The sequence below is a fragment of the Gemmatimonadaceae bacterium genome, from assembly GCA_020852815.1.
In the GTDB taxonomy this organism is placed as follows: Bacteria; Gemmatimonadota; Gemmatimonadetes; order Gemmatimonadales; family Gemmatimonadaceae; genus SCN-70-22.
On record JADZAN010000030.1, the window covers coordinates 1 to 57,671 of the forward strand.

Annotated in this window: 49 protein-coding genes (1 of these 49 running past the window's edge); 12 read left to right on the plus strand and 37 right to left on the minus strand. The window is 67.7% G+C overall.

Features of this window, described 5'->3' with window-relative positions; translation table 11 throughout:
• Positions 1-283: 283 nt before the first annotated feature.
• The 3 genes from IT359_16190 to IT359_16200 all read left to right on the plus strand — a co-directional run bounded on the left by IT359_16190 (position 284) and on the right by IT359_16200 (position 4,083).
• Entirely contained in the window at positions 284-1,198 is a 915-nt protein-coding gene (locus IT359_16190) for an FkbM family methyltransferase (GenBank protein MCC6930528.1), read from the plus strand.
• Positions 1,199-1,354: 156 nt separating this feature from the next.
• Entirely contained in the window at positions 1,355-3,142 is a 1,788-nt protein-coding gene (locus tag IT359_16195) for a hypothetical protein (protein MCC6930529.1), read from the plus strand.
• The gene (locus IT359_16200; GenBank protein MCC6930530.1) at positions 3,139-4,083 is read left to right on the plus strand and encodes a hypothetical protein; all 945 of its coding nucleotides are present in this window, start codon (positions 3,139-3,141) and stop codon (positions 4,081-4,083) included. Before IT359_16195 ends, IT359_16200 begins: the two co-directional genes overlap by 4 nt.
• A gap of 20 nt (positions 4,084-4,103) precedes the next feature.
• Here the strand turns inward: IT359_16200 and IT359_16205 are convergent, their stop codons facing one another.
• Both IT359_16205 and IT359_16210 read right to left on the minus strand, forming a co-directional pair.
• Positions 4,104-6,167 carry a hypothetical protein gene (locus tag IT359_16205; GenBank protein ID MCC6930531.1) on the minus strand — a complete coding sequence of 688 codons (2,064 nt, stop codon included), beginning with the start codon at positions 6,165-6,167 and terminating at the stop codon, positions 4,104-4,106.
• Positions 6,168-6,309: 142 nt separating this feature from the next.
• Positions 6,310-6,603, minus strand: coding sequence for a hypothetical protein (locus IT359_16210; protein ID MCC6930532.1), 294 nt, complete (start codon positions 6,601-6,603; stop codon positions 6,310-6,312).
• A gap of 518 nt (positions 6,604-7,121) precedes the next feature.
• Between IT359_16210 and IT359_16215 the strand changes: the two genes are divergently transcribed.
• From IT359_16215 to IT359_16230, 4 genes are all read left to right on the plus strand, one after another.
• Positions 7,122-8,282 carry an alpha/beta hydrolase gene (locus tag IT359_16215; protein MCC6930533.1) on the plus strand — a complete coding sequence of 387 codons (1,161 nt, stop codon included), beginning with the start codon at positions 7,122-7,124 and terminating at the stop codon, positions 8,280-8,282.
• Between the two features lie 41 nt (positions 8,283-8,323).
• Entirely contained in the window at positions 8,324-9,313 is a 990-nt protein-coding gene (locus tag IT359_16220) for a glycosyltransferase family 1 protein (GenBank protein ID MCC6930534.1), read from the plus strand.
• Between the two features lie 20 nt (positions 9,314-9,333).
• Entirely contained in the window at positions 9,334-11,115 is a 1,782-nt protein-coding gene (locus IT359_16225) for an ABC transporter ATP-binding protein (protein ID MCC6930535.1), read from the plus strand.
• 64 nt (positions 11,116-11,179) lie between these two features.
• Positions 11,180-11,878, plus strand: a complete 699-nt coding sequence (locus IT359_16230) for a glycosyltransferase family 2 protein (GenBank protein ID MCC6930536.1) — start codon at positions 11,180-11,182, stop codon at positions 11,876-11,878.
• 62 nt (positions 11,879-11,940) lie between these two features.
• Here IT359_16230 and IT359_16235 read toward each other — a convergent pair whose 3' ends face one another.
• The 10 genes from IT359_16235 to IT359_16280 form a co-directional block, all read right to left on the minus strand.
• Positions 11,941-13,032, minus strand: coding sequence for a hypothetical protein (locus tag IT359_16235; GenBank protein MCC6930537.1), 1,092 nt, complete (start codon positions 13,030-13,032; stop codon positions 11,941-11,943).
• 2 nt (positions 13,033-13,034) lie between these two features.
• Positions 13,035-13,892 carry a glycosyltransferase family 2 protein gene (locus tag IT359_16240; protein MCC6930538.1) on the minus strand — a complete coding sequence of 286 codons (858 nt, stop codon included), beginning with the start codon at positions 13,890-13,892 and terminating at the stop codon, positions 13,035-13,037.
• Positions 13,889-15,073, minus strand: coding sequence for a glycosyltransferase family 2 protein (locus tag IT359_16245; protein ID MCC6930539.1), 1,185 nt, complete (start codon positions 15,071-15,073; stop codon positions 13,889-13,891). Before IT359_16245 ends, IT359_16240 begins: the two co-directional genes overlap by 4 nt.
• Before the next feature lie 253 nt (positions 15,074-15,326).
• Positions 15,327-16,154 carry a formate dehydrogenase accessory sulfurtransferase FdhD gene (gene fdhD / locus IT359_16250; GenBank protein ID MCC6930540.1) on the minus strand — a complete coding sequence of 276 codons (828 nt, stop codon included), beginning with the start codon at positions 16,152-16,154 and terminating at the stop codon, positions 15,327-15,329.
• The gene (locus IT359_16255; protein ID MCC6930541.1) at positions 16,147-17,124 is read right to left on the minus strand and encodes a (2Fe-2S)-binding protein; all 978 of its coding nucleotides are present in this window, start codon (positions 17,122-17,124) and stop codon (positions 16,147-16,149) included. The genes fdhD and IT359_16255 overlap by 8 nt, the downstream gene beginning before the upstream one ends.
• The gene (locus tag IT359_16260; GenBank protein MCC6930542.1) at positions 17,121-18,974 is read right to left on the minus strand and encodes an NAD(P)H-dependent oxidoreductase subunit E; all 1,854 of its coding nucleotides are present in this window, start codon (positions 18,972-18,974) and stop codon (positions 17,121-17,123) included. The genes IT359_16255 and IT359_16260 overlap by 4 nt, the downstream gene beginning before the upstream one ends.
• Positions 18,975-18,995: 21 nt before the next feature.
• The gene (locus IT359_16265; protein MCC6930543.1) at positions 18,996-20,621 is read right to left on the minus strand and encodes a molybdopterin-dependent oxidoreductase; all 1,626 of its coding nucleotides are present in this window, start codon (positions 20,619-20,621) and stop codon (positions 18,996-18,998) included.
• Positions 20,622-20,690: 69 nt separating this feature from the next.
• Positions 20,691-20,957 (minus strand): molybdopterin-dependent oxidoreductase, encoded by a 267-nt coding sequence (locus IT359_16270; protein ID MCC6930544.1) that lies wholly within the window; start codon positions 20,955-20,957, stop codon positions 20,691-20,693.
• Between the two features lie 155 nt (positions 20,958-21,112).
• On the minus strand, positions 21,113-21,769 hold the full coding sequence (locus tag IT359_16275) for a hypothetical protein (protein ID MCC6930545.1): 657 nt from the start codon (positions 21,767-21,769) through the stop codon (positions 21,113-21,115).
• 74 nt (positions 21,770-21,843) lie between these two features.
• Positions 21,844-22,461: a hypothetical protein gene (locus tag IT359_16280; protein MCC6930546.1), complete on the minus strand. Its 618-nt coding sequence runs from the start codon at positions 22,459-22,461 to the stop codon at positions 21,844-21,846.
• A gap of 167 nt (positions 22,462-22,628) precedes the next feature.
• Here IT359_16280 and IT359_16285 point away from each other — a divergent pair, with 167 nt between their 5' ends.
• Complete coding sequence (locus IT359_16285; protein ID MCC6930547.1) at positions 22,629-24,116, plus strand: hypothetical protein; 1,488 nt, start codon at positions 22,629-22,631, stop codon at positions 24,114-24,116.
• Between the two features lie 440 nt (positions 24,117-24,556).
• On the opposite strand, the gene IT359_16290 is transcribed toward IT359_16285, so the two are convergent.
• From IT359_16290 to IT359_16310, 5 genes are all read right to left on the minus strand, one after another.
• Positions 24,557-26,035 carry a hypothetical protein gene (locus IT359_16290; GenBank protein MCC6930548.1) on the minus strand — a complete coding sequence of 493 codons (1,479 nt, stop codon included), beginning with the start codon at positions 26,033-26,035 and terminating at the stop codon, positions 24,557-24,559.
• Between the two features lie 110 nt (positions 26,036-26,145).
• Positions 26,146-27,228 carry a hypothetical protein gene (locus IT359_16295; GenBank protein MCC6930549.1) on the minus strand — a complete coding sequence of 361 codons (1,083 nt, stop codon included), beginning with the start codon at positions 27,226-27,228 and terminating at the stop codon, positions 26,146-26,148.
• A 60-nt stretch (positions 27,229-27,288) separates the two neighbouring features.
• Positions 27,289-27,804: a hypothetical protein gene (locus tag IT359_16300; protein ID MCC6930550.1), complete on the minus strand. Its 516-nt coding sequence runs from the start codon at positions 27,802-27,804 to the stop codon at positions 27,289-27,291.
• The gene (locus IT359_16305; protein MCC6930551.1) at positions 27,801-28,712 is read right to left on the minus strand and encodes a hypothetical protein; all 912 of its coding nucleotides are present in this window, start codon (positions 28,710-28,712) and stop codon (positions 27,801-27,803) included. Before IT359_16305 ends, IT359_16300 begins: the two co-directional genes overlap by 4 nt.
• Entirely contained in the window at positions 28,709-29,335 is a 627-nt protein-coding gene (locus IT359_16310; GenBank protein ID MCC6930552.1) for a hypothetical protein, read from the minus strand. Before IT359_16310 ends, IT359_16305 begins: the two co-directional genes overlap by 4 nt.
• Positions 29,336-30,615: 1,280 nt before the next feature.
• Between IT359_16310 and IT359_16315 the strand changes: the two genes are divergently transcribed.
• Positions 30,616-31,434, plus strand: a complete 819-nt coding sequence (locus IT359_16315; protein MCC6930553.1) for a hypothetical protein — start codon at positions 30,616-30,618, stop codon at positions 31,432-31,434.
• Between the two features lie 110 nt (positions 31,435-31,544).
• Here IT359_16315 and IT359_16320 read toward each other — a convergent pair whose 3' ends face one another.
• From IT359_16320 to IT359_16365, 10 genes are all read right to left on the minus strand, one after another.
• Positions 31,545-32,093 carry a Uma2 family endonuclease gene (locus IT359_16320; protein MCC6930554.1) on the minus strand — a complete coding sequence of 183 codons (549 nt, stop codon included), beginning with the start codon at positions 32,091-32,093 and terminating at the stop codon, positions 31,545-31,547.
• Between the two features lie 334 nt (positions 32,094-32,427).
• Positions 32,428-33,963 carry an SAM-dependent DNA methyltransferase gene (locus IT359_16325; GenBank protein ID MCC6930555.1) on the minus strand — a complete coding sequence of 512 codons (1,536 nt, stop codon included), beginning with the start codon at positions 33,961-33,963 and terminating at the stop codon, positions 32,428-32,430.
• 136 nt (positions 33,964-34,099) lie between these two features.
• The gene (locus IT359_16330; protein ID MCC6930556.1) at positions 34,100-34,843 is read right to left on the minus strand and encodes a DUF3800 domain-containing protein; all 744 of its coding nucleotides are present in this window, start codon (positions 34,841-34,843) and stop codon (positions 34,100-34,102) included.
• Between the two features lie 5 nt (positions 34,844-34,848).
• Positions 34,849-35,070: a restriction endonuclease gene (locus IT359_16335; protein MCC6930557.1), complete on the minus strand. Its 222-nt coding sequence runs from the start codon at positions 35,068-35,070 to the stop codon at positions 34,849-34,851.
• Between the two features lie 279 nt (positions 35,071-35,349).
• Entirely contained in the window at positions 35,350-35,799 is a 450-nt protein-coding gene (locus IT359_16340) for a helix-turn-helix domain-containing protein (protein MCC6930558.1), read from the minus strand.
• A 115-nt stretch (positions 35,800-35,914) separates the two neighbouring features.
• Positions 35,915-36,328 (minus strand): restriction endonuclease, encoded by a 414-nt coding sequence (locus tag IT359_16345; GenBank protein ID MCC6930559.1) that lies wholly within the window; start codon positions 36,326-36,328, stop codon positions 35,915-35,917.
• 250 nt (positions 36,329-36,578) lie between these two features.
• On the minus strand, positions 36,579-37,874 hold the full coding sequence (locus IT359_16350) for a restriction endonuclease subunit S (GenBank protein MCC6930560.1): 1,296 nt from the start codon (positions 37,872-37,874) through the stop codon (positions 36,579-36,581).
• 59 nt (positions 37,875-37,933) lie between these two features.
• Complete coding sequence (locus IT359_16355; protein ID MCC6930561.1) at positions 37,934-40,849, minus strand: DEAD/DEAH box helicase family protein; 2,916 nt, start codon at positions 40,847-40,849, stop codon at positions 37,934-37,936.
• A gap of 268 nt (positions 40,850-41,117) precedes the next feature.
• The gene (locus IT359_16360) at positions 41,118-41,516 is read right to left on the minus strand and encodes a hypothetical protein (GenBank protein ID MCC6930562.1); all 399 of its coding nucleotides are present in this window, start codon (positions 41,514-41,516) and stop codon (positions 41,118-41,120) included.
• Positions 41,517-41,635: 119 nt separating this feature from the next.
• Positions 41,636-41,983, minus strand: coding sequence for a hypothetical protein (locus tag IT359_16365; protein ID MCC6930563.1), 348 nt, complete (start codon positions 41,981-41,983; stop codon positions 41,636-41,638).
• 498 nt (positions 41,984-42,481) lie between these two features.
• Here IT359_16365 and IT359_16370 point away from each other — a divergent pair, with 498 nt between their 5' ends.
• Positions 42,482-43,030 (plus strand): hypothetical protein, encoded by a 549-nt coding sequence (locus IT359_16370; protein ID MCC6930564.1) that lies wholly within the window; start codon positions 42,482-42,484, stop codon positions 43,028-43,030.
• A gap of 678 nt (positions 43,031-43,708) precedes the next feature.
• Here the strand turns inward: IT359_16370 and IT359_16375 are convergent.
• The 7 genes from IT359_16375 to IT359_16405 all read right to left on the minus strand — a co-directional run bounded on the left by IT359_16375 (position 43,709) and on the right by IT359_16405 (position 50,751).
• Positions 43,709-44,170, minus strand: coding sequence for a hypothetical protein (locus IT359_16375; GenBank protein ID MCC6930565.1), 462 nt, complete (start codon positions 44,168-44,170; stop codon positions 43,709-43,711).
• An 8-nt stretch (positions 44,171-44,178) separates the two neighbouring features.
• Positions 44,179-44,430: a LysM peptidoglycan-binding domain-containing protein gene (locus IT359_16380; GenBank protein ID MCC6930566.1), complete on the minus strand. Its 252-nt coding sequence runs from the start codon at positions 44,428-44,430 to the stop codon at positions 44,179-44,181.
• A 9-nt stretch (positions 44,431-44,439) separates the two neighbouring features.
• Positions 44,440-44,643, minus strand: coding sequence for a dodecin domain-containing protein (locus IT359_16385; protein MCC6930567.1), 204 nt, complete (start codon positions 44,641-44,643; stop codon positions 44,440-44,442).
• A 312-nt stretch (positions 44,644-44,955) separates the two neighbouring features.
• Positions 44,956-45,225 (minus strand): type II toxin-antitoxin system YafQ family toxin, encoded by a 270-nt coding sequence (locus IT359_16390; protein ID MCC6930568.1) that lies wholly within the window; start codon positions 45,223-45,225, stop codon positions 44,956-44,958.
• 3 nt (positions 45,226-45,228) lie between these two features.
• Positions 45,229-45,492 (minus strand): type II toxin-antitoxin system RelB/DinJ family antitoxin, encoded by a 264-nt coding sequence (locus IT359_16395; GenBank protein ID MCC6930569.1) that lies wholly within the window; start codon positions 45,490-45,492, stop codon positions 45,229-45,231.
• Positions 45,493-45,773: 281 nt separating this feature from the next.
• Positions 45,774-48,281: a vitamin B12-dependent ribonucleotide reductase gene (locus IT359_16400; GenBank protein MCC6930570.1), complete on the minus strand. Its 2,508-nt coding sequence runs from the start codon at positions 48,279-48,281 to the stop codon at positions 45,774-45,776.
• Between the two features lie 580 nt (positions 48,282-48,861).
• Entirely contained in the window at positions 48,862-50,751 is a 1,890-nt protein-coding gene (locus IT359_16405) for an N-acetylmuramoyl-L-alanine amidase (GenBank protein MCC6930571.1), read from the minus strand.
• A gap of 254 nt (positions 50,752-51,005) precedes the next feature.
• Here IT359_16405 and IT359_16410 point away from each other — a divergent pair, with 254 nt between their 5' ends.
• Complete coding sequence (locus IT359_16410; GenBank protein MCC6930572.1) at positions 51,006-52,148, plus strand: serine/threonine-protein phosphatase; 1,143 nt, start codon at positions 51,006-51,008, stop codon at positions 52,146-52,148.
• A gap of 428 nt (positions 52,149-52,576) precedes the next feature.
• On the opposite strand, the gene IT359_16415 is transcribed toward IT359_16410, so the two are convergent.
• Positions 52,577-54,028 (minus strand): hypothetical protein, encoded by a 1,452-nt coding sequence (locus IT359_16415; GenBank protein ID MCC6930573.1) that lies wholly within the window; start codon positions 54,026-54,028, stop codon positions 52,577-52,579.
• 488 nt (positions 54,029-54,516) lie between these two features.
• On the opposite strand from IT359_16415, the gene IT359_16420 reads away from it, so the two are divergent.
• On the plus strand, positions 54,517-55,389 hold the full coding sequence (locus tag IT359_16420) for a hypothetical protein (GenBank protein MCC6930574.1): 873 nt from the start codon (positions 54,517-54,519) through the stop codon (positions 55,387-55,389).
• A 153-nt stretch (positions 55,390-55,542) separates the two neighbouring features.
• Here IT359_16420 and IT359_16425 read toward each other — a convergent pair whose 3' ends face one another.
• Positions 55,543-56,664, minus strand: a complete 1,122-nt coding sequence (locus IT359_16425) for an anhydro-N-acetylmuramic acid kinase (protein MCC6930575.1) — start codon at positions 56,662-56,664, stop codon at positions 55,543-55,545.
• A gap of 94 nt (positions 56,665-56,758) precedes the next feature.
• Positions 56,759-57,671, minus strand: the 3' portion of a protein-coding gene (murQ, locus tag IT359_16430; GenBank protein ID MCC6930576.1) for an N-acetylmuramic acid 6-phosphate etherase. Its footprint extends 158 nt past the window's final position; only the last 913 of its 1,071 coding nucleotides appear in the window; its start codon lies off the right edge, out of view; the stop codon is at positions 56,759-56,761.

Consider the following 57,671-nt stretch of genomic DNA (forward strand, 5'->3'; position numbering starts at 1 on the left):
AGAGTGATCAGCCGTCGCGCGCCGCGTCCCGCCGTCCACTCGCCCCGCCCCTCGCCCGTGTACGCCCCACTCCCACCCCCCGGACCACGTCGCCACTTGACAGGTCGCTTCATATCAGAGTCACCGAACCAGATTCTCGATGACTCTGACCCCGATTGGCCCGGCCCCCTAGGCCGACACTTGGGGTCAGAGTCACCGAACCAATTTCTCGGTGACTCTGACCCCGATTCTCCCGCTGACCCCGATTCTCCGCGAGTTTCCCCGAGTCTCTGATCTCCCCCACATGGATCTCGACCTCCTCGTACAGCAGGCCGCGCAGGCAATCGACGCCGGCGATGACGCCGCCGCCATCCGGGCGGTGGAGGCGCTTGGCGCGAATGCCCGGGACTACGCCCCCGCGGTGTGGCAGGTCGCGCGGTTCTACGCGTACAAGGAGGCCTATGGCGAAGCCGCCGAACTCTTCCGGCGCGCGGTGACGCTCGATCCGCGCCTCTCGTCGGTGGCCTTTCGCCTGGGACCGCATACGATCACGCTGCGCGACGTGGAGGGCTCCACGATGCCGGCGCTGGTGCTCGACGAACTCGGCGCCGGCATGTACGGGCTGCGCGAGCGCACGTTTGCACCTGGCGACGTCATCATCGACGTAGGGGCGCACATCGGCGTGGTCTCGATCCTCGTCGCCAAGCGCTTTCCCGACGCACGCATCTACGCGTACGAACCGGCCTCGAGCAACTTCGCGATGCTTCAGGCAAACCTCGAGGCCAATGGCGTGCGCAACGTAGTGGCGGTGCAGGCGGCGGTGGCGGGAGCGCCGGGAACGCTGGAGCTGGCATGGTCACCGTCGCAAACAGCCGGCGCCACGGCCGCGCAGTCGGCGGAGAAGCGCGACGCGCTGATCCGTGAAGGGTGGCGCACCGAGACCGTCCCCTGCGTGACGCTGGACGACGTGTTCGTCGCGCACGGCATCGAGCGCTGCGCCTTCCTCAAGCTCGACTGCGAAGGCGCCGAGTGGGAGATCGTGCGCCGCGCAGCCGCGATCGAACGCGTCACGGCAATGGCGATGGAGTTGCACATCCCGTTCTCTCGTCAGGCAGAGGGTGTGCCCGCGCTGCAGCAGGCGTTCATCGACATCCTCATGGGGCGCTCTCCACGCCCCGACACGGTGGTGTCATCCACGGTGTGGTCGCGCTTCGACTAGAGACGGGTTCACAACTGGTTGTCGCAGTCCCTCCACACAGTCACCTCCCGCCGAGCCCGTCATCCGCGTCGTGTGACCGGATTTTGCATGAGAGCGCGTCATCAGCTGGACTTCTGTCCACCACCGCACATCTCATGCACTCCGGGGGAGGGGATCATGGCACGCGCACGCACCGTGGATTTCGAGGGAGAGGTCGGGACTGGCGGCGTCATCAACCAGGACTTGCCGCAGCCTGGGCAGTACGTTGGGCGACGCATCATCCAGATCGCCGATCTCTCGACCAAGTACTGGCTCGACACCGCCTCGACGCTCGGCACGCCGTGGAGCGAGGCCCTGGGACTCGTGCGCGCCGAGTCGGGGCTGTGGGAGATCGCCAAGCCGGAGAAGCTCACCGCAACATGGTTCGCCAGGCGTCGCAAGATCCCGCGCCGCAGCTCCTCGCGAACCATGCAGCTGGCGGAGATGCGGATCAACCAGAGCGCGCGTGACGCACTGCTGCAACAGGGTTCGCTGGCCTCGTGGGTTCGCTCTCGCGGGCGCGGTACCACCGCCGCCAAGATGTACGACTACGATTCGTCCACGGGGAACACCACGCCTGACACGTCATCGGGAACACCCGAGAAGCCTGACGAGCCAAAAGGCGGCAACGGCGGGACGGTCGACGACGAGACCAACGACTTCCACGACAGCATCGGCGAGTTGCTCGACGGCATCGTCCAGGTCCCCGCTCCCACCTGGGGAGGCGCCGGCAGCACGGCGCCGATCGACGTCGACGAGGCGCCCGTCCCTGCCCTCTTCATCGTGCAGGTCATCGGTATCACCGCCTTCCTGGGAGAGTACGGGCTGGGCAAGACGGTGAAGACGTTCACGCTCCTCCCCGGCGAGACGACGACGATCAGCACGCGCACCTGGCGCGCGACCGAGGAGTCGGTCGCGCTCGCATCGTCGATCATCGATTCGTACACCGAGAGCGCCGCCGATCGCTTCGCCGAAACAGTGATGACGGAGACAACCGACACCGCCACGCAGGAGCAGACGGAGAACTGGCACGCCGAAGCCGAGGTGAAAGGCTCGTTCGGCTTTGGCTCCGCGTCGGTGTCGGGCGGCGGCGGTGGTGAGTACTCGTCGTCGACAGAGGAGTTCGCCAAGTCGGTGGATGAAGCGGTCGCCGAGCACTCGGCCGAGTCGTCGGCACAGCGCGAGAACACGGTCACCTCCAACTCCGAAAGGTCGGAGTCGACGGAAGACGAGGAGGTCATCGAACGCACCATCACCAACATCAACGTGGGGCGCGTCCTCAACTTCACCTTCCGCGAACTCAACCAGGTGTACCTCACGCGGACACACCTGAAAGAAGTGCGCATTGCCTTCTCCAACGGCAACTCCGGAAGCTGGCGCGAGGAGCCGGTGTCCAACATGCGCAAGCTGGTGGCCGAGGTGATCGCCCCGCAGTACGTGGACAGCGTCTGTCAGGACTTGCTCCGTACCATCGCTGTTGCGTTCGACAAGGACGGACTCCCGGTCCCCGTACTCGATCAGGTCGTGCTCACCAACTGCGGCCGGACAGCCACCGTGACCGATGCCACGCCCGACTCCAAGTGCCAGTACCGTGCGCCAACGGAGGATGGAACGCTCTACTATCGCTTCAAGCGCGGGCCGCTCGGGCAACAGGCGAGCGATCCCAACCTCGTCGACGGCGTCCTGCTCAAGGAGCGATCGGTGATCATGTCCACCGACAGCGTGGTGGTGGAGTCGCTGCTGGGCGTGAACTCGTCGCTCGATGCCTACTCCACCGCGCTGCAGAACGAGGCGATCCGTGAGAAGAAGCTGGCCAACGATCGGCAGCAGCTTGCGCACGCCATCGTGTCGGCAAAGGACGCGGAGGCGGCGGCGGTGTACGCGCAGGTGTACGCCCCCGGCGCCGATGACGCGGTGACTCCATGACTCCCCAACCGGCCACGCCGGACACCGCGCTCCAGGTCCCGGCCACGCCTGTCACCCCGTTGTCCAACGCAGCCACGGGGACAAACAACCAGGTGCTGGCCACCGGGGCCACGTCGCCAAAGAAGCGGAAGGGCGGTCGGGTCCTGGTCACCCAGCCATCGCTCTCGTCGGTCGCGGAGGTGCTGTTCGAGCAGACGCAGGGAGTCCCGCCTGACGAGGTGGTCTACGTCGAGTCGGCCGAGCAGTTCCGCGATCGGCTCGCTGAGTACTCCTCGATCGACCACCTGGCCATCCTGCTGCACATGATCGAGGATGAATTGCTCTTCGCGCAGAAGCAGCGCACGCTGGCGGAAACGCAGGTGGTCATCGAGGGGAGCGTCCCACCCATCGCGCGTTGGACGTTCGACGGGTGCGGGATCGGCCGCGGGACCTCGGCGCTGTATGCGTTCGCCGAGCACTTCGGGGTGGCGCGCATGGAAGGGTGGACGCACTACCACCATCTCGAGTCGTGGGGGAAGGTCGTCAGCGGGGTCCCGTCAGCTGCCACGATCGCCGCGCAGCACACGGAACTCGAGCGCGCGGCGAACTTCCTCCCCAAGGGAGACGCTGGCGCCACGTACTCGGCCAGCGAGATGGAGTCGTTGATGCAGCAGGGGACCTCGTTCACGTACCTCAGCGAGTTCTTCACCTACTACGGTGAAGACTCACTCGTATTCGCCAACGTACTGACCGATCCCCGATGGACCGACAGCATCACCGGGCAGCCCGTGCTGCAGCCGTGGGCGGCGGTGCGACATCCCACGGAGGCGTGGTATCCGCGCACGGCGGCGGTCACGCGTGTGGTGTCGTCGCCGCAGGAGGCGAGTGCCTTCGAGCTGTACTTCGACAGCAACCCGCAACTCTATCGGGTGGTGATCATGCCGCCCGCGAAGGTGCCGTGAGGTGAAACGAAGGGCTCCCACTACTTGCGGCACGCATTGGCCGGCTCGTATCGCGCCCACACGGGCTTTCCGTCGGCGGCGGTACGGAAGCCGGCGACCTCGTCGAAGAAGCGGTTGTAGTCCTCGAGCGCCTGCCAGCGTTCGCCTAACGTCCAGCGCGTGGTGAACTGCTGGTCGAGGCAGGTGCACCACGCGCGCATCGGCCGCGTGGCGCCGCGTTCCTGCTCGTGCTGCTCGCACTTGCCGGCGAGCGACGGGGGCCACTCGCCGAGGGCGGGGAGTGCGACGCGGGCACGCTCCGCCTGCAGAGTCGGCAGGCGCAATGCCATGCGACGCATGTTTTCCATGTGTTGCATCACCTGCGGCGACTCGCACCCGCCCTCGAACAGGAGCGCCATGTCCTCGCGCATGGCCACGGCAAAGCGGGGGAGGATGGCCATCTGGCCCATCGCCGCCCCCGGATTGGTGAGCAGGCGCCCCAGCATGTCGAGCAAGCCATCGACGGAGTTGGCCTCGAGCCCCCCGGGCGCCATCGGCAGCGCTTGCGGCGTGTTCTTCTCCCACCAGATGTAGGGATCCACGAAGGCGCGCGGGATCCACGTCGTGTCGCCTCCTGCCGGTTCCCACTCGTTCCCCAGATCGTCGCGCCGGATCGTTTTCGTCACGCGGTACGGGGAGCCAAGGGGGATGAGCCGGCGACAGCGATTGGAGTAGGCGCGGATGGTGCGCGCATACAGGTTGCCGAATTCCCAGTGTGTCGCCGCGTTAGGCCAGTCGCCATCGAAGATGGCGCGGAACTCCGGCCCGAGTGCATAGCGGTCCCACGTGGCCGGAGGGAGATAGTGCAGCCCGGCGGCGGCGAGCAGCCGGCGGCGTTCCGCGTCCCGCGTGCGCGCGCGGGCGCGTCGCCCTTCCAGCTCGGCGGACTCGCGCGCATACATCGCCGCCCGGTACGCGGCGTAGCCCTTCTGCTGGTCGGCAATTCCCTGTTGGACCTTCTGGATGGAAGCGAGCGTGTTGAGGTCGGTCGCGCTCGTGCCGCGCTCCGTCCCGGCGTTCCACTGGAACGGACCGCCCGCCGCGTTGCGCCGGCCGTCCCAGATCTCCTCGGCGGCCGGAACCTCGACCTCCTGCCCGGTGAGGAAGTGGCGCTCGTTGTTCCAGGGGAAACGCGAGTCGGGCTGGCGATCCAGCGTCACCCCCTTGGCGTAGTGATAGATCGTGACGTGCCGATAGCGCTCGCCGCGGTCGCGCAGGAGGGGAACGATGTGCGTGCGGAAGCGTTCCTGCTCGCGGGGCCCATAGCGGGCGACATCGAAGCCCATCGTCCCCTTCTCGCGCGTGTAGTCGAGCACCGGTTCGTCAGGCGCAATGGGGCGGACGATGGCGAAGTACTGATTGGAGCCGCGCTCCCCGAGCCGGTAGATGGCGAGGTCGCCAGCCACCTTCTCCAGCGTTGACCCGGGCCAGCCGCGCTCCTGCAGCGTGGCCGCGCCGCCTAACGGCGCCGCCGCCACCGCAGATGGAGCTGTACTCCTGACGTAGAGCGGGTGCTGCGAGATGATCGGCACCGCGACCAGGTAGCGCGTCCCCGCCTGGGCCCGCACCGGAAAGACGCCCTGCGTGAGCGCCTCACGCACCACCTGCGTGGCCGAGCCCACCACTTGGTTTCCGTAGTTAGCTCGGCGCATCTGCAGGGCAACCGCCTGGGAGGAGATCGCCGCGAAGCCCGCATCCTCGACGAACAACTCGCCCCCCTGCGTGCCGATGCGGACACTGAGCAGGATGCAGCTGTTGCCAGGGATGTCGACCGGGAGCTGGATCGGGGTGGCTGGCGATCGGGCCAGCGGCGCCATGCCGTTGTAGAGCATCGGCGTGCGCAGCGGTGCTTCGCGCTCCAGCGCCTGCTGGATGGTGGGGGCGTTGCAGGGGTGGTCGGGCGACGGCTGCGCGATGGCGGGGAGTGGGAGGAGAGCAGTGGTCGCGCCCAGGGCGATGGCGGCCGACGCGAGGGGGCGGTGCAGGGAGAGGCGGGGCGTGCGGGAGTGCTTTCGTGCGCGAGAGGGGACGCTGGGTGTCAGCACGGTCGCCGCTCCGAGGAGGGTTCCAGAATTGGCGTCAGTAAGATCGGGGTCAAATCGGGGTCAGAGTCAGCGAACCAATTTCTCGCTGACTCTGACCCCAATTTTGCTGACCCCAATTCTGGAGACGCTGGGGCGGGTCTGGCTAGGGATCCCCCCCCATCCACCCCCCCATCCCGCGTGCCGCCAGCCCCAGCAGCGCCACCACGGCACCAACCACGAAGGCGTAGGCGATGATCCAATAGCCTTCACTCGCCAGGATCGCCCCGCCCAACTCGGCGCCCACACTCCCCGCGGAGAAGATGACGGCCACCGTCGCGACTGCTGCGCTGGCGATGGCGGCGAGCAGGACGACGCGCCCCCGCGTCGCTCCATTCATGCGCACGCCACGGTGGTACCCCCACATAGCAGCTGCCACGATCAACACATAGGTCACCATGGTTCGCTCCGTTCGACTGTGGCGTGAATATGGGGCAACCTCTCCATGTCACACCATCTGGCACCGCCTCGGCCGGTGCGCTCATCTCGTGCGCCGAGAGTGCTGCGAGTGGAGGAGGTGGCGCGCGGAGGGGGGCGGATAAGCTTGTGGTTCAGCCCCGAGATCCAATTGGGGTCAGAGTCAGCGAACCAGATTCTCGGTGACTCTGACCCCAGTTCCGCGGACCACGATTCTGCTCCGCAGGAACGGGGGGAAACTGGTGCCTGGAGAATCGGGCTGATGAACTGAAGTGATTGTGGTTCAAGCCGTTACCTCTACCGCGCAATTGGGGTCAGAGTCACCGAACCAGATTCTCGCTGACTCTGACCCCGATTCTGCTCGCTGACTCTGACCCCGATTCTGACCCGCTGACTCTGACCCCGATTCCGACCCCGATTCCGCACCGCCCTCCCCCACCCCGCCACCATCGCGGCGTCGACCCGGCCACGCTACCTTCGCGGCTTCCCTCCCCCCCGCCCATGCGCACCCGCTGCCTCGTCCGCTCCACCCTCCTCCCGCTCGCCCTCGCGCTCGGCGCTGCCCTCAGCGCCGCACTCGGCACTCCCCTCCCCGCCCAAACCCCGGCCACCGTCTCCGGCACCGACCGCTTCCACCTCACGGCAAAGAGCACCGGGGTCACCTATCGCATCGATGTCTCGCTCCCTCCGGGACTCGACGATATGAAGATCCGCCCGCCGCTCTTCGTCATCACCGATGCGAACCTGGCGTTCAATACGGTGCACGAGGCGGTGACGATGCTCGGCATCAGCGGGGAGATCGCGCCGGTGATCGTCGTGGGGGTGGGATACCCGGAGACGGATGGACGCGGCTACACGCCGGCCTACGCCGCCAGCCGCACGCGTGACTACACGCCGAGTGACGTGAAGGCGATGCCGGGGGGCGGTGGGAGCGCGGCCTTCTTCTCATTCCTCGAGCATGAGCTGGTGCCGATGCTGGAATCGAAGTATCGCGCCGACACCACGCGGCGCGGGCTGGGGGGGCATTCGTTAGGCGGGCTGTTCGCCACCTATGCGCTGCTGCAGCATCCGGGATTCTTCACGCGCTACTGGATCGGTTCGCCCTCGCTCTGGTGGGACAACCTGCTCCCGTTCACCTGGCTCCCCACCACGAAGCAGGGGGCGACGCAGCCGAACGGGCGCGCCTATGTCACCGTGGGCGCGAAGGAAAGCGCGGTGATGGTCCCACCCGCGCGGCGGCTGGCGGCGGAGCTCAAGCGTAGCTTCCCGGCGCTCCGCGTGGGGTCGCAGGTGTACCCCGACGAGAGTCACGGCTCGGTGGTGGGCGGGGCGATCAGCCGGGCGCTCCGCTTCCTCTATGGCGACTTCGGACGCCCCACGGTGCTACTTTCGCCAGCTGCAAGAGCGGAGTATACGGGGGATTGGTCGTCGCCAAACGTCACGATCCGCCTCCGCCCCGCGGCGACAGGGGTGCAGATGTCGCTGACCTACACGGGTCAAACGATCACCGACACGCTCTACGCCGCATCGCGCGACACGCTCTTCTCCGCCGGTGGTACCGCGTCGCAGTTTGTCGCCCTGCGCGGCGCGAAGGGACGGATCACCGCACTCAAGGGAACATTGCTCGGCGCAACGATGGAGTACGTGCGGGGGAAGAAGTGAGGCGTGCCGCCATCCAGGGTTGGCGCGACTGAGGCCGCTGCATGCGAGCACTGCTCCTTCATCATCCCTACACATACCCCCGCTTCGAACAGGACTTCGTCGATCGCGTCGCCGAGCTGGACGAGTTCGATGTCGTTGCGGCTGACGTGCAGGCGCTGGAGGCGGGGACCCTGGCGGGGGGCGATCGGTCGATCGCACTCTCACACTACGACGCGGTCATCGTCTTCGTCGCCTTCCGGCGGCTGCGCACCGCGCCCACGCTGGACTGGGGGGACTTCCTCGGGCTCCGCGTGCTCATGGATCACGACATCATCCAGAACTACAGCGACATCTTCGACGCGACGCTGGGCGGAGCATGGCCACCTGTCTTTCATCGGCACCGCTTCGACACCATGGTGACCTCCGGGCTCACGATCCGCTCGCGCCTTGCAGGTGACGGCATTGCCGCCGACTGGGTGCCCAAGGGGTTCGAGCCGGCGCGCTTTCCCTTGCACACGGGACGGCGTTCCGGCATCGCGACATATGGCAGCGCCTACGCCTGCCGACAGGTGGCGGAACGCGCGCTGCGCGACGCGCGCATCCCGCTCAAGCGCCTCGATACCACGCCGTACTTGCAGCTGGGAGCGAAGCTGAACCGCTTCCTGGGATGCCTGGCGATCTCCTCGGACCTCGAGGTGCCGCCGGAGCAGCGCGCGACGCTGGCGCGCGCCGTGGCGCGCGACGTCCCAATGCGCCCGGGACTGGAACCGATGGCCAAGCTCTTCGAAGCCGCCGGCGCCGGCTGCTGCCCCATCGCCGATGCGATGGACGACCTGGAGGCGCTCGGCTTTCGCGACGGCGAGACGTGCCTCACGTTTCGTTCGCACGCCGAACTCGTCGAGAAGGTGCGGGGCGCGGTTGCTGACCCGCGCTCGCTGGCGGCGATGGGAGCGGCGGCGGCAGCGCTCGCGCGCGCCGAGCACACGTGGTCGCACCGCGCCCGCACGTTGCGCGACGTGATCGCTCGCCGACTGCAACACTCCTCGCTGTAGACTGACCGTCGTCCTGATAGATGTTCGACTTCGTTCGACACCGGCTCCTCCCCATCTGGCGACTCTCCGAGCGCCAGCTTGCGCTCGTCCCCGTGGTCGTGGTCCTCGGCCTCACCGCCGCGGCCCTCGAGGGATTGGGCATCGGGCTCGTGATTCCGTTGCTCGCAGTCGTGACGGGGACGCAGACCATCGGCGGGTCGGGAGTGGCCACGTGGCTCCGCAACTTCGCGGGGACGATGGAACCGTCGGCGCGCATCGCGATCATCGCGCTGGTGATGTTCGCGCTCATCCTCCTCAAGAACCTTCTCGCCGCGCTCAACGCCGCACTCACAGCCCACATCTGCGGACAAGCTGGGCATCGCATCCGCACCGCCCTCGCGCAACGCCTGCTCACCGCCGACTACCCGTTCATCCGCGACCAGGAGCCGGGGGCGCTGATGAACGTCTTCTCGAACGAGTCGTGGCGCGCCGCCGACGCCGTGAACGCGACGCTCACCGTCCTCGTGAACGCCTGCGCGGCCGTGATCCTCTACGGCTTCCTGCTGGCGCTGTCGTGGAGGCTGGCGCTGATCATCACGGTGGCGCTGGCCTTCATGCTCCTGGTACACGGCGCACTGGCCAAACGACTGCGTGCGCCCAGCCGGCGGGTGAGCGCCGAGAGCGGAAAGCTCACGGCCCGCATGCTCGACATCATTCATGCCGCGCAGCTCATTCGCCTGTTCCATTCGGAGTCGCGCGAGCAGTCACGTTTCACTGCGGCGTCGGACACGTTGCGCGCCGGCGTGCTGCGCCTGCAGGTGCGCTCCGCCATGCTGGTGCCGCTGAGCGAGATCCTCTTTGCGGGGGTCTTCCTCGTCATCGTCGTGTTGGCGTGGCGCTGGGGGTTCAGCTTTCCCCTTGTAGCCACCTTCATGGTGCTGCTGCATCGCCTGCAACCCTACGTGCGGAACCTCCAGGCAAGCTGGGGGCAACTGTGGGGGTGGAGCGGCGCGCTGGAGTCGGTAGCGCGCCTGCTCGACGTCACGGGGAAGCCGTCGGCGCCGACAGGGAGCGTGACGCAGGCGCCGCTCACGCGGGCAATCGCCTTCGATCGGGTGACCTTCTCCTATGACAGCATGGCGCGTACCGCCGAGGTGCTGCGCGAGGCGAGCTTCGAGATTCCCGCGCGCCAAGCCACCGGCTTCATCGGGCGCTCGGGCGCGGGAAAGACAACCATCGTGCAGCTGCTGACCCGCCTCGTGGAGCCGGGCGACGGGAAGATCCTCGTCGACGACATTCCGCTGAGCGACATCGATCCGGCGAGCTGGCGCGCGCGCATCGCCGTGGCAAGTCAGGACCTGGAGCTGGTGAGTGCGACCGTGTTCGAGAATATCAGTTACGGAATGCCGGACGCGTCGCCATCGGCGGTCGAGCGCGCGGCGCGGCTGGCGGAGGCGCATGACTTCATCGCCGCACTCCCGCAGGGTTACGATACGGTGATTGGTGCTGGCGGGACGCGCCTCTCGGCCGGGCAGCGACAACGCATTGCGCTGGCGCGGGCGATTCTCTGCGAGCCGGAGGTCCTGGTGCTCGACGAGGCGACGAACGCGGTGGATGGTGTTTCGGAGACGGCGATCCTGGAGACGATCAAGGCGCGCTCGGGGCGCTCGACGACGCTCCTCATCAGCCATCATCATCGTACCATCTCCGTCTGCGACCGCGTAGTGGTGCTCACCGACGGGCGCGTGGCGGCGCAGGCGTCCTGGGCGTCGGTGCAGCACCTCCCCATGGAGGAGTTGTACGAGATGGGTTCGGGCGCGTGAGGGAGCGGCTCGGGTGCTAGTCCCGTCGTGGGGTCTGGGCCGACCGGCACGACGCCATCGCATCGTGGCCCTGATCGCCGTACGCAACGGGATGCGCTACCTCCCCGGCTTCCTGCGCAACGTGTCGTCGCAGGTAGACGGGATCGTCGCGCTGGACGATGGCTCCACCGATGGATCTGCCGAGCTTTTGTCCGGCCACGAGAGCGTTCTCGAGCTTCTGCGCAACCCGACCGATCGCCCGGCGTGGGATGAAGTTGGCAACCACCGGGCGCTCATTGCAGCTGCGCTGCGCCATGGCGCCGACTGGGTCATCTGCGTAGATGCCGACGAACGCCTCGAGGAGGACTTTCGCGCGCGCGCGGAGCGTGTGATCGTGCGCGGGAGGCTCCTCGGGTACTCGGCGTATGCGGTACGACTGCGCGAGCTGTGGGATGATCGCGGGCAGTACCGTGCGGATGGGATCTGGGGTCGCAAGATGGTGGCGCGCTTCTTTCGCCTGCGCCCCGATCACGAGTTCGACCCCCGCGAGCTGCACGCACACAAGGCACCCATGCAGGGGCTGCGCAACGGGCGCTTTCCCAAAGCCGACCTCACGATCTATCACCTGGCAATGCTGGACGCCGACGATCGCGCGGCGCGCCGTGCGCGATATGAAGAGGCCGATCCCGACAACCGGTGGCAGCGCATCGGCTACTCCTATCTCACCGACCCGACCGGGCTGACGCTACGCGCCCTCCCGCGCTGGCGCGGCTTCGTCGACTGAGAGCGGCGTCGAGGCCACGATCGTTCGCGGCGCTCTCACCTGCGCCGCTCTCACCTGCGCCGCTATCGCTTGCGGCGCAGCCAGCTCCAGCGCGCGCGTGCTGGTGCACCCGTTGTGGGTGACGGTGGCGCCGCGTCGGACGCGTTGTCAACGACCGGGGGAAGTTCGCCGAACAGCGGCTGTTCCCCGCTCTCCGCCAGAAAGGTCTCAAGCAGCGTGCGCCCCACGGGGTCGGCGGCGAGCCGGTGGATGCGCTGCTCCATCCGCCAATCGGCGTACTTCAGTTCGACCAGTAGCGACTTGAAGCGATCGATGCTTGCCGACGTGTGGTCCCGTCCGGTCAACGCTCGGATGTAGACAGTCTTGGCGAGTATCCGGTGGTCGGCGATGTCGGGCATGGGCCGGTCGATGACAAACTGCGCGAGGATGAAGTTGGTATCGAACAGGAAGTAGGCGAGGCGCGTGAGGAAGGAGTCGTTAGGCCCCGCGATGTGCGCCGTGTGGAAGTCCTTGCGCACGAAGTCGTCGCCCAGTCGCACCATTCCGCTCAGGAGCATGAAGACCTCGTGCCGCGCGAGCCAGCGCTGCGTGTCGCCGAACGCCTGGGCGATCCGCTCGACCGAATCGCGCTCCCGCGTGTTCCTCCACCAGTCGCTCGTACCGCCGAACGGCCAGTCGAGCAGGGTGAACCAGCTGGTGAAGCCGTCGCGCGACAGCGATCCATAGGCGATGCCCGGGAAGGTGCGCATCCCCTGCTGGAGCACGTGGCGGGAAACGATGAACTCGTGCCGCGCCTGCTGGTACGACATCGCGCCGACGTACGCACGCGCATGATCCTTGGCGGCGTCCAGCGTTGCGGCTCCCTCTGCGTCGTAGCGCGGCAGGGGATACGGCTTGGCGTGGTGCTGCCCCAGGCGGACGCTGCTCCCCTGCAGCCCCGCCCCCTTGATCTTGATCCCGCCATGGACAGACGAGCCCGATGCGGGAATCACGAGCGAACGGTCGCCATCTCGAAGATGCCGCCGCGGCTTGCGACCGAGCAGGCACTCGAACACCTGCTCGGCGTCGGTCTCGCCGAGCGCGGGATCGGCAAGCAGGTTGATTCGCGTTCCGCGATCGTGCCGCGAGAAGGTAAGCAGGTTGCGTTCGGGCACGTTCACTCTCGCACCTCCGTTCCCTTTGTCGTTAGGGCGCCCGCCGCGTAGACCACGCTCCCCGCGACCACGTACGGGAGCGCGCGGACCAGGTGACCGCGCTGCGGCGGCGTGCTGCGCGCCGCAAGAACGACCGAACGCCCCACGTTCCACGGGGCGCGCAGCATGACGCGCAGCCGTTGCGGCCCACGGTTCTCGAGGGATCCCTGCGTGGCCGCGTGCAGCTGCCCGCGCCTGAAGGCATCGCGCAGCATCGCGCCGGCGGTGACCGGATAGCGGTGCGCGGTGAGGGCATCGACGGCGAAGACCACACGCTCGGTAGCCGGGATGCGCGCGTTGAACTCGGTGTCCTCACCGGCGCGCAGGTCCTCGCGGAACACGCCCAGCGCATCGAAGAGCCGCCGGTCGTAGGAGAGTGAGTAGAAGAGGCGCTGGCTCGGGCGCGTAACGCCGAGCCGCCGATTGTGCAGGAGGAGGAGCGCCGCCCACGCAGCGGCAGACTCCGTGTAGGCGTTGGTCATCGCGCTGGCCACGGCGGCGGCCCCCGCGCGATGCTCGCGAAGGCGGGCCGCCGCCCATCCGGGAGCGGCCATGCAATCGGCGGCGAGAAAGGCCACATACGGCGCGCGCGTCAGGGCGATGCCGACGTTGCGCGCCGCCCCCGGATACAGTCGCTCGCTCACGCTGTGCACCGGGACGTCGATCTCCTCGGCGCGCAGGCGCGCAGCCGGGTCACCCCCGCCGGAGTTGACCACGACGACCTCCACCGGCAGCTCCTGCTGCAGCACCGACCGCACCGCGTCGGCAATGAAGGGCTCGTCGCGATACGACATCACCACACAGGCGAGCTGCGCGGTCACGGCGACCCTGCCTGACGAGGGTGATGCCAGCGCGCCGGCTGCCGCGTCCACTGCGACGCGATCCCCACCACCGATGCCCCCAGATCGACCACGAAGAAGGCGAACGTGGCGGGGAGGTAGTGGTGCGCGCGCTGCAGCACGCCCGCCTTGTACAGCGCCGCCACGATCCCGAGCCCGGGGATCGCGAGATAGAGAAGCGGCGCCCACAACGGAATGAAGCCGAGCGCCGCCCCGACAGCCGCAACGGCGAAAACGAGGCGGTCGGCGTAGCCCAGCGAGGCGAACGCCGCCTCGAGACGCTGCGACAACGGCAGCGGAGTCGCCGCGCTCATCGCTGACGTCACGGGCGTCGGGGCTTGCTCCTGCAGGCGAATCTGGAAGGCGCCGCGCGACCAGCGCACGTGCTGCCGCCAGTACTGGCGCAGGTTGGCTACAAGCGTGTTGCCGGCAACCGCCGAGCGCACGAAGCGCGTGCGCCACGCCCGCTGCGTGATCCGCGCACTCGTCGCCACGTCGACACCGACCGGGACCTTGGGGAAACCGCCGATCGAGTCGAGCGCGATACGGCGGTACGCCGAGGCGCCGAGCGTGGGCGGGTTGAGCCCCAGGCGATCGGTCCCCGCAGAGGTGACCAACTGGTGGACCCAGGTGGTGACGGCGGCGTAGCGGGTCACGACGTTCTCGTCGTGATTGAGCGGTAGCAGATAGGCGGCAGCGCCGCCCACGGTGGCGTCGGCGAAGGGGCGCACCAATTCGCGCAGGAAGTCGTCCGCCGGCTGCAGATCGGCATCGACGACGGCAATGACCTCGCCAGTCGCCACGTGCAATCCCGCGTTCAGTGCCGCCGCCTTCCCTTGCGCGATGGCGAGGACGACGACCCTGGCGTCGTTGCGCCTGGCCGCCCACCCCTCGAAGAGCGCGGCGGTGTTGTCGGTGCAGCCGTCGGCGATGAGCACGATCGACAGGCGCTCGGCGGGATAGTCGAGGCGCGCCAGGGCCTCGAGGACGCGGTGCGCGACCGGCGACTCGTTGCGCGCCGGGACGAGGACGGTGACCGTGGGATACTCGGCCAGCACGGGTTGCGGACGCGGCGAGCGCAGCGCTGCGATGAGGTAGGCGCCCCGGCGAACGGTGAGCGCCAGGATGGCCACGATGACCAGCGTCTGCAGGACGGCGATCATGGCTTCGGGGCGGGATTGCACGCTCCGCGCACGCCGCGCGCTCCGTTCACCGGCAGAAACCGGTAAACAAGCACGGGGTTTCCTTCAAGCGAGAGCGGTGCGGGCGCGGGGCGTGTGCCAAGGTGCAGGTAGAATATCCGGGGCCGGGCGAGTTGGGGACTCCCACAAGAGGATTGTCGGAGTGGCCGCGGCGTCACGAGGTCGATGCGACGCCTCACACGAGTGACGCCGGCCCTCCCCCGGTCGCGCGCGCCTAACGCACGATGCGGTGCCCCCCCGCATACACGGTTGCGCTGGTATCGCGCACGAGCGCCACCAGCGTCAACCCCGAAGCCTCCGCCATGCGGATGGCAAGCCCGGTGGGGCGCGAGACGGCTGCCAGGAGCGGCACGCCGCAGGCCGCCGCCTTCTGCACCAGCTCGAAGCTCGCTCGGCTGGTGACGATAGCGAAGCCGGTGGTCGCGTCGATGGCGCCGCGCGCCAGCGCGCCGAGCACCTTGTCGAGGGCGTTGTGCCGCCCCACGTCCTCGCGCACCAGCTGCAACGTCCCGTCGGCTTGCGCCCAGGCGGCGCCGTGCACGGTGCGCGTGGCCTGGTTCAGGAGCTGCGCCTCCTGTAGCGCCGCCGCCGCACGCCAGAGCGCGTCGGGGGCAATGCTGAGCGAGGCGGTCACGGCGACCGCCGGGCGCACCGCGTCGTCGATCGCCTCCACGCCGCACAGCCCGCACCCGGTGCGCCCGCTGATGGCGCGCGCGCGGCCCGCCAGCCGCTCCGAGACCGCCACGGGGACGTCGAGCAGAACCTCGACGCCGCGCCGGTGTCGCACCACCTCGAGGTGGGAGATCTCCTCGGCGCGGGCAATCCCTTCGCTCACGGTGAAGCCGACGGCGAAGTCCTCCAGGTCGGAGGGAGTGCACATCATCACGACGTGCGCTCTCCTGTTGTAGGCCAGGGCGACCGGGACCTCCTCGGCGACCACGGCCTCGCCCGCGGTGGCCCGATCGCCGTCGAGAAAGGTGACCGGAAAGCGCGTCTGCGGCGCGAGGAAGCCCGAGGCTCGCACCTCCCCCGGATCAGTCACGCCCCTCACCTGCGGCGGCATCCTTCGGTTGAACGAACTGCCACCCGAAGCGCCCCTTCACGCAGAGGTTGCCCAGGGTGATGTCGTTCTCCAGCGGCGAGGTGGCCTTCACGATGACGTTGTCCTGCACGTGCAACGAGAGCGTACAGCCCACGCCGCAGTACGGGCAGATGGTATCGGTCGTTTGCTGCACCTCGGGCTTCCACGCGCCGGCGGCGCGCAGCTCGTGCTCCGACGTGGCCATCAACGCACCAGTGGGGCAGACGGCGATGCAGTTGCCGCAGTACACGCACGCCGAGCCGGGGAGCGGGACGGCAAACTCGGTGGATATGCGCGCGTCGAAGCCGCGGCCAGCGACGGCGATGGCGAAGGTGTTCTGGTGATCGGGACCGCACGCCTCCACGCACTTGTAGCAGAGGATGCACTTGGCGTAGTCGCGTACGTACAGCTCGTTGTCGACCTTGACCGGTTGCGCGACGGTGGCCGCCGTGCCTGGCGCGGCGACCACATGGTGTCCTGGGATGCTGGCGTCCCGCACACCATCGTTTGACGGCGGGGCGCTCTCTCCAAAACGCGCGGGCTGTGCGCCGTACTCGTCGATGAGTTCCGCGAGCCCCGGCGCCGTCGACAGGTCGACCGACGAGGCGAGGAGTTCGAGCACCAGGCGACGTGAATGCCTCACCCGCGCGCTGGCGGTGAGGACCTTCATCCCCCCCTCCACCGCGCGGGAACAGGCGGGAGCGAGGACGCGCGCCCCCTCGATCTCCACCACGCAGAGACGGCAGGCGTTGACCGGCTCCAGCGTCTCGAGGTAGCAGAGCGTGGGGATCTCCTTCCCTAACGAGCGCGCCGCCTGCAGGATCGTCGTCCCCTCCTCCACCGTGCACGACTGTCCGTCGATGGTGAGCGCAACGGGGGGGCGCGCAGGGCGCGACGGGCGCGCGAGTTGGACCAGCGGGGTAGCAGTCATCGTCCGACCTCCTCGTACAGCCGCAAGCGCTTGATGGCCGACTCCACGGCGGAGTATGCCGTCTGCCCCAGCCCGCAGATGGAGGCGTCGCGCATGGCGACGCCGACGTCGTCCAGCAATGCCAGCTCGGCGGCCACGCCGCCTAACGTCTTGCCGGCGGCAATGCGGTGCAGCGCCTCTTCCTGCCGCACCGTCCCCACGCGGCAGGGGACGCACTGCCCGCACGACTCGTCGCGGAAGAAGCCGGCAATGCGGCGCACCATGTCGTGCAGGTCGTCGCCCGGGCCACAGACCATGACGACGCCGGAGCCTAACGTGGTGCCGGCAGCGCGCGCGTCCTCGAGCGTGAGCGGGAGGTCGATCTCGTCGCCGCGCACGAAGGTCCCGGCGGCGCCGCCCAGCAGGATGGCCGTCGGCTCGGTGGCCCCGGCCATCGCCAGGAGGTCGCGCAGCATCGTCCCGAAGGGGACTTCATAGACGCCGGGGCGCGACACTGCCCCGCTGAGGCAGAAGAGGCGCGTCCCCGTGGAGCCCTGCGACCCGGTGGCCGCGTACGCCGCGCCACCGAGCCGCACGATGGGGAGAACGTTGGCGAGCGTCTCCACATTGTTCACGACCGTTGGCTTGCCAAAGAGCCCCACGTGCACGGGGAACGGCGGCTTGCTGCGCGGCTCGCCGCGCTTACCCTCGATCGACTCGAAGAGGGCGGTCTCCTCGCCGCAGATGTAGGCGCCGGCGCCGCGGCGAATCTCGATGCGGAAGTCGCCTAACAACTGCGCCGCCGTGCACGCGTCGATGGCGTTCTGCACGCGCACGGCGGCAAGCGGATACTCGGCGCGCACGTACAGGAAGCCCACGTTGCACCCGGTGGCGAAGCCGGCAATCGTCATCGCCTCCACAATCGCGAACGGATCCTGCGTGAGGAGCACACGATCCTTGAACGTGCCAGGCTCCGACTCGTCGGCGTTGCAGACCAGGTAGTGCGGCGTCTCCGGGCGGGCGCGCACGGCCTCCCACTTGCGTCCGGTGGGAAAGGCGGCGCCGCCGCGCCCCACCAGACGGGCGTCGTTGAGCTGGGCAATCACCCACTCCGCCCCCTTCGCGCGCGCCCTGGCCAACGCCTCGAAGCCACCGGCGGTGCGATACGCATCGAGTGACGTCGGGTCCACCGTTCCGCAGCGCGCGAGCAGGACGAGCGCGGGATCGCCACGCTGCGGGAGCACCGCGGTGCCTGACGAGTCGAGCCCCGGATCGTGCCGCGTGAGGGCGTGTACCGCCGACGACGGCGTGACGTTGCCCAGGAGGACTTCGCGCGGCGACTCCCCCGCCTCGGTGTAGAGCGCGGCCGGGGCGTGGTCACACATCCCGAGGCAGGGGGAGTGCATCCACGCCACGTCGCCCTCGCCTAACGCCACACGCTCGCCGCGCGGCTCGGCGGCAATCGCGGCGCCACAGGTACGCTCGAGCTCGTGTTCGATGGCGTGCGCGCCGCGGTTGCGGCAGGCGATGTCGTCGCACACGTGGAGGACGCGCTTCGCTCGCGGCGCGGTAGCCAGCAGCGCATAGAACGTTGCCACCCCCCAGGCTTCGGCTGGCGGGACGGAGAGGCGGCGACAGACGTAGCCCATCCCTCCTTCGCTGATCCAACCGATGCGTTGCTGCAGCGCCTGCAGCGCGGGGACGAGGAGGTGGCGCTGCTCGCGCGCGGCGGCGCCACCAACGGCGGTGTGCGCATCGCGCTCCGAGCCGCGTTCTCCTCCATCCCACGACGACGCGGGGGGGCCGAGGAGCGCGTCGATCGCGTCTCGTTCGGCGGCCGTCGGTTCCGCGTCGATATGGCGAATGTCCATTACTTGGTCGGTCTCGTCAGGTCAGGTCGTGGAGGTCGCGAGCGGCGCGTCGTGCAACGCCGCGGCAGCGACCTTCTCGACGCGTACGGCGCACGCCTTGAACTCCGCCGTCCCCGACCGCGGGTCGGAGGCGTCGATAGTGAGGGCGTTGGTGAGCACGTCGTCGGGAAAGTGGAACGTCATGAAGACCAGGTGTTCGCGCAGCCCTTCATCGATACGCGCCGGCGCCACCACGCTCCCGCGCCGCGACGTCACGCGCACCATGTCGCCGGTGGCGATCCCGAGGAGAGCGGCATCTTCCGGGGAGAGGTCGAGCGTCTCGCCGGTGTGCAGCGGCGAGTCGTAGGCCGTGGTCTGCACGCCGGTGTTGTACGATTCCAGACGCCGCCCAGTCGTCAGGAGCAACGGATAGTCGGCGTCGCGCTCTTCGAACGGCGGGGAGTGGTGCACCACGCTGAACGGGGCCGCGCGCCCCACGCGCGGGACCTGCCACAGGCGCCCATGCAGGAAGGTCGCTCCCGGATCCGATTCGTCCACGCACGGCCAGCGGATCCCACCTAACGACTCGAGGCGCTCGTACGTCATCCCGCCCACGAAGGCCGGGGCGAGCCGCCGGACCTCGTCCCACACTTCATTCGCCGTCGGCGTCGCCCAGTCGTGCCCCATGCGGCGCGCCAGCTCGGAGAGGATCCACAGCTCGTCGCGCGCCCCCTCGGGCGCCTGAGCCGCCTTGCGCACGCGTTGCACCCGGCGCTCGGAGTTGGTCACCGTCCCCTCTCCCTCGCACCAGGTGGCGGCCGCCGGGAGGACCACGTCGGCCAACTGCGCCGTGCGGGTGAGGACAATCTCCTGCACCACGAGGTGATCGAGCGAGCGCAGTGCCTGCTCCACGTGATTGGCGTCGGCGTCGGACTGCATCGGGTTCTCCCCAATGCAGAGCAGCGCCTTCATTTCACCCGCGGCCATCGCGTGCAGCATCTGCGTGAGGTTCTTCCCGTAGCGCGGGGTGATCTTCGTCCCCCACGCCGCCTCGAAGCGCGCGCGCGCCTCGTGGTCCTGCTCGATGTCCTGGAAGCCGGCGAGCTTGTTGGGAATCGCCCCCATGTCGCCCCCGCCCTGCACGTTGTTCTGTCCGCGCAGCGGGTTGCAGCCGGAGCCCCACCGCCCCATGTGCCCCGTGAGGAGGGCGAGGTTGATGAGGGCAAGGACGTTGTCGACCGCGTTGTGGTGCTCCGTGATGCCAAGCGTCCAGCAGATCATCGCGCGTTCCGCCCTGGCAAAGGCGTGCGCCGCCTCGCGAATCACGTCGCCGGGGATGCCGGTGATGGGCTCCGCGTATTCCAGCGTGTACTGCTCCACTGCCGCCTTGTAGGCCTCGAAGCCTTCCGTGGCGTTGGCAATGAAGGCTTCATGGTGCAGCCCCGCATGGATGATTTCGCGCGCCATCGCATTGGCGAGCGCGATATCGCTCCCCACGCGCAGCCCGCACCAGACGTCGGCCCACTGTGCGCTGGCCGTACGCCGAGGATCCATGACATAGAGGCGCGTGCCGTGATGGCGAATGCCCTTGAGGAGATGATGGAACCAGATCGGGTGCGCCGCACGGGCGTTCGATCCCCAGAGGAGCACCACATCGGCGTCCTCCACCTCACGGTAGGAATTCGTCCCCCCACCCGCCCCGAACACCGTCGCCAGACCGACGACGCTGGGGGCGTGTCAAGTCCGATTGCAGCTGTCGACGTTGTTGGTGCCGAAGACGGCGCGCGTGAGCTTGGCGGCGAGGAAGTTCACCTCGTTCGTGCTCTTGGAGCAGGAAAAGGTCCCGATCGCGTCGGGGCCGCGCGTGTCACGAACGCGAAGGAAGCCGGCGGCGGCTCGGTCCAGCGCCTCGTCCCACGAGGCGGGGCGCAACTCGCCCTGGTCGCGGACGAGCGGTTCCGTGAGCCGTGCATAGGGGCGCGGGGCGTAGCGACGACGGGTCATGCGGGGTCTCCGGTGTGCGTGCGAAGCGGATGTGAGGATGTTGGAAGGAGGGCGGTGGGGATGCAAGGCTTGACGCGCACGGGAGGGGCGACGCTGGGCGCGCCGGGGGTGTTCACGCCCCCGGAAAGGGTGAGGCGCTGGGCGCCGAATGCTCGTTAGGGCCAGCGCCGCGTCAGGCGCTGCTCGTCGGAGCGCGTGAGGGGGAAGAAGCGCGCGCTGTCCGAGGCAAAGTCCGCCGGGCGGCACGAGGCGGGGCGGCCGCACATCAGTTTCGTGACATCACCGTTGTGGGCAAGGCCGAACACGTGCCCCAGTTCGTGCGCCACCACGTTGCGTACCGTGTTGGGGAGCGACAGCGGGAGGATGTCGGCGCGACGCAGCCCGACCATCCCGCGACCGCCCTCGCGCCAGGGGACGCTGAACGAGATCAGGTCGGTGCGCGAGAACGCGATGACGATATCGGTGGGTCGCTCGGCCAGGCGGGCACGAAGGCGGAAGGTGGCGGGGCCGATGCCGATGGGGGCCTCGCGACTGGCCGCGCGAAGGAGGTCATCCGAGAGCGAGTCGTCGATGATGACAAGTCCGGTGAGACGCGTTCGCCGCTGGAGGCGCCCGAACTCGGAGTTCCAGTGGTTGAGGGCCTCGAGGGTGGGGCGAAGGCGCGGATCGGTCGGGGAAGAGAGGATGGTGACACGGAGCAACGGGCCGCCGACATCGTGTACGAGCGCCGTCTCGCGCACGGGACCGTGTGCGCGGAACCAGATCCAGGTTGCAGCTGCGAGCGCGACGCCGACGCCGGCGATGCCGGCCACTCGGCGGCGCGCTCGGGACTGTTGTTTCGCGGGCATATGTGGCGTGTGGTTGGACGAGATTTCCTCTCGGCCGCTCACCTCGCAACCCGCCTCGCCTCCATCGTCCAGAAGTCGCGCATCCAGGTCTTGCCGCGATCGAACGTCGCGTCGGCACGCCAGAGGAAGCTGTCGGGGCGGATGGCAAAGTATCGAAAGCGCACGAGCATGTCGCCGTACCACTCCGTGAGCACGCGCGAGTCGCCGTCGCTCCACATCAGGCCGGGCTGCCACGCGCCGCGCCGAGTGTCGATGCCTTGCATCTCCCAGATTCTCCGCGCCGGGTTGAACGCCCGGTACGTCCAGGTCCCCGCGTCCCACGTCAGGGTTGGGTCATCCGGGCGCCAGTGATCCTCGAGGAGGACACCCTTGCCGTCGGTGGCCTTCTTCGAGAAGACCCAGTGCCCCTTGAACGGGGGCGCGAAGCTCCCGTCGTCGTTCCGGTTCTGGAAGGTGAACTCCCACGTCCCGATGAGGAAGTCGAAGTCGGTCGCGGCGCTCTGACCCGTTAGGGTGTCGCCGACCGCGACGTTGGCGCCTAACGTGTCCGGCAGTGCAATGGCCCGCGGTGCTCGGCGCGCGTCCTGGGCCTGGAGCGTCGTGCTGAGGGCGATGACTGCGCAGGCGAGGGTAAGGGCGTGAATGGCGTGGCGCATGGCGAGGACGGTGAAAGAAGCACGTGGGCGACGAGCAGAGCATGCGCTGCGGATGTCGTCACCGTTCACGGTGTGTGGCTGTGACGAACCGCAACGAGCTCGAACAGAACAAGCTTGCGTGCGCGCGCTCGCGCACGCTATGGTTAGCCCCCGTTTTGACGCGACCCATGCTCCTCGCGCTCCAACTCCCATTTGCCGACCTGCGCCCGTTCTCTCCCGACGAGACGGGGCGACTCACGGTGCCCGCCTGGCCACTCGCCGAGCCTGACAAGGAGTTCGTGCGCGGCTTCGGCGTGGTCACCGAGCGCGCGCGCGGCGGGGTGGATAGCTGGGCCGGCGAGGAAGTCTATTGCCGCGCCTCACGCGCCGTGAAGTTCGCCCCCCGCGATGCCGCGCACGCGTCCCAGGAGAACGGGTCGTCGCGCATCTCGGCCAAGTGCGCCTTTCGTCGCCTTCTCTACGATGGCTCGGCGGTGGGGCGACTCGAGGTGGGGCTCGCGTTCGGTGCGTCAGGATCGCCGAGCAACACACAGGGGCGCGCGATTGGCGTCGTCGAGATGGTCGAGCAGCTGGCGACAGCGCCGGTGCGCATCAAGAGCGTGCACGGCCACGAGGTGCAACTCCCCCTCGTCGATGTCGGCGCGACATTCATCGAGCGTTATGCGCGTGCGACCACGCGCGCCGACTGGGTGCCGCGCGCTCGCCATGGCCCGTCGCTCGTTCGCGCCGGCGCGCCGCTCGCCATCCTCGAGTATCGTGCAAAGCAGCTGCGCCAACTCCCGACCAACCGTCGTGTGCTGGCCACGGGCGACGCCAGCATCGCGCTCAGCTTCTGTCGCGTGGTGCGCGGCAAGGGGCGCGACGGCTTCGGGGTGTGGCTCATCGGGCACGGCGACGGCGTCGATCGGGATCGGCTGCGGCAGCTCCGCATTCACCTGTTGCGGCTGCACGCCGAGAAGGAGGCGTTGCGCTTGACGTTGCGGGCGATGATTGATCGCAGCATTGCCATCACCCCGGGCTCCAGCGCCACCGACGACCTGGCCGATTACCTCGAGGAGCTGTTCAAGCTGCTCACCAAGCACACGCGCTTCGGCCTCGCGCAGTCGCCGCTCCTTGGCGTGGCGCAGCAGTTCGACGATCAGATCTCCATGGGCGAGCGCGACACGCTCCTCTCACAGCTCTCCAGGCTCAAGGGGCGGCTCGACCGCACCATGCAACGATTCTCCGATGCCAGCGGTCGCATCGTGATTTCACAGGGAGCCAACGCCACCGCGTACGTCTTTCCAGGAGGGAGCATGAGCGGCAACACATACAATGTATCGGGCGGCCAGGTCGGCGCCGTCGGCGACAACGCCACGGCCAGCAACAACACGTTCGTACAGAACAACGCGCTCGCGCCGGGCGTGGATCTCGCGGTGCTGGCCACGGAACTGGAGCAGCTGCGGACCCGTATGCGTGAGGAGGCCAGGACGCCGGCCGAAGACCGCGCCCTGGCCGCCGTGGGGGAGGCACAGGAGGCGGCGAAGAAGAACGATCGTGCCGGGGTCGTGAAGCATCTCAAGGCCGCCGGCGCGTGGGCGCTCGACGCGGCCACCAAGATTGGCGTCGCCCTGGCGACGGCGGTGCTGAAGGAGACGCTGACCGGGCGTCCGTAGATGGCGTCGCGCGGGGCGCTCCGCCGGTCAGCGCCCTTCCCTGTGCGACGCGGTGGTTGACGCGACACGATGCATTTCGTATTGGTAGTGACGCATGGGCGAGGCGCGACAGTTGTTCGTGGCCTGGTCCATCACCCACAGCAATGTGGGCAGGCGCTCGTTGCCAGCACCATCGACGGTGACTTGCACGAGAGAGCAGATGTGGGTTCGATTCCCACCGGGGCCATCGTTAGGTAGCAGCGGTTCCCATGCCCCGTAGCTCAACGGTAGAGCGACTTGATCGAGCGCAAGCTGGGTAGCCCCCAGTGGCTCGGGACGAAGATGTGGCCGCAAGGCCGAGCATAGAGACTTCGTTCAGAAAAGGACAAGCGCAGCCCCTCCAACGCTCGACGGCGGAGGGGCTTGTCCTTTAGGTATGGGCGCACCGCACGATCACGCGCCTAACGCCAGCTCGGCTCATCGAGACCGCGGAGCGCGGCGATTGGTATCGCGGTCCCCGTCTGCGCGTCCACCAGCGTCAATCTTTCTCCCCGCTTGTAGAGGATCCATGCGCCATCGGGCGACCAGGTGAACGAGCGCCCGTAGATTGCGCCCGCACCCTCGACGAGTCGTCGATAGCCCGAGCCGTCCAGGTTCACCAGCGCCAACGATCCGTCGCCCTCGATGTAGGCGATCGTGTTTCCCTTCGGGGACCATTGCGGATAGGCGCCGGGAACATCGATGGGGAGAAAGGCGTCGGTCGCGAGATCGATCACCCGAAGCCGCTCGTAGCCAGAACTCACCGTGTTCAGCGCGACGCGCCTCCCATCGGGCGAGAGCGAAGGGAACATCGTCTGGTCTCCGCGCAACGCCGCGGCGCCGATGACCATGACGCCCGTGCCGTCCGGATGCACGCGATGCAGGCAGTACTCGTCTGTCGCGCACTTCGCGTCGTAGCCAGCGAAGTAGACCCACTGCCCATCCGGGCTCGGCGCGACGCCAACCATGTGCGAGAGCGACGGCGGGAGCGTCGCGAAGAGATGCCGCGGGGCGCTCAACGAATCGACGAGAAGTATCGTGTAGAAGGGATTCACGTACCCGCTGTAGATGACCGTGGAGCTGCCGGGGAGCCAGCGCGGCCGCAAGCCGAGTCCACCATCGCTTGCAATCGCCAGCACACGCCGGTTGGAGCCGTCGAGCGAGATAGTGATGATCTCCCCACGACTCGTGTTGTGCGCGACGATGGTCGCTTCGGGGATGGTCGCGAACTGCAGCGTATCGTTTACGCCCCCGACGCTCGCCACCACGCGATAGAGCCCCACCGTCGAGGAGGCGACGACCCCCGCGGCCGACACGCTCGCACCGGCCGGCGCCCCGACGAGCGCGAAGGCCGGGGGATTGGTCAGGACATTCGAATGACGGTCGCGAATCGTCGCACGGATCGTGAAGCTTTTCGTGGGGAGGATGGCCGTGTCGCGAGGCGCCAGCTCGATCGATGCGACGCCACCGGGGACGGCGGTGAAACGGGCCGTGTCGACGAGGCCAATCGTCGGGACGCGCACCACCAGCCGCAACTGGCCAGGGATCGTCGGCAGCATGACGAAGGCGCCCTTGCGCCCCGACGCATCGGTGAGTCCGCTCGCGAAGTTCGCGTAGATCGTCGAGGTAAGCGGCGCCACCCAAGCGGCGAGCTGCGTGCCGGGAAGAGTGATCGACTCGAATCGCACGACGGTCCCTGACGGTGCGACGTTCCCGGACGAGTCGCGCACTTCGACGATCGACGGCGCGGAGAGTTGCGTGCCGACGGAGTCGGTCACCTGGTTGCCCGACACGAATTGAATTCCGCGGCGTATCGTCGGCGTCGGGCCTGCGCCATCGTCGGAGCTGCAAGCGGCCGTGAGCAGCAACGTGACGACGAGCACGTACGGTGTGGAGCGCATCATCCCCTCCCCCTGGTTGCGCCGTGCGAGTGGTCACGGCAATGGAAGAGTAGGGGGAGGGGGAGGCGGGGGCAATCGTGTGCGGCTGTCGGGGGCTCCCTTACGCCCTCTTACCGCGTCACCTTCACCACAAACGACGCAGAGAGCCCCTCGCCGCTCCCGTCCACTACGCCAGAGCCCACGAACGAGCGCTGAAGCGGCCGCACCCTCGCCCGCGTGACGCCCACCGCGACGCCACGCAGTCCGCTGCTCCCCATCGCGGCAATCGACATGTCGTCGACGCTGTAGAGCGGGACGAATCCGAGCACGATCTCCCCATCCGCGTCGAGCGCGGTGAGGCGCAGCACCTGCTCGGGGTTCACCGCTTCGCCCACGCGCAGGTGCACGGTGTCAACGGCCACGACGAGCCTGGCGACGCGTTGGTTGCGCTCGCTCGCGCGGTCGAGGGCGCTCGAGGCGCCGCGCGCGTAGTCGAACGCCGGCGCACGCTTCTGGACCACATCGCCATTGGACGGCATCGCTCGCGCGAGTGGCGCAGGAGACGCCTGTGTCCGCCCGCCCGGGCATCGTGCACGCGTCGCGTTGCTGAGGGCGTGGCGCAGCGTCCAGCCGACGCGCGTCGCGTCGGCAACGCCGCCACCGCGCGACGACGAGAAGGTCTTCTGCGTGATGAATTGCCTCCCATCCTCCATGGTCGCGCGGCAGTTCAGTTTGGCGTCGAGCCTGAAGCCGCCGTACGGCCAGACATCCATCTCGATGGAGATCCAGGGGATCTTGTCCCCAGGGGCAATCAGGGTGTTCAGGGCATTTCCGGACATGCGCGAGAGCTGCGCCCCATTGCGGCTGGCGGCCCAGCTCTCGATGGCCCGCATGATGGCCCGCTCGCTCACGGCCGGCGCCTCGCCGTCGTACCAGACCGACACGCGGATGGGATACAGGATCGAATCACCCTCCGCCGGCTGCACGACGAGCGAGCTGTCCCTGAAGAAGTCGGTGCGCGGGTCTGTCGCCTGGAGCATGACGCCCTTGGGGAGCAAGACAAGCTTGCGCGGATCGCGCCGGAACCAGAGCACGCCCATCACCACAGCAGCGGCAACCACGAGCAGGGCAACGATCGCTCGGCGCCACTCGCGCCACACGGAGGGTCCATCACCGGTCCAACGCGATGACGACGAAGATGAAGTCGCGGGCATGATGTCAACCTCGGAGGTGTGACCGCAGAAGTGCCGTTCTCGTTTGTCGCGCGCGCGCGCTCACGCCGCGCACTCGATGTCGTCCGTGGTGGCGTACCAGCGAATGGCCACGTCGCGCTCGCGGGTGTCGCACCACCGCAGGCAGGTCTCGACCTGCATCCCGCCGTCCTCGTGCTCGCGGGCGATGGCAATCAGGCACTCGCTCACCCCTTCGGTGGTCTCGTGCATGCGATCGTAGACCTCGAGGACGACGCCAACCTCCTCACGCGGGCAGGCCGCGGCCGACGACAGCTCCGCCACGGGGGCGTTGCGCATCAGCATGATGTCGCCTGCCCTCACCTGCAGCCGGTTCCAAAGCCGCCGCGCGCTCATGCTGCGCAGGTCGTCGAAGGTGGCAAGGGGGAGGATGGGCCAGGTGGAGATGCCGATCTCGAGATCGAGGTGTGAGGTGCTCCCGACCGACCAGACAAACTCCAGCGAGCAAGGGAGCTCCGGGTATTCGCGGTGCAGGCGCACGGCGTGACGCGCCAGCGTATACGCGGCGCCGACCAGCAGGAGCGGAGTGTGCGGTATCATCGGATGGTCCTCGGTTCCTGGTTGTAGATCGCCATTCCCTGTTCGCCCGCGCCGAGCGACAGGAGCGGGAAGTTGTTACGACCGCGGCTCGCCACGACGACCGATCCCTCGACGACCTCGATGCGCGTCATGGCGGGATCGGTCGCGTCGACATGCATCAGGGCGCGATCGAGAATGAGACGCGCCGACGGCGTGACGACGACGAACCGCCCGACCGGCGCCGATTGGGCGTAGACGCTGGCGGCGCCGTCGATGAAGAGCTCCTGCGCATTGTTGGGACCGGGCGCCTCGCTCCACGTAAGGCGCGTACCCGCCTCGAGCGAGACGCTCACGCCGGACGCGACCTGCACGACCTTCGACTCGCGCGCCGGCGCTTCGACGCTGTAGGTCCTGGGAGCTTGCAGGCGCTGCGACGCGGTATAGCCCATCCAGGCGCCGCCGGTCACTCCCCCCATGCTGAGCACGGCGAGGATTCCGGCCGCCAGCTGCCAGCGCCGGAGTTGGCGCATGTAGGCGTGCGCAGGGTCTGCCGCGCTCGCACCGCTGTCGTCGCGCGTCCCTTCCTCTCCCTCACCCACACTCGGCGACTCGCCACTCCCGCGCGCGTCCCACTTCTCGAGGAAGCGCTGATACGACGCCTCGCGCTCGGCGTCGGAGATCTGGAAGTCGCGAGCGCGCGGCCAGGCGTTCCACGCCGTGCGGATCGTCTCCACGCGGGCCAGAAAGTCCTCATCGTTGCCCAGGCGTCGCTCGACGTTGGCGAGATCACCCGCCGTGAGCGATTGCGTGAGGTAGTCGGCAATGAGGACGCCATCGGCGTCGGCGGCAATCGCCTGTTGGACCTCGGCGGCGCCGGGTTCGCGCTCGTCGGCGCCCTCGCCGCGCACGAGCCATTCCTTGATGTTCATTCGACCTCCCGTCCACGCAACGACTTCGGGGTGAGTTCGATCTCGGTGAGTCGGCGCTCCAGCCGCTGGTTGGCGCGCGACAGGTACACGCGACAGGACGCCACGGGAGCGCCGAGGTGCTCGGCGAGTTCGTCGATGTCGAGGTCGTGCTCGCGCGCCAGGAGCCACGCTTCGCGCAGGTAGGGCGGGAGAGTGGCGAGCACGTTCATGATCGTCTGGCGGATATCGCCGTCATTCGTGCGGAGCGACGTCTTGGTCCACTGCCGCTGGGCGAGCCGGGAGTCGGAGACCAGTTGCAACATCCGCTCGTGCCGCTCCATGTCGCGCCGGCGATCGATGGCCTCGTCGTGCACCATCTTGAGCAGCCGAAGACGCGCGTCGCGCCCCAGCGGGCCCTCGTGCGCGTCGTCGCTCCTGCGGGCGCGGTCGGCACCGGTCGTACGAGGCAACCGGGCGAGATGGCGTTCGCGCTGCGCAAAGAACTTGACGAAGGCGTCGCCCACGACGTCGGACGCCTCATCGCTGCCAACGATGTGCGCGGCGTAGCGCAGCATCTCGACCTGCACTTCGTGATAGAAGCGCGTCTCGTCGTCGCGAGGGGTGCTCCCTTCTGCGCGACGCACCAGCGGCCCTCGCTGCTCTCCTCGTGACACGTTCGTCTTCCTCCTCGCGACCAGCAGCGGCGACCCAATCATGTGGACGTCGCCCTGCCTGGCGAGCGCTGACGGTTAGCCAGATACCTCCGGACCGTTTGGGGAGCACGCGAATCGCGAGTGCCGAGCGCCCGGTCGAGCGCGTGCGGACGTCGAGACGCGTCCTCCTACCATACACACCGAACGAGAGGGGCGATTTATAACGTCGATCTTGAAGAACTCTTCGATCTGCGGTCAAGAGGGACGGCAGAGGGGGTGTTGTGCGCCTGGCGGCGCGGGGGGGGTTGACAAAAGGGAGGGGGTCGGGGGTTTGGGTGAGGGGGTTGGTGAACTCAGTCCGGTTTGGCGGGGGTGAAGGAGGGATGGTTGGGCTGTCTTGCGGATCGGGGGGGCAAGAAAGGGGCTGTGTGGAGTGGCGAGGGGACTGTGCGGGATGGCGAGGGGGCTGTGTGGGATGGCGAGGGGGCTGTGTGCGGTGGTGAGGGAGGTGTGCGGGCTGGTGAGACCACCGCGGGCTCACGCGAAGGCGCGAAGGGGGATGGTGAGGGGGCTGTGCGGCGGGGTGAGGGGGCGGCGCTGAGGGGCGAGGGTGCAAAGTGGCGCGGTGAGGAGGCGATGCGGAGTGGTAAGGAGGCGTTGTTCGCTTGTTAGGCGACTGGGGGGCGTGGTGAGGGAGCTGTGCGGAGTTGCGAGGTGATGATGCGGAGCGGTTAGGCGGCTCTGCGGGATGGTGAGGGGGCTGAGTGGGGTTGCGAGGGAGCTGCGAGGCGTGGTGAGGAGGCTGTGCGGCGCGGTGAGGGGGCTGTGCGGCGCGGTGAGGGGACTGCGTGGCGTGGTTCGGGAGCTGCGGGCTTTCGCGAAGGAGCACAGTGAGTTGGCGAGGAGACGATGTGGGTTGGCGAGGGGGCAATGCGGGGTGGTGAGGGGGCGGTGTTGAATGGTTAGGCGGCAGAGGGGAGTGGCAAGGAAGCGTTGTGGGACTGCGAGGTGATGATGCGGCGTGGTGAGGAGGTGATGCCGACCGGCGAGGGGGGACGGTGGTGTGGTGAAGGGGGAGAGTCGGTTTGTCAGTGCGCAGTGCGCGGTTGCAAGGCGGCGATGTGCGGCGGCATGGGAGCGTTGCGCGCTGGCAAGGCGACGATGCGGAGCGGCGAAGGGTGGTAATGGTGGAGTGCGGGGGCACGTGGGGGCGCACGCGTGCTCGTCGGGAGGGATGGCGCCCGCAACCATAGAGAGAGGAGACACGGCGTATGCAGGCACGGACCAAGCACGGATTGCAGACGATGCGCGCGGCGCACGCGTTCCTGTCGGCGCGCACCTTCACGGCGGCGATGGGCGACCTCAAGCCGCAGGTGGAGGTGCTGGCGGCGATCGTGGCGCGCATCGGCGATCAGGCGACCACGCAGGACGCGAGTGCGAGTGCGGCGCAGGCGGCGACGGCGCTCAAGCGGTCGCTCGCATCCACGTTGCGGCTGGAGTACGTGCGCCCCATCGCACGAATCGCCGGCAAGCTGTTCCCGGAGGACGTCGAGCTGCGGCGGTCGTTCGTGAAGGAGCCGCCGCGCGACGACGAAGGGCTCATCCAGCTCGCGAGCGCGTTCGCCGAGCGTGCCGAGCAGTACAAGGAGCTGTTTGTGGCGCGCGGGCTGGCGCCCGACTTCGTGGAGCGACTCGAGAAGGCCATCGACGACTTCCGGGACGTCCTCGTGGTGCGTGCGCTGGAGCAGGCGCGCCGGGCATCGGCCAGCGTCGCCCTGCTGGAGGAGCTGTCGCGGGGGCGGGACCAGGTGCGGCTGGTGGACGCCATGCTCGCCCCCCGGCTGGCGAGTCGCCCCGAGCAGCTGGCGGAGTGGCGCCGGATCACGCGCTTCGCGCGAGCGCGCGCCGCGGATGAGGGATCGCCCGCGCCGGGTGCGTCAGCGGGAGCGGGGGCGGCGCCGGTGTCCCCTTCTCTCCCCTCGCAGCCGGTCGCATCAGGAGCGGGAACGGCGGCCGTTTCGGGTGTGCAGCCGGCGGGTGAGACGTCGAGCACGACGCCGAACGTGACGCCCGAGGCGAAGGCGGCCTAAGGGGCGGGAGCTGTCGGCAGGTGCAAGCAGGACGGCCGGGGTTCCCTGGGTGGGGGGCCCGGCCGTTCTTCTTTGGGCTTTCGGGCCGCGCGTTCGGCGCCGCCGGGCGGCTATGCCAGCGCCTCTCCAAAGAGGAGAGGCAGCTCGATGATCAGGGCCTCCTCAGCTCCGTCAGGCCGCCAAGTGAGCCGCTCCAGCACGATCTCCGGGCGATCGTCACCGCGCCGCCACCGCTCGATGCACCAGGCGTCGGCGTCGACGATCCAGTACTCGTCGACCTGCTCCTCCAGATAGATGCGGCGCTTGATGCCCCGGTCGCGTCGGGCGGTCGAGGGCGAGAGGATCTCGATGGCCAGGAGGAGTCGCTCCGCTTCGGCGAAGGAGCGCGGTCGGCGACCGTCGGCGGCGCGGGGGACGACGAAGACGTCGGGCGCGAGGAGCCGGCGGTGCGAGAACTCGACGTCGGCAGGGGCGACGATCGCTTCGCCGAGTTCGTTCTGGCGGAGGAAGGTGGAGATCGCCTGCCAGAGCGCCAGCGCCGCGCGCTGGTGATTCCAGGACGGGGACGGCACGATCACGAGCTCCCCGTCGAGCACCTCGTAGCGCGTGCCATCGTCCGGCAATGCCGCAGCCATCGCGGCGGTCCACTGGGTCGCCATGCGTAGAGGGTACGGCATTCATGTTCGCTCGCGCAAGAGTTCATGCGCGGAGCCTAACGCTCGGCGGGAAGCTGGCGTCATCATTTCGATGCGGATTGGTGCATGGTGTTGCGGTGGGGGCTGACGCGGGCGCGTGGTGCGGGGAGGGCGGACGAGTGTCTCACGCGAAGGCGCGAAGACGCGAAGGGGGCGAAGGGGGCGAGATGTCGGGTGATCTGAGGTAGCCAAAGAGCGGCACTTTTGCTTCGAAGGAGGGCCGCGCGTGCACGACACGGACGTGCGTTGCCGCACGGGCATCCGCGTGCGTACTGGCGATCGCCTCCGGTTCTTCGCGTCAGGAACCGGGTACGACTGAACCGCGGCGTGCTTGTGCGCGCGCCCCCCTCAACCCCCCCTCCAACCCCTCAAACGCCTCCAACGCCGAGCGCAAATCCTCCACAATCTCCGCGGCAATCACATGCGGCGCCGGGAGATTCGCCGACGCCTCCAACGCCTCGTCCTTGAGCCAAAAGATATCCAGCGACGCCTTGTCCCTGGCGAGGAGCTCCTCGACGCCATACGGACGCCAGCGGCCGGAGGGATTCTTCCTCTCGCTCCACGTCGCCTTCCGCTCGTGGCGATTGGCGGGGTGGTAGCAGGCTACGAACTCGTCCAGATCCTTGCGCGCCAGCGGGTTGGTCTTGAGGGTGAAGTGCTGGTTGGTGCGCAAGTCGTACATCCAGAGCTTCTTCGTCGCCGCCTTGTCGCTGGCGGCGCGGCGGTCGAAGAAGAGGACGTTGGCCTTGACTCCCTGGGCGTAGAAGATCCCCGTGGGCAGCCGCAGCAGGGTGTGGACGTCGCACTCGTGAAGCAGCTTGCGCCTCACGGTCTCCCCCGCCCCGCCTTCGAACAGGACGTTGTCGGGGACCACCACGGCGGCGCGGCCGTTGATGCGGAGCAGCGTCTTCACGTGCTGAACAAAGGCCAACTGCTTGTTGCTGGTAGTCACCCAGAAGTCGTCGCGGACGATGGTGAGTTCCTCGCGCTCCTCGTCTCCCTCGGCGTTGACCATGCGGACGCTCGACTTGCGCCCGAACGGAGGGTTGGTGAGGACGAGGTCGAAGCGTTCGCCGGGGTCGGCGCGGAGCGCGTCGTCGACCTTCACGGCAGGGTCGACCTGCTCACCAGCGGTAGGGCCAATGCCGTGCAGCAGGAGGTTCATCCCACACAGGCGGGCGACGCTGTCGACCAGCTCCACGCCGCGCAGCGCCTCGAGCTTGAGGTGCTTCTTGGCCTTCTTCTCGAGGGTGTGATGGTGGTGGACGATGTAGTCGTGCGCCGCCAGGAGAAAACCGCCCGTCCCGCAGGCCGGGTCGCAGATGGTCTCCCCGGGTTGGGGGGCCATGCACTCGACGATCGCCTGGATGAGGGGGCGCGGCGTGAAGTACTGGCCGGCGCCCCCCTTGGTGTCCTGGGCGTTCTTCTCCAGCAGCCCCTCATACGCATCGCCCTTCACGTCGGCGTCGAGGGAGAGCCATTGCTCCCGGTCGATCAGGTCGGCGATGAGTCGGCGCAGCTTGGCGGGATCCTGGATCTTGTTCTGTGCCTTGCGGAAGATGAGCCCCAGCATCCCCTGCTCCTTCCCCAGCCGCTCCAACGTCTTCCGGTACTGTCCCTCCAGCGCGTCGCCGTCCTTGGACAGGAGGGCGGGCCAGTCGAGCCCCTTGGGGATGATGGACGGCTGGCTCCACGGCGCCTGGGTGCGCTCGTGGGCCATCTTGAGAAACAGCAGGTATGTGAGCTGCTCGACGTAGTCCCCGTAGGAGAGGCCGTCATCGCGCAGGACGTTGCAGTAGTTCCAGAGCTTCTGGACGATTTGCTGGGGGTTCATTCGCGTCAGCGCAGTGTCTACAGATGTTGACAAATGTCAACCACCGTATAGCATTACCAGTACAAATGGACTGGGGAATCCTGGTCGGCGCCGGGTCTCGGGGGAATCCTCGTGGCCCGGCGCTTCCGTTTGGAACCTACGGGAAGATCTTCAGCCCGTAGCCGTCTATGCGGCCATTCGAGGAACGCCGCAGCTTCGACTCGATGATCGACCAGGTTCGATTGTGTTGATCCGGCCGTAGGACGTGAAGCCCAATCGGACGCGCCACCAGGTCGGCGATCTGAAGCCCCGTGGACACTGCTTTCTTGTCGGTCAACACGATCTCGAGAGGTACACGACTGCAGATGGAATTCGCGCCGCCCGTGAGACGACGGAACTCGAGTTCGAGCTCACTATCCTCCTTGCCGCCGCGACGCTCGAAGACCACATGTGTCAAGCGCCCACCCTGCCCTTTCTCCTGTAGAAACGCGCAGATCCGCTCCAAGCCGTACTCCATCGCGAGTGCATAGGGATTCGTGGGTTCGCGATAGCGGTCCTTGAGCGCCTCCTTTCGAATCACGACTGCCACCAGCGTGACGGGGAGTCGCGCGATCAGATCGCTGAGGTCCTGGAAAAACTCGTCTCGTACCTGCTTGTTCACGAGAACTCGGAAGTCGCCCTTGGCCTTCTTGATGTGGTGCTCGTGCAGGATCACCTGGTCGTGGCCGAAGTAGCGAAACTTGAAACCGAGCATTCCGGGAACCGCGATCTCTGCATACTCGCGCTTCGAGAAGATCGAGAACGCGAGTACGAACGCCGGATACTCGGGATCGATGGACTGGAGACCGTGATCGCCACTCTCGTCGACGAACACGATGTAGTCGCTGAAGTGCGCAGTCACCGTTCTCACCCCTCCGGAGCCAGGAAGTACACTGGCTGCAGCGGCAACCGCCGCCTCGCGCCTTCCTCCAGCTTGGCGTAGTGCTCCGTCCAGAGGCGCACGAGCCGCTCCAGGTCCACCAGCGTCACCCGGCACGTGGTCTGCGACCGCGCTTCATCCGTGGCATCGCGGGTGAAGCCGCCGGTGTTCACGAAGATCCCCACATTGTCGGTGCCGAGAAGGGCCACGGAGGAACAGCACGTATGGGATCTGCCCGACGTCACCCCCATGAGAGAGACCATCGTCGCGCAGGACGTTGCGGCAGTTCCAGAGCTTTTGGACGTTTGCTGGGGGTTCATGCGAGGGGTGCGGATGCGGAGGGCAGTTCGCCGAGCAGTTCGTTAAGTCGCGCGGCCGACTGCACGAGTCCACCGGCACGAAGCGGACGGTGCGCGATCCGCATGAGCAGGTCGCGCAGCGGCGCGGGATGGAGCACACACGCGTCGTAGACCACCGAGAAGGGCACTTCAGTACCCGAGCCCCAGCTCCCGGGCTTGTCGAGTCAACTCATCCAGGGCCTCCCGAGACCGCTGATCCTGCGCGCGCTTGTATTCCGCCAGGTCAGCGTACAGGACCCGACGGTGCGTGCCGACCTTGCGGTGCGGCAGCTCGCCCTTCTCCAGGAGCGAGACGAGGAACGGCCGCGACACGTTGAGGAGATCCGCCGCCTGCTGGGTCGTCAGTTCCGCGTGTATCGGAACGATGGTCACGGCGTTGCCGTTGGCCATCTGCCCCAGGATCTCCAGGAACAGGTCGAAGGCGGCGCGAGGGACGACCACCGACGCGCCGTTCTCGCCGTCCGCGCGAAGGCGGACGTGCCGGCGCGCGCGACGGCTCGCCAGCGGCGATAACTCGCGCAGCGCTTCCTGCGCCTCGTGGGCGGTCTCGGGGGTCGGAAGTTCGAGGGTTGCGGTCATGGCTTCACCTTACCTGCTGGACGCTCTCACCGCAACATACGAAACAAACGAAACGAAAGTTCCTTGGGACCATCCACCGCCTTCCGACACGACAGGCGGGTGCTGTCCCCCGCCCTCACCCCTCCGGCGCGAGGAAATACACCGGCTGCAACGGAAAGCGCCGCCGCGCCCCTTCCTCGACCTTGGCGTAGTGCTCCGTCCACAGCTTCACGAGCCGCTCCAGGTCCACCGGCGTCACCCGTCGCGTCGTCTGCGACCGCGCCTCGTCGATCGCGTCGCGGGTGAAGCCGCCGGCATTCACGAAGATCCCCACATCGTCGGTGCCGAGGAGCGCCATGAAGGCGCGGAGGCCGTCGACTGCAACCTTCTGCTGCTGGCGCTTGACCTGGACCTTGATGCGCGGGAGCGTGGTGCCCAACGGGTCGTTGAAGGCGAGGATGTCGACGCCGCCATCCTTGCCGGGTTGGGCGATCCATCCCACGTGATACCCCATGGCGCCGAGGAGGGCGGCGACGAGGTGACCAGCCATCGCCCCGCATCCTTCACCAGCCAGCCGGCCTTCACGAAGGGGATCGAGGTGAAGCGCACGACCTTCTCGTAGCGCTGCGCCCCGGAGGCGTACTCGCCCGACTCGTAGTCGGTGGGCGGAAATCGCCGCGCGAGGCGTTCGATGACGTCGGAGGCGCGAAGTCCTTCGCTCTCGTTCCGCAGGACATCGAACACTCCGCGCATGAGCGCAGCGCGGCGCTGGAAGCTGACATGAGCGGTCGACTTGGGGGTCATCGGCGGCGAGGGCGTGCGGGGGACTTGGACTTGGCTCGCGTTCGAGGCGCGCGCGATTCGGATGCCTCGCGCTCGGCGCGGATGCGTTCGAGGAGGGCGGAGGCCGGTTCGTCGTTAGGGTTCTGGGGGACGAGTTTGCCTTCGAAGGCGTGCTTGAGGATGGATTGGCGGAGACGGGAGGCGCGGAGGAGTTGAACGTCTATGTCCGCTATGCACCTCCGGCTTGCCTCCACCCTCTCATCTACAATCAACGCAACGCGCTGTTGTTCCTCGATGCTCAATGGCGCTGGCAGCTCGATTCGCTCGATGTCCTGCTGATTGATCTTGTAAATGCCCGCAGTAGTTCGTGCCGCTTCCTCGATCTGTCGCCGAACGAGGAGTGAATCCCACGCGATTCGCAGATACTCGGGCAGCAGCTTCGACGTGTCCGGTCGCGCCCGAATCAGCGTATCGGGATAAGCAACGTCCGTACTCAGATCTCCAACGAGTCCGCCTCGCCCGACGAGAGTGCGCGAGCCGTTCCCTCGGGAAATGAGAAAGTCCCCTGATCGAATGAGGAACGGACGCGCTGCCTGCGCATCCCAAGCTCCGATCTTGCACTCGGACTGATCGACGATCCCTGACTTAAGGCAGGTGAGTCGAAGAACACGGAATCCCCGTTCGGCGGTCGGAACGGACCTGCCGTTCGCGAGCGGCGCCGCGAGCATGGTGCCAAAACGGAGAGATGGATACTGCGAGAGAGCGTTGTCGCGGATCGCCTCAACAAGTCGGATCGCATTCGCCCGCGCCCGCTCCAACCCCGCCACTGCCGCATCCAGCTCCGACAGGTGCTCCTCGAGCGCGGCAACGATGCGGCGCTGCTCGGCGAAAGGTGGGATGGGGATCGGAATCTCGGCAGCCCGCCTACCGGATACCTCCATGAATGTCGTTCCACTCGCGAACTCCCGAATCAGATCGGTATTGCCTGACAGGTACCAGTACACATAGTCAGATATGAGTCCGTCGCGGAGCACGAAGCTCTTGAAGCCCTGATTCGTTGATACTGGACAGGCGGCGATTGCGACGTATCCAACCGGGGCGCGCGAGGACAGCAACACCGCGCCCGCCGGCATTAGGCGAGCGCCCGAGTGCTGAAGCCCGACCGGTGTGATCGAACGGCTCCCAGTTGTGATCGACTTCGAACGATAGCCCGACAGATCGGCAGGGGTGATCCAGGGTATCGTTCCACCCCAGTACTGAGGCGACTTCGTATCAGGAGTACCACCGCCCACGACCTCTGCGACGTCCGTCATGGTCTTCCATGACCATGAGTCCGGGATGCTCCACCTGTGGCCGTTCTTGCGTTGTTCACTCACGCCGCCACCACCCCCGTCACCTCGTCAATCACTTCCTTCAACTCCTCCCCAAACACCCGATGCGCCGCCCCCAGCCCACCGCGCTGCGCGAACGGCGCATACTCGAAGTCATCCACGTCGATCTCCACGTTGGCCGCCAGGTGGTCGACGATCTCCGCCAACCACGCCTTCTGTTCCGTACTGAACCGACGACCGCCCGACTCCATCTTCGCGAGCCACGCCGCGAAGCGGGCGCGAGCCACCTCCGGGAACGGAGCGAGCGCGTCATCGCGATGCGTCGCGAATCGCACGAGCGAGACGACGTCGGTGAGCACGCGCGCCGGCCGGCCGCGCACCCGTGAGCGGTCGAGCAGCTCGTAGGCGCGCCATACCTCCTCCAGCGCGAGCGGCGGCTTCTGCCGCGCCAGCGTCTCGGTCAGCTCCTGCAGAGCGTCACGCGTGAGGCGACGCCCCTTGGCGCGTCCATACAGCAGCTGCAAGGCCACGAACTCGTCGCGGTGCGTCGCGATGAACTGCTCGAAGCTCGTGGTGAGCGACTTGGCGCGCGCTCTCGCCTCCGCCGAGATCCCGGCGTCGACCAGCTCGTCCTTGGAGGCGATGTCGATGACCTGCTCCTTGGAGCGCTTGAGGTCGAGGATGCGCTGGCGGAGCTGCGGATTGGTGGCGAGCGGGGCGACCGCGTCGCGAATGAGCTGCGCGCGCGCCGCGTCGAAGGCCTGCGCACTCGGCTCCGCCTTGCCACGCAGCCCCTCGTTGCGGCGCGCCTGCGACTGCGCGAAGTCGGGATCGAGCGCGTGCACGATCGCGTGCGCAAGGTCGCCGAGCGAGCAGCCGTCGGCGGCGTCCTTCACGCTCTCCCGTTCCGACCTGCCGAGCTGCCTATCGAGTCGCGCCAGGCGACTGGCCACCGACGAGGCGACGTCCGGATCGGTGTTCCCCATCGCGATGGCCTGCAGGAGCTTGTCGAGCGACACGGTCGGCTCGCGGTCGAGCGGGCGGGAATCGGAGAGATCCTCCTCGCTCACCCCCACGCAGTCGATCATGACAAAGCGCGTCTTGCTGCTGGCGTCCGGGGTGACGGCCCTGAGGTCGTCGGACCGTATCACGCGCACCCCGCGCCCCTTCATCTGCTCGAAGAGGGTGCGGCTCTTCACCGTGCGCATGAACCAGAGGACTTCGAGCGGCTTGACGTCGGTCCCGGTGGCAATCATGTCGACCGTGACGGCGATGCGCGGGTTGAACGAGTTGCGGAAGCTCTGCAGCAGGTCCTCCGGCTTCACGCCACTCGACTTCCACGTCACGCGCTCGAACTCGGTCCCATCGTCGTTGCGCACCACCTCGACCAAGCGCGCGGTCGAGGTGCGATAGGTGATCTTCTGCACCGCATCGTTCCCCAGCCCCAGCTCGTCGCGGATGATCTGCACCAGGTCGTCGGCGTGCGAGTCGTCCTTGGCGAAGACGAGCGTCTTGGGGACGTGCGTTCGCTCAGGGAATACGTCAGGGAGGAATCGATCGCGGAAGGCGCGGACGACGGTGCGGATCTGGTCGGGTGCCACGACATCCCGGTCGAGCGCCGCGCCATCGTAGGAGAGTTCCTCGTCCAGCTTCTCCCACCGCTTGGCGCGCGTCTCGCGATCGCGCTTGTCGACCCACTGCCCCGCCTCCACCGTCGATCCCTGCTCGGTGATCTTCGTGCGGATGCGATAGACATCGAAGTCGACGTTGACCCCATCGGCCACCGCCTCCTCGTGCCCGTACTCGGCGACCACGTTCCCGTTGAAGAAGCCGTAGGTGAGCTTGGACGGCGTGGCGGTGAGCCCGATGAGGAAGGCGTCCCAGTACTCGACGACCTGCCGCCAGAGCGTGTAGATGCTGCGGTGCGCCTCGTCGACGAAGACGACGTCGAAGGTCTCGATGGGGATGGCGGGATTGTAAACAACGGGGAGCGGCTCCTTGCGCAGGGCGTCCAGTCCGCCTAACGCTACGGCGACTTCGCCCGCACCGGCTTCGTCGCCTTCCTCCGAAAGATCCTCTTCCCCTTTCAGCATGGAGTAGAGGCGCTGCACCGTCCCGATCACGACCTTGGCGACCGGGTCGATCTTGTTGTGTGTGAGGCGCTGGACGTTGTAGAGCTCCGTGAACAACCGACCGTCATCCGGCGTGCGGTAGCTCTGGAACTCCTTGAGCGCTTGCTTGGCCAGGTTAGCGCGATCGACGAGAAAGAGGACGCGCTTCGCCCCGCCGAACTTGATGAGGCGGTAGATCGACGAGACCGCGGTGTAGGTCTTCCCGCTCCCCGTGGCCATCTGCACCAAGGCGCGCGGGCGGTTCTTCGCGAGTGAGACCTCCAGGTTGCGCACTGCCGTCAGCTGCGCCGGCCACATCCCGCGTTCGTCGACCGGAGGGAGCACGGTCAGTCGACCGCGCAGCGACGATGGGTGCAGCGAGAGCGGGTGCGGCTTGCCACCCTTCTCCGGGAGCCAGAGCGGCTCCGCCGAGAGCCACTCGGCGATGGTCTCCGGGCGGTGGAAGGTGAAGACCTCGCGGCTCTTGGGGACGGGGTCGAGGCGGTTCGTGAAGCGGGTCTCGACGCCGGTGCTCTGGTAGAGGAAGGGGAGCGGGCGGATGGGGGCCGGGACGCCGCTGGGGACGCCGTTGCCGTACTTCTCGCTCTGGAGCTCGAACTCCGTGAGTGGCGTCCCCGAGCGCTTTGCTTCCACCACACCGACGGCCTGACCATCGACATAGAGCAGGTAGTCGGCGAAGCCGTGGCCCGAACGGAGCGGATACTCGCGGATGGCGACTCCGCGGGCGGCCTGCAGGTTGAGGGCGGACATGTCCTGCATCACCCAACCGGCGGCGGCCAGCTGGGCGTCGATGTTCAGGCGTGCGCGGGTTTCGGGGGTGGTCACGCTTGCTTGGCGTGGAGGCTCGGTGTGTGGAGCGACGGGGACGGCCTCGCGGAGGGGTGAGCGAAGCGCGAGTGCCCGATCCCATCCCGAGGTGACCCGGCGGGAATCTGCAGAGGGGGGAGGCTGTTGGGGAGGGTAAGGTCGTGCTCGTCTGCGCGGGGGCAGTTGATCAGCGACCGCCGTCAGCTCTCTGCCGATATCTGGCGCAATTCATAGCGAGGCCTCCAAGAAAGCTCGCTTGGCGGCGAGGCTCCGCTTCAGACCGATTCTATTCGTTTGCGGGCAGCTGTGAACTCGACTGCATCGCAACACGACGCTGGTGCCCTCGGACGCCCCACATGACACTGGCGTATAGAATGGAGCTTCCGATGAGCCACCCGATGAATGCGGCGGCAATCAAGAGTCCTCCTTCGATCGAGGAAGCTCCGGCGAGATCGGACGCGAATGGTAGCAGCATCAGAGTCGTCAGCGCGATCGTGAGACCGACCGCCCTTTGCCCTACCGCGCGCGTTTGGGCGACGCGCCCCCCAACATAGCCGGCGATGACCCCGCCGAGGATTGGAAGCTTGGAGAGGCAGAGGCCCAGCAACATGATGGTGGCCATGGAGCCGGCAACTCGCTTACCTGAAACCTCCGCCTGATGCTGCTGATACGCGGTCGTCGCCATGCGAATACTCGCTGTAGAAAGTTTGCCGTCGACGCTTGAGCACCAGCATGGGCGCTGGTGCAGGACCCGAAGTCGCCGGGCTCGCGAGTCGGACGTCACGCGAGCCCGGCAGTGCCTCACTAGGCCAGCACACCGCCGATGATCGCACCAATCAGCAGTGGTGTGATGTGTACCAGCGAAAGGGCTATTCCTCCTGCACCCGCGACGGCCCCGATCAGTGGAAGGCCAGACAACGACGTCGCGAGCATGAACAAGGCAGCTCCGAAGACGATGCCCGGAATGAAGACCGCCACGATGGCGCTTCCGACCGAGCCCGCGCGTTTTCCTCCGACGAGCCCAGCGAGCAAGGGACCGAGTATCGGAAGCCAGAACAGGAGCATCGATAGGAGAAACATCCATGCGATGGCACTGCCGATGCTTCCCTGGGGCTTCACGATGGTGACTGGGACTGTCGACGGCTGTGTCATTGGCGGGCTCCGTGGTGTTGGTTGAAGACGTGCGGGACGGCGCGCGACCCGGGGGCGAGCCGTGGGCTCCTTGAGAACGCAGTGGGGCGTCTTCCTGCGAGGAGGTCGCATTCGCCGCCACTGACGATTGTCTCTGGAACGTTCGCTCGCCCCGTCAGACAAGCGTCACACAGCAGCACCCGGGCGTCCGCGAATCGGCTTTTCTTACCGACGTACGGTGGCGACTCGCCGCTTCCGCGTACGTCTTGCGCGGCCGACGCAGCCGTCCTGCACCTGGCGGAAGGGTGCCACCGGTCGTTAGTGGTCCGGAGTGCGCTGGCGGTGGCACCCAGCGGTCGCTTCCCGCCGACTGACGTTCGAATGACGAGTCGCGACTTACTCTGCTGGCCCCAACCCTCCACGAGGCCCGCGATTATGCCGACCCTGATCCCTCTCCGTCATCCAGCTGTCCGTTGCCTCGGCTCCGGACGCAGGCTCGTTCACACAGCATTCTTCGCGATGCTGCTCGCGCTTCCCACCGTGGCGGGCGCGCAGCTCCCCAGGTACGGCGCGATCTCGGCACGCGGATCCGCGTACGCCCGCGCTACGGCCGACTCGTCGTCACCAACCGCCGTGTACACCGCAGCGTTCGGGGCAGGAGTCTCATCACCCCCGTCCTCGGGCTACCGCCAGGGATTCGCCGTCGTCGGCAACGTCGATCTCTACCCTTCCAACCTCCCCATCGGCTTCCGACTGGATGGCTCATGGAGCACCATGTCGGCGAAGGAAGGAACCGCGACCGGCCAACTCAGTGCGCTGTCGCTGGGAGGAATACTGGGTCTGGCAGGAGAGAAGACCGATCCCGCCATCTGGATCTTCGGCGGTGTTTCTTACGCCAGGGCGGAGCTCTACGACTACGACACACAGGCCGAGTCCACTTCAGGGTACTCCGCGGGACATACCGTTGGTGCGGGGATTCGCTTGTCGGCGATGTTCTCCGTGGAGGTGCGTGCTCATACGGTCAATGGAACAACGTGGATCCCCGTCACCCTTTCGCTTCGCCCATGACCGGCCCCCGCACGCTGGTCCCGCGCTTCGGTCGATGAGCCTTCGTGAGACATCGTAGTTCCTCGCCCGCTCGCCACCGCTCGTGCCGCACGCCAGGACAAATGGGTCCCAGCTTTCGCTGGGAAGGTGGGCGTGGGGGCGGGCGGAGTGCGCGACATCCATCGAGGTCGACAACAACCAGTAAGCCGCTGCAACACGGTCGCCGAGCCCGAAACCCGTGCTTCGTGCCTTTGTGCCTTCGTGTGACATCGTGGCTCCTCGCCCGATCGCCACCGCTCGTGCCGCACGCCAGGACAAATGGGTCCCAGCTTTCGCTGGGAAGGTGGGCGTGGGGGCGGGCGGAGTGCGCGAGATCCATCGAGGTCGACAACAACCAGTAAGCCGCTGCAACACGGTCGCCGAGCCCGAAACCCGTGCTTCGTGCCTTCGTGCCTGCGTGCCTTCGTGTGACATCGTGGCTCCTCGCCCGATCGCCACCGCTCGTGCCGCACGCCAGTACAAATGGGTCCCAGCTTTCGCTGGGAAGGTGGGCATGGGGGAAGGTGGGCGTGGGGGCGGGCGGGGGGTGCGTTCCGTTCCTCGCTGCCCCCCAGACACAGCAGGGCCCCCAGCTCTCACCGGGGGCCCCGCGCTCGGAACGTCTCCTCAGCCACAAACGACTCGCAGCGTTCCCCGCTGCTACCGCTTCACCTCAAAATCGCGGCTCCCCTTCGACACCCCATCGAGCCAGACCTCCACCTTGTACTTCCCCACCGGCCAGCCACTCGGCTTGGCCACGTGGAACTCGGTGACCGAGACCGTGTTGGCCGAGTCGGGGGCGGCGACGGCTTGCGACGTGGAGTCCACCGTCTGGCCGGTCTGGAACGACCACTTGGCCACCAGCGTCGCGCTCGGCGCGGTGTTCTCCGTGACGACGGCGAGATAGAACGTGTCGCGGCGTCCGAAGACGCTGGTCGTGTCCGTCACTCGCTTGTTAGGGCCGAGCTTCTTGCCGAGCTCGATGGTGCTGACCGTGGCTGGCGGCGGCGCGGGGGCGGCGACCGGCGTCGTGTCGATGGGGAGGGCCGGCTCCTTCTTCTTGCACGCCGTCCCGGCCACGACCACAAACAGGGAAAGCGCCAAGGCTGTGTGCGAACGCATGGCGGGCCTCACAGTGGTGGGAGCTTCAGGACCCATCCGATCTGGATGCGGTCGGGGTTCTTGATGACATCACGATTGGCCTCGAAGATCTCCTTCCACTTCGACGCGTCGCCGTAGTGATGCTTGGCGATTCCCGAGAGCGTGTCGCCCTTGACGACCGTGTACGTAGGGACTGCGGCTTCCTCCTGGCTCATGGCCTCGGAGGAGCTGCCGGACGTGACGTCGGAGAAGTCCGGCAGCGGTTCGTTAGGATTGGTCATTCCGTCACCTCAGTCGGCGAGGACGAATGTGACACGGAGCGTGACGCGATACTCGGTGATCTTGCCCTTCTCCACCTCGACCTTCTGCCCCGCGACCCACGCGCCTTTGACGTTCCGGAGCGTCTTGTTGGCCCGCTTGATGCCGGACGCAATGGCATCGTCGAACGACTTGGGCGACGAGGCAATGATCTCGGTGACTTTTGCAACAGACATAGCGGGCTCCGTGGAAGTGGTGGGTCGCGCGCCGGGGAGGCGCGCGGGAGGGGTTACTGCAAGTAGGGGGGGATTGGGGGTGGGCGCAAGGCGGGGGGGTGAGGGCGGTGAAGGAGGGGGCGCGGAGTTGCTGAGGGGCTTGGACCCGGCGCGTCGGTTAAGCTCGGCGCCCTGCAACGCCTTCGCGAGCGCGAAGCGCGCGACGTGTTCTGGGCGTGCACGTGCGGACTGTACCGCAGGTGTCCTTACGCGACCAAGGGGGCAACCTTCTGCAGAGCATTGCCTCCACGAACCGCGGCGCGGTTCAGTTGACTAGAACAAGTCTGCGTGCGTCCCCGTTCGCACGAACACGATCTCGTTGTTCGGTGCGTAGTGCCAAATGAGCAAGAAGTCGGGCTCGATGTGGCACTCCCAGTGTGTCTTGTACTGTCCACTCAGCGTGTGGGGCCGATAGCTGGCATCGAGAGGCTTTCCGTCAATCAGGATTCCCATTACGCGATCCAGATGCTCGATATCCCACCCGCGCTTCCGCGCCCGCTTGCGGTCTTGCTTGAATTGGCCGGTATAGCTCGGCGTGTACACGGGCTAATCGTCGACGTCGAGCTGCGCAATCAGCGACTTCGCATCCATGGCACGAGTGACGCGGCCCGCCTCAGCGTCCGCCATCGCCGCCTGGGTCGTCAGGTTCGGCAGTGCCACGTCAAAGGGCAACGCGTGCCGCAACGTGATCTGCTCATAGAACATGCTGATCGCGGTCGTCGGGGACATCCCGAGCTGTTCCAGAACGTCCTCCGCCTCTTGCTTGAGCGCCGGCTCGACTCGAGCACGTACAGTCGCCGTCTTGGCCATGCGGAACTCCTGAGATGGGGATGACCACGCGGATACAACAATATGTAGCCCAAATGGGCCACACGCAAGAGCGGGGGGGACAGCAAGGCGCGACATACCCCGCGCGCCGGCAAGGGCGTTGTCTGGAGCGGCGGCGTATCTCATCGCGAATCGGCAGCTCGATGGCTCCCAAGACAAGACCGCCGGCCTTAAGAAGGCCGGCGGTGCTGCTTCTGCTGAGGACGTCAACAGGCTTTCGCTGTCAACTCACTTCACCTTCACGACACCCATCACCCTCCCCCTCACCCACACTCCGAAAACCCACACACATGACACTTCACACACCCCTCCGCAAACTCGAGCTGCGACCCGCAATCCGGACACGTCCCAATGAAGCTCTGCGCAATCTCATCGTTGATCGATGAGAATTGCAGCTGCTCCCCTGACACAGCCACCGGAGCCGGCGCCTTCACGACAATCTGCTCGATGGCCGGCGCCCCCCCAACTGGCGTCTGCTTGATGAGCTCCTGCTGCACTCCCTGCTGCGCCTGGAACCACTCGTGCAACGCGATGCCGATGGCGTCGGGGACGGAGAGGATCTTGTTCGGACCCAGGCCAACGGCGCGATCGGACGAGATGCCGCGCAGCTGGCGGTGTACTTCCATGAGCGGCACACCGGAGCGGAGGGCGAGAGAGATGAGCCGACCCATGGCCTCGGCGTCGGCCATGGCGCTGCCGCCGGCCTTGCCTAACGTGATGAAGACCTCGAACGGCTGACCCTTCTCGTCCTCGGTGATGTGGACGTACATGGTCCCCAGCGGCGTTTCCTTGCGGATGGACGTCGACTTGAGGCGGTCGGGGCGCGAGCGCTTCATGCGGCGCTGCAGGTTCTCGCTCTCGACCTCGAACAGCGTCTTCTTGAGGCGATCGATGTCGGCGTGCAGCTCGGCGATGGTCCCTTGCAGCTCGCCGACCTGGCGCTTCTCGGCGGGCGTCTCCTTCCCGTCGCGCGCGGCCTTGGCGGTATCAGTCGCGCCGGTGCTGAGCACCTGGTTATCGCGCGAACCGTCGCGGTACACGGTCACACCCTTGCAATGCATGTCGTACGCCAACTCATAGATGGCGCGGACGTCGTCCTGGGTGGCCGCGTGCGAGAAGTTGGTGGTCTTGGAGATGGCCGAGTCGGTGTGCAACTGGAAGGCGGCCTGCATGCGCACGTGCATCTCGGGCGCAATCTCGTTGGCGGTGACAAAGACGCGCTGCCAGTGCGCCGGGACTTCGGGCTGCTTGACGCTCCCCGACTTGGCGATGCGCTCCATCAGTTCTTCCGTATACCACCCCTCGCCCTTGGCGACCTTCACGAAGTCCTCGTTGACGTCGGGCATCATGACGCCGGCCTGGTTGCGCATGAAGGCAACGGCAAAGAGCGGCTCGAGGCCCGACGAGCAACCGGCGATGATGGAGATGGTCCCCGTGGGGGCAACGGTGGTGACGTTGCAGTTGCGGAGGAGCTGCATGGGACGGATGCGGTTCCCCTGGGCGTCGCGGGCGCAGGTGGCATCGGGGCCCCAGATGGAGCGCGCCCACTCGGGGAAGGCGCCACGCTCGGCGGCCAGGCGCTCGCTTTCCTTCTTTGATTCGACGTCGACGAACTCCATGACGGTGCGGCCGAACTCGACGCCTTCGGGGGTGTCGTAGGGGATGCCGAGCCTAACGAGCGCGTCGGCGAAGCCCATGACGCCAAGGCCGATGCGGCGGATGCGCTTGGAGAGCGCGTCGATTTCCGGCAGCGGGTACTTGTTGACGTCGATGATGTTGTCGAGGAAGTGCGTCGAGAGGCGCACGTCCTTGCCGAACGACTCCCAGTCCATGGCGCCGTCGTGCACGTAGTAGCCGATGTTGATCGACCCCAGGTTGCAGACGTCGTACGGGAGGAGCGGCTGCTCGCCGCACGGGTTGGTGGCCTCGTACAGGCCGAGGTGCGGGACTGGGTTGTAGCGGTTGGCTTCGTCGATGAAGAAGACGCCAGGCTCGCCGGTGCGCCACGCCCCCTCGATCATCCGGTCCCACACCATGCGGGCGTCGAGCTGCCCGGCGACCTCGCCATTGGACGGGTCGATGAGGTCATAGGAGGCGTTGGCCTTGAGCGCCTCCATGAACTTGGTGGTGACGCCGACGGAGATGTTGAAGTTGGTGATCTGCGTGAGGTCTTCCTTGCAGGTGACAAACTCCATGATGTCGGGGTGGTCGACGCGAAGGATCCCCATGTTGGCGCCACGGCGCGTCCCGCCCTGCTTCACGGCGTCGGTGGACGCGTCGTAGAGCTTCATGAAGGAGACGGGACCCGAGGCGACGCCGGTCGTGGAGCGAACCATCGACCCCTTGCCGCGCAGGCGCGAGAAGGAGAAGCCGGTGCCGCCACCGCTCTGGTGGATCAAGGCCATGGAGCGGAGCGTGTCGTAGATGCCGTTGTTGCCGTTGGAGAGCGCGTCTTCGACGGGGAGGACGAAGCACGCCGAGAGCTGGCCTAACGGGCGGCCCGCGTTCATCAGCGTTGGGGAGTTAGGCTCGAAGCGCGACTCCGTCATGAGACGGTAGAAGGCATCGGCGACCTCGTTCACGGCCCCCTCGCTGGCGCCATATCGGCGATCCGCCTCGGCGACGACCGTGGCGACGCGCCAGAAGAGCGCTTCGGCGGTCTCGGTCGGCTTACCGGTCGCGTCCTTGATGAGGTAGCGCTTCTCGAGAACGGTGATGGCGTTCTTGGTGAGCTTGACGGGACCGGCGGGCGGCTTGGAGGGGAGTGGCATGATGGGGTGGAGCCTCCACAGATGTATGAACGCAGACGAAACGCAGACGAGACGCAGGCGAAGCGCTGAGCGAAGCCGGGCGAGCGTAACCAGGGGTCAGTTCAGGGCGGGCGGGCAGTTTAGTTCTGCTCGTGAGAGCGCGCCAGTGCCCTTGGAAGTGCTCGTACACCAACAAGTTAGCTTATCAACATCACGAATCAGTCACCCGTGCCGATTGTCCACTTTCAAGCGGCCCGGGCCGTTGAAAAACGGACTGGAATCTGGACGAGCACTCGACGCGTTGTGACGGCTGCGTTACAAGCCATTGCCGAACAGGAAGTTAGGAGGCGTCTGGATGTGGGATATCGTTTGGCAAACAGATGTGGGGAGGCGATTTGGGGGGAGGTAACCCTTGACGTTCGGGGGGAAGACGCTACGGGGTTGCTTGGAAACGCGTGCCTGGGGCGCGCGGGGATGGCTTTGGCTGCCTAACTGCTAAGGGTGGCGTGCGGGGGCTGGGTGCGGCGCGCGCCTTGTGCCGTTCTTCCCTCGTAGATTCGTGTCTTCGTGTGCTCTCTCCAGCGTGGACGCGAATGCCCGTCTACGGCTTGCGCAGCCCCGCGAAGAAGTGCTCCACCCCCTCCGCCACACCCAGCGCATAGGCGTGCTGGAACTCGGGCGTGCGCAGGAGCGCCTCCTGTTCCGGGAACATGACGAAGGCGCCCTCACACAGGATGGCGGGCATCCAGGTGGGCCTCAGTACGGCGAGGTTGTCGTAGTTGATGCCGAGGTCGCGGAGCCCCATGTGGCGGACCATGGCGCGTTGCACCTCGCGGGCGAGGGGCTCGGCGCGGGGGTTGAAGTAGTAGGTGCCGGTGCCGTGGGCGGTGAAGGGGTTCACGCCGTCGGGGAGGGCGTTGAGGTGGATGGAAACGAAGGCGTGGGCGTTGGCGCGACGGGCGAGTTCGGGGCGGTCGGAAAGGCCGAGTGCGGTGGAGGTGGTGCGCGTCATGAGGACCGTGGCGCCGCGCGATTCGAGGAGGGGCTTGAGGCGCTGGGCGATCTCGAGGGTGGCGACGGCCTCGTACAGGCCAGTGGGGCCGGTGCTCCCCGCGGGCGGATGACCGGCGTCGACGGCGATGGTGAGGCCCTGCAGCGGGCGGTTAGGGTTGGCGATGCGTGGGGCGCGCCGCAGGCGCAGCACGAGGGCGCCGCGTTCCCATCGCACGAGGTAGCCGTACGGGGGCTCGCGGAGCGTGATCACGAAGCGCGCCCTCCCCTCCCCCACCGCTTCCCACGTCACTCGGCGCACGAGCGAGTCGGCAGAAGCGAGGTTGATGATGTCGGTGTTGGCGGTGGTGCCGAACAGCTCCAGCGTGAGCGATTCCGTTCCCTCGTGCACGATATAGGGCGGCCGCTCGGCCATGGGGATGACCAGGTCGCTCACCTCCGGCGAACGCGAGACTACACGGGCGTTGCCGGCCACGCGAACCGGCGCGGCGGTGCCCAGCGGGAGTTCGCGCACCTCGGCGGCGTCGACCCACACCGAGAGGTCGCGGTCGAGGCGGAGGCGGACCTGTTCTCCCGAGCGGCCGGTGACTTCGGCGACGGTGCCGGGGAGGAAGAACCACTTGTAGGTGCCGCCGCTGGGGGTCGGCTTGCCGATGACGACGCGGTCGGAGTCGGGCTCGGTTGCGGCTGGCGGCTTGGAACGCTCGCCGAGTATGGCGTAACGGGGGCCGGCCGAGTCGAGGAGAGTGACGCGGGGGGTGACTAAACGGATGGTGTCGGCGCCGCCGGTGACTTCGATGCGCCCCGGTTGTGCGAGAAGGCGCGCTTCGATGTCGGTGGACCAGAGCGTGGAGTCGGTGCCGTTGGGTGGCTGTCGCAGGGGGCGCTGGGTGCCGTCAGGGGCAAGCCATTTGACCGCGGAAAACGCGGAGGTACGCAGGGAGACTCGGACGAGGTCCGTGGAGAGGCGGGCTTCGCGTGCGGTGGGGCGGAGCGAGGAGGTGTCGACGGTGAGAGGGCCGGTCGCGGGGATTGGCTTTCTGGGGGTGGGGAAGGCCAGGCGGCGGGTGACTTTCACGGTGTCGCCGCCGCGGGCCGCCACCAGGTTCCATTGCGGCTGCTCGCGCGGGGGGAGCGGGAGCCAGGCGAGCCAGGCGCCATTGGGGAGGACGGGGACCTGGTGACCGTTGATGGTCAGGCGCGCGTCGCCGCTCCCGGTGGAGCCAAAGAGGAAGGTCGAGTCGCGGGCAGCGATCGTGGCGCCGTCGGGAGGGTAGACGACGCGGAGGTCGAGCTTGCCGTTGACGGTGGGGATGGGGGGAAAGGTCGGGGCAGAGAGCGCGGCGGTCGCGGCGACGGGGAGCGGCGCCGTTGCAGGGGGCGGTTGCATCGCGCAGGCTGCGAGCGTGACGCTGGCGAGGAGCGAGGCGAGGCGGGCGGGCTTCGCGCGATGTATCGCCGAGGGGATGGAGTGGCGCATGGGCGAATCATACCCCCGACGCGTGAGGGGGGCGAATCCACGGCTGTGGTTGCCCCGTACGGAGCGCTGTGGCATCTTCGCGCGACGTCCTTGCACCCTGGCTCGTACGCGCGTGGACGCGTGCGGGCGCGTGGGTGCGCGCGACACTGCCCTCAATCGCTTTCGACCACGCCGCTTCGAGTGACGCCCATCTCGCCCCGCCCTTTTCGGTCGTGACACCTCGGCGATGACGACACGGCCATGACATTCCGGAGATGAAGACGCCGATCGAGACGCGCGCGGCTCGCATGCCGACTCCCCCCAAGGGGACGGATGCGCCGGTGATGGTGGAGGCGTTCGCGGTGTCGGACGTGGGGCGCACGCGCGACCATAACGAGGACGCGTTCGTGGTAGCCGACCTGTCGAACGGTGCGCCGATCCAGTTCGACCGCGTAATTCGGCAGCCGGCGGGCGCGGTGGGGCACCTCTTCATGGTGGCCGACGGGATGGGAGGGGCGGCCGCGGGGGAGCTGGCGAGCGAGACGGCGATCGACGTGGTCCTTCGCTACATGAGGGAGCAGTGGGCGCCGCGGCGCAGCGCCGATGCGCCGTCGTTTGTCCTGGCGCTGGAGACGGCGACCGACATCGCCAACACGTCGATCTTCCGGCATGCCGCGGAGCATCCGGAGCTGCGCGGGATGGGGACGACGGCGACGATTGCCGGGCTGCTGGGCGATGCGCTGTATCTGGCGCAGGTGGGCGATTCGCGCGCCTATCTCGTGCGCGACGGCGTGGCGCGGCAGATCACGAAGGACCAGTCGTTGATGCAGAAGCTGATCGAGGCGGGGGAGATCACGGAGGAAGAGGCGGAGATCAGCGAGCGGCGGAACATCATCCTGCAGGCGCTGGGGCCGGAAGCGATCATCCGGATCGACCTCACGCACCAGCGCGTGCGTCGCGGCGACATCCTGGTGTTGTGCTCGGACGGGCTGTCGGGGATCGTGCGCGCCGACGAGATCGGACGCGCCTTCGCGGAGGAGCCCGACCTACAGATGGCGTGCCGGCGGCTGGTGGCCACGGCGAACGCGCTCGGCGGTCCGGACAACATCACGGTGGTATCGGCGCGCTTCGACGGCACTGGGCTCGGGCAACCTAACGACGACGACCAGGTGGGGCACCGGATCTTTGCGATTCCGGGGCGGGAGGTGGGGCCGGGGGAGTCGGTGGAGGAGCTGCTGCAGGCGAAGACGGCGCAGATGGAGGCGGTGTTCCAGAAGACGCCCCTGGAGTTGCCGCCGGCGGTGCGGCTGGCGCGGCAGGAGAAGTCGCTGGTGTATCGCGGTGTGCTCGCGGCGGCGGCGGTGGTGCTTGGCGGGTATCTCGTCTGGCGTCTCGTGCAGTTGCTCGCGCTGGGGTGACCGCTCGCGAGAGGGGTGTGTGGGGGGCGAACCACGACTCCCTCTCCAACGCCTCTCGCTTAGACGTTCGCGAGAGGGGGTGTGCGGGGGGCGAACCACGACTCCCTCTCCAACGCCTCTCGCTTATACGCTCGCGAGGGGGGTGTGCGGGGGGCTCACCACGACTCCCTCTCCAACGCCTCTCGCTTATACGCTCGCGAGGAGGGTGTGCGGGGGGCGCGGACTTGGGGACGGCTCTGGAGAGGGAAAGGCGCTGCGCGCTTTCCCCTTCCGAAGCGATGGGGAGGCGCGGACTGTTTGTGGGGGAGAGGGGGGTGTTGCCCCACGTTTTTCCCCGTGTGACTCCGTGACTCCGTGTGTCCTCTGTGTTGAAAAAGCACCCGCGCACGACACTTGGCGCACGCGGACTCTGCAGGGATAGCGACCTGTTAACGCGCGGCGAGGCGGCGGGCGGCGGCTTCCTGCATGGGGCGTTCGCCGCCCCAGGCGCAGAGGGTGGGGATGTCGGGGGGGAGTTGGGCGGCGAGGCGGGGGTGGCTGAACTGGGCGATGTAGACGTCTCGCCGGTTGGCCCTGGCGGTGGCGTGCAGCTGGCGGAGGCGGTCGAGCGACGCCGGCGAGTAGCCGGGGCGTCCTTTCCAGGCGCGGATGTCGCCAAAGAGGGCGATGACGAGGGGCTTGGCGCTGCCGCCGGGGATAGGCTCGAGTTCGACGTCGACGCCGAGGGTGCCTAACGTGTCGATGAGGGGCTGGCGGCTGGGGGGCGGGTAGGGGCCGCCCAGGTCGTCGTCGATGATGGCGAGGCCGATGCGGGGGCCGAGTGGGGGGATGGGGGCGTGGAGGATCTGGAGGGCGCGGTCGGCGAAGTGGCGCCCCTCGGTGAGGTCGGCGTCGCTGACTGGGCGGACGGACTCCGGGGTGAAGGCCCAGCGGGCCCAGTGGTCGCGGCGGGCGAGCGAGGCGTCGAGCTGCTTGCGGCTGACGGAGCGGCCGGCGGCGTTCTCGATCGCGAGGAGGGTCGCAGCGGGGTCGTGCGGATAGAGCAGAAGGTCGCACCCGGCGACGAGCGCGCGAAGCGCGGCGTGCCCTTCCCCGCCCTCGCCCTGCACGCCGGCCATGATCATCGCGTCGGTGACGACGAGGCCGTCGAAGCCCAGCTCGTCGCGGAGGAGGGCGTGGACGATGGCCGGGGAGCAGGTGGCCGGGGCGCCACTGGGGTCGAGGGCGGGGTAGGCGACGTGCGCCGTCATGATGGACGCCACGCCGGCGTCGATGGCGGCGAGGAAGGGGGCGAGGTCGAGCTGCAGCTCCTCGCGCGTGGCGGTGACGACGGGGAGGACGGCGTGCGAGTCGGTGGTGGTGCGCCCGTGTCCGGGGAAGTGTTTGGCGCAGGCCAGCATCCCCTCCCCCTGGATGGCGTCGATGAGCTCGATGACGCCCGCGCTGACTAACTCGGTGCTGCTTCCTAACGAGCGCGTCCCGACGATGGGGTTGTTTGGCTCCAGGTCGAGGTCGGCGACGGGGGCATAGGTCCAGTTGACGCCGATGGCCAGCGCCTCGCGCGCGGTGAGGCGGCCGGCGACGCGGAGGGCGAGCGGATCGCCTAACGAGGCGAGCGCGGCGAGCGGGGGGAGCGCGGTGCAGCCGGCGAACTGCTGCCCCGCCCCCCGCTCGAGATCGGCGGCGATGAGGAGCGGATGCCGCGAGGCGGCGCGGAGCTGTGCGGTGAGCGCGGCGACGGCGCCCTGCGTTCCGCCAAAGACGATGAAGCCGCCGACACCCAGGGCGAGGGCGCGCTCGATCTCCGGCGCGGCGTGCTCGAAGCCGCGGTCGGGGTCCCAGCGGATGGAGGGGAGGAGAAGCTGGGCGAGGTCGCTCATGGCTCGTGGGTGAGGGCGGGTGGGTGAATGGTAGGGGGATGGGGGGGGCGGGGGGAGGCTTTGCTTGGGTGCTTGGGTGAGGGAGGGTAACTGCGGTCTCACGCGAAGGCGCGAGGGGGGTCGGGGGGAAGGGCTGGGGTGGTGGCCCGGGAGATCATGGGCAACTGCGGGTGTCACGCGAAGGAGCGAAAGGGGGCGCGCGCGCGAGAGAGCATCGCGCGCCGCCGCATTCGCGTCTTCGCGTCCTCGCGTCTTCGCGTCTTCGCGTCTTCGCGTGACACCGCTCTTCCCCACGCCAACGCGCCCGCCCGGCGACAGCGCCCGGTGACAGCGCCCGCCGCCTGCGCGCCCTGATTGTCCGTCCGCACAATCCCGCAGCGCTCGGAGGGCAACTGCGGGGAAACGTCAGGCAAGCTCCTGATGATTGACGGGTCGCCGTCGGCGCATCGTGGGCTTTATCTGTGCAGAGGGTTTTCATGAGTCGGCGGATGACGAGCACCGCGATCGTGGTGGGGGCCATTCTCGTGGCCTCGGTGATCGCGGTCTGGTTCGGGGAGCGCACTTGGCGGCGCGCCTCAGATGCGGCGTTCGCGCAAGTGGCCTCGCGCGCGGATTCGGCGGCGCGGGGCGATTCTGCAACGCGGAGCGGGCGGGCCAGGTCGTTCGCGCCGCAGTCGCTCGACGGACTCCCGGCGCCGGTGGCGCGCTACTTCCGACTGGTGCTGATCCCCGGCATGCGCATGGTGCGCCTGGCCTACATCGATCATGCCGGAGACTTCGCCCTGGAGCCAAACGACTGGAAGCCGTTCACGTCGCGACAGCTCTACTCCACGGCGCCGCGCGCCTTCGTGTGGGACGCGGCGATCCGCATGTTCCCCCTCGTCCCGGTGCGCGTGCGCGATGCCTATCGCGATGGGCGCGGGAGCACCCTGGGGGCGATTGGCGGGACGGTGACGATGGTCGATCAGGCGGGGACGCCAGCGTTGGCGCGCGCGGCGTTGCTGCGATATCTCGCCGAATCGGCATGGCTGCCGACGGCGCTCCTCCCGTCAGAGGGGGTGCAGTGGACGGCGATCGATGATTCGACGGCCCAGGCAACGGTCGCCGACGCGAAAGTCGAGGTCTCGATGGACGTCCACTTCGCGCCCACGGGCGAAATCGCGCGCATCACGGCGCTGCGGGAGCGAGACGTGAACGGGACGCCGGTGCTGACGCCGTGGGTGGGCGAGTTCTCGCACGAGCTGCTCTCGGTGGGCGGGATGAAGATTCCCGTGTCGGCGGCGGTGAAGTGGGTGCTGCCGGAGGGGGAGCACGTGTACTGGCGGGGGAAGGTGAGGGGGGTAAGGTATGACTTCCGGTAGGGGAGCCTGGGAAAGGCAAAGGCAACTGCTTGTCACACGAAGACACGAAGGCACGAAGGGGGCGGCGATGGAGCGGGCGATGGGCGCTGAGCTCTTGGCTTCCTCGTGTCTTCGTGCTTTGTGTGAGACCGAACTTTCCTGGCGCCCCCTGCCCTACGCCGGCGTGAGCTTTCCCAGTACCCGCCCCCCCGCCGCACCGGTCGCCGCCGGGACATTGCCGGGCGCCCCCGTCAGGTGCAGGTAGCCTAACAAGGCAAAGGCGACGGCTTCCTTGGCCTCCCCATCATAGAAGACGTCATCGAAGCGCACGACCTTGCGCCCGGGAATGAGCGCCTCGAGTGCGTCGATGAGGGCGGGGTTCCTCGCGCCGCCGCCGGAGACGACGACGTCCTCGATGGGCTCGGGGAGGAAGCGGCGATAGGCGTCGGCGATGGAGCGCGCGGTGAAGGCGACGGCGGTGGCGATGATGTCGGCGGGGGTCGCCCCGGCGCGCACGGCGCGGCACTGGGCGATGAAGTTGGCGATGTAGCCGGGGGTGAACAGCTCGCGCCCCGTGCTCTTGGGCGGGGGGGCGCTGAAGTAGGGGTCGCGCAGGGCGGCCTCGACGACGTCGTCGATGGGGATACCCTGGCGGGCAAGCTGTCCGTCGACATCGTAGCGCATGCCGGAGACTAGGGCGCGCGTCACGCCGTCGATGACGACGACGCCGGGGCCGGTGTCGAAGGCGCGGACGCCGCCTGTTCCCCCGTTAGGCGGGACGACACTCACGTTGCCGATCCCTCCGATGTTCTGCAGCGCTCGCCAGTGCGTGGCGCTGAAGAGGAGGCAGTCGGCCATGGGAACGAGCGGGGCCCCCTGCCCTCCCGCCGCCATGTCGCGCACGCGGAAATCCGAGATGACGGGGACACCCACACGCTCGGCGATCACCGAGCTCTCGCCTATCTGCCACGTGCTGTGGCCGGGGACGTGCCAGACGGTCTGCCCGTGCGAGGCGATGGCCGCGATCTCGCGGCGCGGGACGCCCGAGGCGGCGATCACCTGGATGGCGGCGCGGGCGAGGCGTTCTCCCAGGTCGAAGTTGAGGCGGCAGTATTCCTCCGGCGTCCCCTCGCGCAAGGCGCGCGCGAGGCGGTCGCGCTCTTCCTCGTCATAGGCGAGGACGTCGTAGGCGAGGAGCTCGGACGAGACGCGCGCCCCGTCACGTGCAAAGCGCACGACGGCGGCGGAGATTCCGTCGAGCGAGGTTCCGGACATCAGGCCGACGACGACGGTCATGGGGTGCAGTTCATGGTTAGCATACCGGGTTCGTGCTCGGCGTCAGTGCGCGGGTAGAGTGTACGGGTGCAGTGCACGACGTCAGGATACGACGTCAGTGTACGGGCGGAGGATCGCCCCCCACCACGCGGCGGATGACGCCATTCCCCTGCGCCAGCGCCGCCTCGGCACCATCGCGATCGACGCCGAGCAGGTGCATGACGATCGCCAGCTTGACGTGGCCGCCGGCGCGGAGGAGGAGTTCGCGCGCCTCGTCGCGCGTGACGTCGCACGTCTCCATGATGATGCGCTGCGAGCGATCGATGAGCTTGAGGTTGGTCGCGCGCAGGTCGACCATCAGGTTGCCGAAGGTCTTCCCGATGCGGATCATCGCCCCCGTTGTCAGCATGTTGAGCACGAGCTTGGTCGCCGTCCCCGCCTTGAGGCGCGTGGAGCCGGTGACGACCTCGGGGCCGGTGACGGGGACGATGAGATGGTCGAGCGTCGAGGCGAACGACTCGTCGATGGGGGTGCAGGCGACCAGTCCCGTGAAGGCATGCAGCTGGCGGGCGCGCACGAGGGCACCGCGGACAAACGGCGTCGTGCCGGAGGCGGCGATCCCGATCACCACGTCCCCCTCGCGCACCCCATGCTCATCGATCGCCCTGGCCCCGTTCTCCGGGAGATCCTCGGCTCCTTCCTGCGCCTGGAAGACGGCGGCCGTGCCACCGGCAATGATCCCCTGCACGAGTTCGGGATCGCTGCCGAAGGTGGGCGGGCACTCGCTGGCGTCGAGAATCCCCAGTCGCCCCGAGGTCCCGGCGCCGGCGTAGAAGAGGCGGCCGCCGGTGCGGAAGGCGTGCTCGATGCGCGCGATCGCGCTGGCGATCTGTTCGCGCTGCGTGGCGACGGCGTCAGGGACGCGCCGGTCCTCGGCGGTCATGATATCGACGATCTCGAGCGGCGTGGCGAGGTCGATGTTGGCCGATCGCGGATTGCGCTGCTCGGTGATGCGCGGATCGAGCGCT

What these genes read in the sequence shown, in the direction of transcription:
- IT359_16260 (MCC6930542.1), bottom strand. Translation starts at nt 18,974, where the DNA reads ATGGACATTCGCCATATCGACGCGGAACCGACGGCCGCCGAACGAGAC.
- IT359_16190 (MCC6930528.1), top strand. Translation starts at nt 284, where the DNA reads ATGGATCTCGACCTCCTCGTACAGCAGGCCGCGCAGGCAATCGACGCC.
- IT359_16345 (MCC6930559.1), bottom strand. Translation starts at nt 36,328, where the DNA reads ATGGCTGGTCACCTCGTCGCCGCCCTCCTCGGCGCCATGGGGTATCAC.
- IT359_16200 (MCC6930530.1), top strand. Translation starts at nt 3,139, where the DNA reads ATGACTCCCCAACCGGCCACGCCGGACACCGCGCTCCAGGTCCCGGCC.
- IT359_16325 (MCC6930555.1), bottom strand. Translation starts at nt 33,963, where the DNA reads ATGAACCCCCAGCAAATCGTCCAGAAGCTCTGGAACTACTGCAACGTC.
- IT359_16350 (MCC6930560.1), bottom strand. Translation starts at nt 37,874, where the DNA reads ATGACGGACGTCGCAGAGGTCGTGGGCGGTGGTACTCCTGATACGAAG.
- IT359_16360 (MCC6930562.1), bottom strand. Translation starts at nt 41,516, where the DNA reads ATGGCGACGACCGCGTATCAGCAGCATCAGGCGGAGGTTTCAGGTAAG.
- IT359_16290 (MCC6930548.1), bottom strand. Translation starts at nt 26,035, where the DNA reads ATGCGCTCCACACCGTACGTGCTCGTCGTCACGTTGCTGCTCACGGCC.
- IT359_16280 (MCC6930546.1), bottom strand. Translation starts at nt 22,461, where the DNA reads ATGCGCCACGCCATTCACGCCCTTACCCTCGCCTGCGCAGTCATCGCC.
- IT359_16300 (MCC6930550.1), bottom strand. Translation starts at nt 27,804, where the DNA reads ATGATACCGCACACTCCGCTCCTGCTGGTCGGCGCCGCGTATACGCTG.
- IT359_16195 (MCC6930529.1), top strand. Translation starts at nt 1,355, where the DNA reads ATGGCACGCGCACGCACCGTGGATTTCGAGGGAGAGGTCGGGACTGGC.
- IT359_16385 (MCC6930567.1), bottom strand. Translation starts at nt 44,643, where the DNA reads ATGTCTGTTGCAAAAGTCACCGAGATCATTGCCTCGTCGCCCAAGTCG.
- IT359_16210 (MCC6930532.1), bottom strand. Translation starts at nt 6,603, where the DNA reads ATGGTGACCTATGTGTTGATCGTGGCAGCTGCTATGTGGGGGTACCAC.
- IT359_16285 (MCC6930547.1), top strand. Translation starts at nt 22,629, where the DNA reads ATGCTCCTCGCGCTCCAACTCCCATTTGCCGACCTGCGCCCGTTCTCT.
- IT359_16305 (MCC6930551.1), bottom strand. Translation starts at nt 28,712, where the DNA reads ATGAACATCAAGGAATGGCTCGTGCGCGGCGAGGGCGCCGACGAGCGC.
- IT359_16340 (MCC6930558.1), bottom strand. Translation starts at nt 35,799, where the DNA reads ATGACCGCAACCCTCGAACTTCCGACCCCCGAGACCGCCCACGAGGCG.
- IT359_16425 (MCC6930575.1), bottom strand. Translation starts at nt 56,664, where the DNA reads ATGACCGTCGTCGTCGGCCTGATGTCCGGAACCTCGCTCGACGGAATC.
- IT359_16270 (MCC6930544.1), bottom strand. Translation starts at nt 20,957, where the DNA reads ATGACCCGTCGTCGCTACGCCCCGCGCCCCTATGCACGGCTCACGGAA.
- IT359_16320 (MCC6930554.1), bottom strand. Translation starts at nt 32,093, where the DNA reads ATGGCGACCCAGTGGACCGCCGCGATGGCTGCGGCATTGCCGGACGAT.
- IT359_16410 (MCC6930572.1), top strand. Translation starts at nt 51,006, where the DNA reads ATGAAGACGCCGATCGAGACGCGCGCGGCTCGCATGCCGACTCCCCCC.
- IT359_16225 (MCC6930535.1), top strand. Translation starts at nt 9,334, where the DNA reads ATGTTCGACTTCGTTCGACACCGGCTCCTCCCCATCTGGCGACTCTCC.
- IT359_16375 (MCC6930565.1), bottom strand. Translation starts at nt 44,170, where the DNA reads ATGCGTTCGCACACAGCCTTGGCGCTTTCCCTGTTTGTGGTCGTGGCC.
- IT359_16415 (MCC6930573.1), bottom strand. Translation starts at nt 54,028, where the DNA reads ATGAGCGACCTCGCCCAGCTTCTCCTCCCCTCCATCCGCTGGGACCCC.
- IT359_16215 (MCC6930533.1), top strand. Translation starts at nt 7,122, where the DNA reads ATGCGCACCCGCTGCCTCGTCCGCTCCACCCTCCTCCCGCTCGCCCTC.
- IT359_16220 (MCC6930534.1), top strand. Translation starts at nt 8,324, where the DNA reads ATGCGAGCACTGCTCCTTCATCATCCCTACACATACCCCCGCTTCGAA.
- IT359_16315 (MCC6930553.1), top strand. Translation starts at nt 30,616, where the DNA reads ATGCAGGCACGGACCAAGCACGGATTGCAGACGATGCGCGCGGCGCAC.
- IT359_16370 (MCC6930564.1), top strand. Translation starts at nt 42,482, where the DNA reads ATGCTGCTCGCGCTTCCCACCGTGGCGGGCGCGCAGCTCCCCAGGTAC.
- IT359_16245 (MCC6930539.1), bottom strand. Translation starts at nt 15,073, where the DNA reads ATGATCGCCGTCCTGCAGACGCTGGTCATCGTGGCCATCCTGGCGCTC.
- IT359_16380 (MCC6930566.1), bottom strand. Translation starts at nt 44,430, where the DNA reads ATGACCAATCCTAACGAACCGCTGCCGGACTTCTCCGACGTCACGTCC.
- IT359_16420 (MCC6930574.1), top strand. Translation starts at nt 54,517, where the DNA reads ATGACGAGCACCGCGATCGTGGTGGGGGCCATTCTCGTGGCCTCGGTG.
- IT359_16405 (MCC6930571.1), bottom strand. Translation starts at nt 50,751, where the DNA reads ATGCGCCACTCCATCCCCTCGGCGATACATCGCGCGAAGCCCGCCCGC.
- IT359_16295 (MCC6930549.1), bottom strand. Translation starts at nt 27,228, where the DNA reads ATGCCCGCGACTTCATCTTCGTCGTCATCGCGTTGGACCGGTGATGGA.
- IT359_16400 (MCC6930570.1), bottom strand. Translation starts at nt 48,281, where the DNA reads ATGCCACTCCCCTCCAAGCCGCCCGCCGGTCCCGTCAAGCTCACCAAG.
- IT359_16255 (MCC6930541.1), bottom strand. Translation starts at nt 17,124, where the DNA reads ATGACTGCTACCCCGCTGGTCCAACTCGCGCGCCCGTCGCGCCCTGCG.
- IT359_16365 (MCC6930563.1), bottom strand. Translation starts at nt 41,983, where the DNA reads ATGACACAGCCGTCGACAGTCCCAGTCACCATCGTGAAGCCCCAGGGA.
- IT359_16395 (MCC6930569.1), bottom strand. Translation starts at nt 45,492, where the DNA reads ATGGCCAAGACGGCGACTGTACGTGCTCGAGTCGAGCCGGCGCTCAAG.